This window comes from Sphingomonas lycopersici (assembly GCF_026130605.1).
GTDB classification, from domain to species: Bacteria; Pseudomonadota; Alphaproteobacteria; order Sphingomonadales; family Sphingomonadaceae; genus Sphingomonas; species Sphingomonas lycopersici.
In genome coordinates this window covers 1-54,702 of the sequence record NZ_JANFAU010000016.1, presented here as the reverse complement: position 1 = coordinate 54,702, position 54,702 = coordinate 1, and the positions used below count along the sequence as shown (strand labels likewise).

General features: G+C 67.2%; 60 protein-coding genes, 2 tRNA genes and 1 riboswitch (1 of these 63 only partly in view). Of the genes, 28 read left to right on the top strand and 34 right to left on the bottom strand.

The features are described from left to right. The 4 genes from NED98_RS20960 to NED98_RS20945 all read right to left on the bottom strand — a co-directional run. Positions 1–711: the 5' portion of an FAD-dependent oxidoreductase gene (locus NED98_RS20960; protein ID WP_265314345.1), read on the bottom strand. The gene continues 627 nt to the left of window position 1, outside the view; 711 of the gene's 1,338 nt are visible here — the first part of the coding sequence; its start codon is at positions 709–711; its stop codon lies off the left edge, out of view. 16 nt (positions 712–727) lie between these two features. Next, positions 728–3,175, bottom strand: coding sequence for a TonB-dependent receptor (locus tag NED98_RS20955; protein WP_265314344.1), 2,448 nt, complete (start codon positions 3,173–3,175; stop codon positions 728–730). Positions 3,176–3,236: 61 nt separating this feature from the next. Next, complete coding sequence (locus tag NED98_RS20950; RefSeq protein WP_265314343.1) at positions 3,237–4,313, bottom strand: phosphotransferase family protein; 1,077 nt, start codon at positions 4,311–4,313, stop codon at positions 3,237–3,239. Then, the gene (locus tag NED98_RS20945) at positions 4,310–5,551 is read right to left on the bottom strand and encodes an acyl-CoA dehydrogenase family protein (RefSeq protein WP_265314341.1); all 1,242 of its coding nucleotides are present in this window, start codon (positions 5,549–5,551) and stop codon (positions 4,310–4,312) included. Before NED98_RS20945 ends, NED98_RS20950 begins: the two co-directional genes overlap by 4 nt. A 154-nt stretch (positions 5,552–5,705) precedes the next feature. On the opposite strand from NED98_RS20945, the gene NED98_RS20940 reads away from it, so the two are divergent. From NED98_RS20940 to NED98_RS20920, 5 genes are read left to right on the top strand one after another with little or no spacing between them, the layout of a single operon-like run. Beyond that, positions 5,706–6,401 (top strand): carboxymuconolactone decarboxylase family protein, encoded by a 696-nt coding sequence (locus tag NED98_RS20940; protein ID WP_265314340.1) that lies wholly within the window; start codon positions 5,706–5,708, stop codon positions 6,399–6,401. Between the two features lie 44 nt (positions 6,402–6,445). Beyond that, the gene (locus NED98_RS20935) at positions 6,446–7,243 is read left to right on the top strand and encodes an enoyl-CoA hydratase/isomerase family protein (RefSeq protein ID WP_265314339.1); all 798 of its coding nucleotides are present in this window, start codon (positions 6,446–6,448) and stop codon (positions 7,241–7,243) included. A gap of 4 nt (positions 7,244–7,247) precedes the next feature. Next, positions 7,248–7,586, top strand: a complete 339-nt coding sequence (locus NED98_RS20930) for an EthD domain-containing protein (protein ID WP_265314338.1) — start codon at positions 7,248–7,250, stop codon at positions 7,584–7,586. Next, the gene (locus tag NED98_RS20925) at positions 7,579–8,373 is read left to right on the top strand and encodes an SDR family NAD(P)-dependent oxidoreductase (RefSeq protein ID WP_265314337.1); all 795 of its coding nucleotides are present in this window, start codon (positions 7,579–7,581) and stop codon (positions 8,371–8,373) included. Before NED98_RS20930 ends, NED98_RS20925 begins: the two co-directional genes overlap by 8 nt. After that, the gene (locus NED98_RS20920; RefSeq protein WP_265314335.1) at positions 8,312–9,862 is read left to right on the top strand and encodes a class I adenylate-forming enzyme family protein; all 1,551 of its coding nucleotides are present in this window, start codon (positions 8,312–8,314) and stop codon (positions 9,860–9,862) included. The genes NED98_RS20925 and NED98_RS20920 overlap by 62 nt, the downstream gene beginning before the upstream one ends. Here NED98_RS20920 and NED98_RS20915 read toward each other — a convergent pair. Then, positions 9,859–10,704 carry a LysR family transcriptional regulator gene (locus NED98_RS20915; RefSeq protein ID WP_265314334.1) on the bottom strand — a complete coding sequence of 282 codons (846 nt, stop codon included), beginning with the start codon at positions 10,702–10,704 and terminating at the stop codon, positions 9,859–9,861. The genes NED98_RS20920 and NED98_RS20915 overlap by 4 nt on opposite strands. 106 nt (positions 10,705–10,810) lie before the next feature. Here NED98_RS20915 and NED98_RS20910 point away from each other — a divergent pair, with 106 nt between their 5' ends. The 5 genes from NED98_RS20910 (at position 10,811) to NED98_RS20890 (ending at position 15,699) form a co-directional block, all read left to right on the top strand. Further along, entirely contained in the window at positions 10,811–12,259 is a 1,449-nt protein-coding gene (locus NED98_RS20910) for an amidohydrolase family protein (protein WP_265314333.1), read from the top strand. Continuing rightward, a complete protein-coding gene (locus NED98_RS20905; RefSeq protein WP_265314331.1) occupies positions 12,256–12,732 on the top strand; it encodes a nucleoside deaminase in 477 nt (158 codons plus the stop codon). The genes NED98_RS20910 and NED98_RS20905 overlap by 4 nt, the downstream gene beginning before the upstream one ends. 138 nt (positions 12,733–12,870) lie before the next feature. Then, complete coding sequence (locus tag NED98_RS20900; protein WP_265314330.1) at positions 12,871–14,055, top strand: cyanate transporter; 1,185 nt, start codon at positions 12,871–12,873, stop codon at positions 14,053–14,055. 48 nt (positions 14,056–14,103) lie between these two features. Then, a complete protein-coding gene (locus NED98_RS20895) occupies positions 14,104–14,448 on the top strand; it encodes a RidA family protein (RefSeq protein ID WP_265314329.1) in 345 nt (114 codons plus the stop codon). Between the two features lie 43 nt (positions 14,449–14,491). Next, a riboswitch (SAM-I-IV-variant riboswitch) is annotated at positions 14,492–14,600 on the top strand. 52 nt (positions 14,601–14,652) lie between these two features. Beyond that, positions 14,653–15,699, top strand: a complete 1,047-nt coding sequence (locus tag NED98_RS20890) for a threonine aldolase family protein (RefSeq protein WP_265314328.1) — start codon at positions 14,653–14,655, stop codon at positions 15,697–15,699. A gap of 11 nt (positions 15,700–15,710) precedes the next feature. Here the strand turns inward: NED98_RS20890 and NED98_RS20885 are convergent, their stop codons facing one another. After that, a complete protein-coding gene (locus NED98_RS20885; protein WP_265314327.1) occupies positions 15,711–16,181 on the bottom strand; it encodes a YkgB family protein in 471 nt (156 codons plus the stop codon). Positions 16,182–16,399: 218 nt separating this feature from the next. Between NED98_RS20885 and NED98_RS20880 the strand changes: the two genes are divergently transcribed. Next, positions 16,400–17,338, top strand: a complete 939-nt coding sequence (locus tag NED98_RS20880) for a mechanosensitive ion channel family protein (RefSeq protein WP_349293095.1) — start codon at positions 16,400–16,402, stop codon at positions 17,336–17,338. A 17-nt stretch (positions 17,339–17,355) separates the two neighbouring features. Beyond that, the gene (locus NED98_RS20875) at positions 17,356–19,164 is read left to right on the top strand and encodes an SLC13 family permease (protein WP_265314326.1); all 1,809 of its coding nucleotides are present in this window, start codon (positions 17,356–17,358) and stop codon (positions 19,162–19,164) included. A gap of 13 nt (positions 19,165–19,177) precedes the next feature. On the opposite strand, the gene NED98_RS20870 is transcribed toward NED98_RS20875, so the two are convergent. The 6 genes from NED98_RS20870 to NED98_RS20845 form a co-directional block, all read right to left on the bottom strand. Beyond that, a tRNA-Lys gene (locus NED98_RS20870) sits at positions 19,178–19,253 on the bottom strand. An 89-nt stretch (positions 19,254–19,342) separates the two neighbouring features. After that, the gene (gene rodA, locus NED98_RS20865) at positions 19,343–20,455 is read right to left on the bottom strand and encodes a rod shape-determining protein RodA (RefSeq protein WP_265314324.1); all 1,113 of its coding nucleotides are present in this window, start codon (positions 20,453–20,455) and stop codon (positions 19,343–19,345) included. Next, entirely contained in the window at positions 20,455–22,548 is a 2,094-nt protein-coding gene (mrdA, locus tag NED98_RS20860) for a penicillin-binding protein 2 (RefSeq protein WP_265314322.1), read from the bottom strand. Before mrdA ends, rodA begins: the two co-directional genes overlap by 1 nt. After that, complete coding sequence (locus tag NED98_RS20855; protein WP_179512715.1) at positions 22,545–23,057, bottom strand: rod shape-determining protein MreD; 513 nt, start codon at positions 23,055–23,057, stop codon at positions 22,545–22,547. Before NED98_RS20855 ends, mrdA begins: the two co-directional genes overlap by 4 nt. Further along, positions 23,054–23,938, bottom strand: coding sequence for a rod shape-determining protein MreC (locus tag NED98_RS20850; RefSeq protein WP_265314321.1), 885 nt, complete (start codon positions 23,936–23,938; stop codon positions 23,054–23,056). The genes NED98_RS20855 and NED98_RS20850 overlap by 4 nt, the downstream gene beginning before the upstream one ends. A 253-nt stretch (positions 23,939–24,191) precedes the next feature. Beyond that, positions 24,192–25,232 (bottom strand): rod shape-determining protein, encoded by a 1,041-nt coding sequence (locus NED98_RS20845; protein WP_174837393.1) that lies wholly within the window; start codon positions 25,230–25,232, stop codon positions 24,192–24,194. 157 nt (positions 25,233–25,389) lie between these two features. Here NED98_RS20845 and mutL point away from each other — a divergent pair, with 157 nt between their 5' ends. Then, positions 25,390–27,174, top strand: a complete 1,785-nt coding sequence (gene mutL, locus NED98_RS20840) for a DNA mismatch repair endonuclease MutL (protein WP_265314320.1) — start codon at positions 25,390–25,392, stop codon at positions 27,172–27,174. A gap of 83 nt (positions 27,175–27,257) precedes the next feature. On the opposite strand, the gene NED98_RS20835 is transcribed toward mutL, so the two are convergent. From NED98_RS20835 to hisB, 6 genes are all read right to left on the bottom strand, one after another. After that, positions 27,258–27,929 (bottom strand): ferritin-like domain-containing protein, encoded by a 672-nt coding sequence (locus tag NED98_RS20835; RefSeq protein ID WP_265314318.1) that lies wholly within the window; start codon positions 27,927–27,929, stop codon positions 27,258–27,260. A gap of 110 nt (positions 27,930–28,039) precedes the next feature. After that, on the bottom strand, positions 28,040–28,807 hold the full coding sequence (gene hisF, locus NED98_RS20830; RefSeq protein WP_265314317.1) for an imidazole glycerol phosphate synthase subunit HisF: 768 nt from the start codon (positions 28,805–28,807) through the stop codon (positions 28,040–28,042). Further along, complete coding sequence (gene hisA, locus NED98_RS20825; protein ID WP_265314316.1) at positions 28,807–29,541, bottom strand: 1-(5-phosphoribosyl)-5-[(5-phosphoribosylamino)methylideneamino]imidazole-4-carboxamide isomerase; 735 nt, start codon at positions 29,539–29,541, stop codon at positions 28,807–28,809. The genes hisF and hisA overlap by 1 nt, the downstream gene beginning before the upstream one ends. Next, a complete protein-coding gene (gene hisH, locus NED98_RS20820; RefSeq protein WP_265314314.1) occupies positions 29,538–30,143 on the bottom strand; it encodes an imidazole glycerol phosphate synthase subunit HisH in 606 nt (201 codons plus the stop codon). The genes hisA and hisH overlap by 4 nt, the downstream gene beginning before the upstream one ends. Next, complete coding sequence (locus NED98_RS20815) at positions 30,140–30,457, bottom strand: YciI family protein (protein WP_265314313.1); 318 nt, start codon at positions 30,455–30,457, stop codon at positions 30,140–30,142. The genes hisH and NED98_RS20815 overlap by 4 nt, the downstream gene beginning before the upstream one ends. A 1-nt stretch (position 30,458) precedes the next feature. Next, positions 30,459–31,046, bottom strand: coding sequence for an imidazoleglycerol-phosphate dehydratase HisB (hisB, locus tag NED98_RS20810; protein WP_179512707.1), 588 nt, complete (start codon positions 31,044–31,046; stop codon positions 30,459–30,461). An 85-nt stretch (positions 31,047–31,131) separates the two neighbouring features. Here hisB and NED98_RS20805 point away from each other — a divergent pair, with 85 nt between their 5' ends. The 4 genes from NED98_RS20805 to gmk all read left to right on the top strand — a co-directional run bounded on the left by NED98_RS20805 (position 31,132) and on the right by gmk (position 34,090). After that, positions 31,132–31,620, top strand: coding sequence for an SspB family protein (locus NED98_RS20805; protein WP_179512706.1), 489 nt, complete (start codon positions 31,132–31,134; stop codon positions 31,618–31,620). A gap of 130 nt (positions 31,621–31,750) precedes the next feature. Further along, positions 31,751–33,142: a class II fumarate hydratase gene (gene fumC / locus NED98_RS20800; RefSeq protein ID WP_179512705.1), complete on the top strand. Its 1,392-nt coding sequence runs from the start codon at positions 31,751–31,753 to the stop codon at positions 33,140–33,142. 1 nt (position 33,143) lies between these two features. Further along, entirely contained in the window at positions 33,144–33,356 is a 213-nt protein-coding gene (locus NED98_RS20795; RefSeq protein WP_179512704.1) for a hypothetical protein, read from the top strand. 77 nt (positions 33,357–33,433) lie between these two features. Continuing rightward, a complete protein-coding gene (gmk, locus tag NED98_RS20790; protein WP_179512703.1) occupies positions 33,434–34,090 on the top strand; it encodes a guanylate kinase in 657 nt (218 codons plus the stop codon). 103 nt (positions 34,091–34,193) lie between these two features. Here the strand turns inward: gmk and NED98_RS20785 are convergent, their stop codons facing one another. Both NED98_RS20785 and NED98_RS20780 read right to left on the bottom strand, forming a co-directional pair. Next, positions 34,194–34,883, bottom strand: coding sequence for an ATP12 family chaperone protein (locus NED98_RS20785; protein WP_179512702.1), 690 nt, complete (start codon positions 34,881–34,883; stop codon positions 34,194–34,196). Then, entirely contained in the window at positions 34,880–35,107 is a 228-nt protein-coding gene (locus tag NED98_RS20780) for a hypothetical protein (RefSeq protein WP_179512701.1), read from the bottom strand. Before NED98_RS20780 ends, NED98_RS20785 begins: the two co-directional genes overlap by 4 nt. A gap of 168 nt (positions 35,108–35,275) precedes the next feature. Here NED98_RS20780 and NED98_RS20775 point away from each other — a divergent pair, with 168 nt between their 5' ends. Further along, entirely contained in the window at positions 35,276–35,500 is a 225-nt protein-coding gene (locus tag NED98_RS20775; RefSeq protein WP_179512700.1) for a hypothetical protein, read from the top strand. A gap of 38 nt (positions 35,501–35,538) precedes the next feature. On the opposite strand, the gene NED98_RS20770 is transcribed toward NED98_RS20775, so the two are convergent. The 3 genes from NED98_RS20770 to crcB are packed head-to-tail and all read right to left on the bottom strand — an operon-like array spanning position 35,539 to position 37,624. Beyond that, the gene (locus NED98_RS20770) at positions 35,539–36,150 is read right to left on the bottom strand and encodes an FMN-binding negative transcriptional regulator (protein WP_179512699.1); all 612 of its coding nucleotides are present in this window, start codon (positions 36,148–36,150) and stop codon (positions 35,539–35,541) included. Then, the gene (locus NED98_RS20765) at positions 36,150–37,247 is read right to left on the bottom strand and encodes an RluA family pseudouridine synthase (protein ID WP_265314311.1); all 1,098 of its coding nucleotides are present in this window, start codon (positions 37,245–37,247) and stop codon (positions 36,150–36,152) included. The genes NED98_RS20770 and NED98_RS20765 overlap by 1 nt, the downstream gene beginning before the upstream one ends. Next, positions 37,244–37,624 carry a fluoride efflux transporter CrcB gene (gene crcB / locus NED98_RS20760; protein WP_179512697.1) on the bottom strand — a complete coding sequence of 127 codons (381 nt, stop codon included), beginning with the start codon at positions 37,622–37,624 and terminating at the stop codon, positions 37,244–37,246. Before crcB ends, NED98_RS20765 begins: the two co-directional genes overlap by 4 nt. A 187-nt stretch (positions 37,625–37,811) precedes the next feature. Here crcB and NED98_RS20755 point away from each other — a divergent pair, with 187 nt between their 5' ends. Further along, the gene (locus NED98_RS20755; RefSeq protein WP_179513758.1) at positions 37,812–38,033 is read left to right on the top strand and encodes a hypothetical protein; all 222 of its coding nucleotides are present in this window, start codon (positions 37,812–37,814) and stop codon (positions 38,031–38,033) included. A gap of 6 nt (positions 38,034–38,039) precedes the next feature. Here the strand turns inward: NED98_RS20755 and maiA are convergent, their stop codons facing one another. From maiA to NED98_RS20730, 5 genes are all read right to left on the bottom strand, one after another. Continuing rightward, entirely contained in the window at positions 38,040–38,675 is a 636-nt protein-coding gene (maiA, locus tag NED98_RS20750) for a maleylacetoacetate isomerase (protein WP_179512696.1), read from the bottom strand. After that, positions 38,672–39,997 carry a homogentisate 1,2-dioxygenase gene (gene hmgA / locus NED98_RS20745; protein ID WP_265314310.1) on the bottom strand — a complete coding sequence of 442 codons (1,326 nt, stop codon included), beginning with the start codon at positions 39,995–39,997 and terminating at the stop codon, positions 38,672–38,674. Before hmgA ends, maiA begins: the two co-directional genes overlap by 4 nt. Before the next feature lie 129 nt (positions 39,998–40,126). Further along, positions 40,127–41,107 (bottom strand): right-handed parallel beta-helix repeat-containing protein, encoded by a 981-nt coding sequence (locus NED98_RS20740; RefSeq protein WP_265271709.1) that lies wholly within the window; start codon positions 41,105–41,107, stop codon positions 40,127–40,129. A gap of 445 nt (positions 41,108–41,552) precedes the next feature. After that, positions 41,553–41,629: transfer RNA gene (locus NED98_RS20735), tRNA-Pro, on the bottom strand. Positions 41,630–41,742: 113 nt separating this feature from the next. After that, positions 41,743–43,044, bottom strand: coding sequence for an FAD-dependent oxidoreductase (locus NED98_RS20730; RefSeq protein ID WP_265314308.1), 1,302 nt, complete (start codon positions 43,042–43,044; stop codon positions 41,743–41,745). Between the two features lie 72 nt (positions 43,045–43,116). On the opposite strand from NED98_RS20730, the gene pnuC reads away from it, so the two are divergent. Then, entirely contained in the window at positions 43,117–43,695 is a 579-nt protein-coding gene (gene pnuC / locus NED98_RS20725; protein ID WP_265314307.1) for a nicotinamide riboside transporter PnuC, read from the top strand. Then, positions 43,692–44,213, top strand: coding sequence for an AAA family ATPase (locus NED98_RS20720; protein WP_179512691.1), 522 nt, complete (start codon positions 43,692–43,694; stop codon positions 44,211–44,213). The genes pnuC and NED98_RS20720 overlap by 4 nt, the downstream gene beginning before the upstream one ends. 115 nt (positions 44,214–44,328) lie before the next feature. Here the strand turns inward: NED98_RS20720 and NED98_RS20715 are convergent, their stop codons facing one another. Continuing rightward, entirely contained in the window at positions 44,329–45,297 is a 969-nt protein-coding gene (locus NED98_RS20715; protein WP_179512690.1) for a CsgG/HfaB family protein, read from the bottom strand. A 142-nt stretch (positions 45,298–45,439) separates the two neighbouring features. Here NED98_RS20715 and lepA point away from each other — a divergent pair, with 142 nt between their 5' ends. The 4 genes from lepA (at position 45,440) to NED98_RS20695 (ending at position 49,382) form a co-directional block, all read left to right on the top strand. Continuing rightward, a complete protein-coding gene (gene lepA / locus NED98_RS20710) occupies positions 45,440–47,236 on the top strand; it encodes a translation elongation factor 4 (RefSeq protein ID WP_179512689.1) in 1,797 nt (598 codons plus the stop codon). A gap of 124 nt (positions 47,237–47,360) precedes the next feature. After that, positions 47,361–48,104 carry a molybdate ABC transporter substrate-binding protein gene (gene modA, locus NED98_RS20705; protein WP_265314306.1) on the top strand — a complete coding sequence of 248 codons (744 nt, stop codon included), beginning with the start codon at positions 47,361–47,363 and terminating at the stop codon, positions 48,102–48,104. Positions 48,105–48,106: 2 nt separating this feature from the next. After that, positions 48,107–48,790, top strand: coding sequence for a molybdate ABC transporter permease subunit (gene modB, locus NED98_RS20700; protein WP_432423353.1), 684 nt, complete (start codon positions 48,107–48,109; stop codon positions 48,788–48,790). After that, positions 48,780–49,382, top strand: a complete 603-nt coding sequence (locus NED98_RS20695; protein WP_265314305.1) for an ATP-binding cassette domain-containing protein — start codon at positions 48,780–48,782, stop codon at positions 49,380–49,382. The genes modB and NED98_RS20695 overlap by 11 nt, the downstream gene beginning before the upstream one ends. On the opposite strand, the gene NED98_RS20690 is transcribed toward NED98_RS20695, so the two are convergent. The 5 genes from NED98_RS20690 to NED98_RS20670 form a co-directional block, all read right to left on the bottom strand. Further along, entirely contained in the window at positions 49,372–50,007 is a 636-nt protein-coding gene (locus NED98_RS20690; RefSeq protein ID WP_265314304.1) for a retropepsin-like aspartic protease family protein, read from the bottom strand. The two genes, NED98_RS20695 and NED98_RS20690, sit on opposite strands and share 11 nt — an antisense overlap. 326 nt (positions 50,008–50,333) lie before the next feature. Continuing rightward, entirely contained in the window at positions 50,334–50,882 is a 549-nt protein-coding gene (rpsI, locus tag NED98_RS20685; protein WP_179512685.1) for a 30S ribosomal protein S9, read from the bottom strand. After that, positions 50,882–51,361, bottom strand: a complete 480-nt coding sequence (gene rplM / locus NED98_RS20680; RefSeq protein ID WP_179512684.1) for a 50S ribosomal protein L13 — start codon at positions 51,359–51,361, stop codon at positions 50,882–50,884. The genes rpsI and rplM overlap by 1 nt, the downstream gene beginning before the upstream one ends. 118 nt (positions 51,362–51,479) lie before the next feature. Continuing rightward, positions 51,480–51,794 (bottom strand): divalent-cation tolerance protein CutA, encoded by a 315-nt coding sequence (gene cutA, locus NED98_RS20675; protein ID WP_265271727.1) that lies wholly within the window; start codon positions 51,792–51,794, stop codon positions 51,480–51,482. Then, a complete protein-coding gene (locus tag NED98_RS20670; protein ID WP_265271729.1) occupies positions 51,791–52,819 on the bottom strand; it encodes a COX15/CtaA family protein in 1,029 nt (342 codons plus the stop codon). Before NED98_RS20670 ends, cutA begins: the two co-directional genes overlap by 4 nt. Positions 52,820–52,967: 148 nt before the next feature. On the opposite strand from NED98_RS20670, the gene NED98_RS20665 reads away from it, so the two are divergent. The 3 genes from NED98_RS20665 to NED98_RS20655 all read left to right on the top strand — a co-directional run. Beyond that, a complete protein-coding gene (locus NED98_RS20665; protein ID WP_179512681.1) occupies positions 52,968–53,348 on the top strand; it encodes a MerC domain-containing protein in 381 nt (126 codons plus the stop codon). 46 nt (positions 53,349–53,394) lie between these two features. After that, the gene (locus NED98_RS20660; RefSeq protein ID WP_265314302.1) at positions 53,395–53,874 is read left to right on the top strand and encodes a Fur family transcriptional regulator; all 480 of its coding nucleotides are present in this window, start codon (positions 53,395–53,397) and stop codon (positions 53,872–53,874) included. 49 nt (positions 53,875–53,923) lie between these two features. Continuing rightward, positions 53,924–54,702, top strand: a 779-nt coding sequence (locus tag NED98_RS20655; protein ID WP_265314300.1) for a 1-deoxy-D-xylulose-5-phosphate synthase N-terminal domain-containing protein, incomplete at its 3' end; no start/stop codon positions are given.

Here is a 54,702-nt window from a genome sequence, read left to right as displayed (position 1 = left end):
ATAGAGCCGCTCGTCATCCCACACCCGCGGTTCGCTGACGAGATGGCCGTAAAAGCCGGCATTCGTGCCCGCGACCTCGCCGCCGGCCGCCGCGCCGAGACGCAGCCCGGCGCCGTCGCTGATCGGATTCGCGCGCAGCAGCATCCGTTCGGCCTGGGGATGGATGTAGCGCGCGCGCAATTCGGGGGACGCCTGGTATCCGCCGGTCGCGAGCAAGGTCGCGGCTGCCCGCACGGTCACCTCGCCGTCCACGTGCCGCGTTCGTGCCCCGGTCACCGTGCCATCCTCATCCTGCAGCAACGCGGTGGTTTCCGTCTCGAGGATGACGAAGCCGCCATGCTGTTCGACCAAGTCCGCGCAGCCGCGGATATGGGCGTGGATGTCGATCTGATACCCTTGGCCGTGGAGCACGTCGATCCGGGGCGACATCTGGATGCCGCGGCTACGCAGCCAGGCAACCACCGCGGGATAAGTGTCGAACACGATGCCGGCGAGCGCCGGATCACCCCCGCCGTACAGTTCGATCTTCTCGCGCGACGACGCGGTCCAGAACACGCCCCCCGACAGCAAAGCCGATCCGCCCAACGCTGCCGCTTTCTCGACGACGATCACGCGCGCCCCGCGCGCCGCGGCCCAGCCGGCTGCGGACATTCCCGCCATGCCACCGCCGATGACCAGCAGGTCGCACGTGATTGTCGCTTCATCAGTCATGGAGCGTTCCGATGCGCTAGAACCTGGTTTCGACTTGCAGCAGCACCGCTCGCGGCTCGCCGGCGACGGTGAAGACTTCGCCTATGCCGCCCGGCTTGTCGACGCCGAGCGTTCCGTAGCGGCGGTTGGTGAGGTTGCGGCCGATCAGCGACAGCGCCCAACGGTCGTCCGCGGTCGCGATCCGTGCCCCGGCGTTGAACAGGGTGAAGCCCTTTTGGAACGACACCGGGTTGAGGTTGAGCCCGGTATAATAGCCCGACGTATAGCGCAGATCGGCGTTGAGCGTCAGGCGGTACTGCGAAGACAGGTCGAATCCCTGCACGATCCCGGCCGTCACCACCCAGTCGGGCGCGCGATAGACGGGCTTGCCCGAGAGATCCTGGTGCGCCGGTATCGATCCGGCGGCCGGGATGCACCCCGTCGCGACGGTCTGGCCGGCATAACATTGGGCGATCGGGAAGGACTGAAAATAGGCGTCGTTGTAGGAGGCCGTCGTCCGCAAGGTGGTATTGCGCGCGGGACGATAGGATGCCTCGAATTCGATTCCCCTGGTGATCGTGCTGGCCGCGTTCTGGGTCGCGTAGACGGGGGCTCCGTTCGGCAGCACGAGCAGCGAGGTCAGCGGCAGCCCGGTATATTTGTAGCTGAACGCGGTGAGCGTGGTGGTGAGCTTGCCGTTAAACAGCGACGCCTTGGTTCCCAGCTCGAAGCCGCGCACCTTCTCCGCGTTGAAACTCAGCGTATCTTTCGTTGCGGTCGACGCGAGAATACCCGGATTGGAATATCCGCCCGCCAGATAGCCCGTCTTGTACGCGCCGTAGATCAACACGTTGCGATGCGGATGCCAACTCAACGTCGCTTCGGGCGAGAAATTGTCCGCGCTCTTTTCGCCATTGATAATCGTGCCCACCGGCAGGATTCCGACCGCGTTGGAGTTCACGAAGGTGCTGAAGCTGTTGATCTTGTTCTTCTGCCACGTGTAGCGCCCGCCGCCGGCAAGCTCGAGGGTGTCGGAGAATTTGACGATCAATTGCCCGAACCCCGAAAACGCCGTGCTCTCGTTGTGTTGTTCGTTATCATAGGCATGGAATTTGCCGGTCGTGGCATCGGGCAGCAACGCACCGTTGGCACCGCCGACGTACAAGGTCCGCTTGTTCTGTTCATAATGGCCACCAAACGCGACGTTGAACATACCGTCGAATGAGGTGACGGCGCGGACCTCCTCGTAGAAGCTCTTGTTCTTCTCGTTGCTGTACGACCAGAATTGCGAATAGGCCGTGCCGTCGGCATTGCCCTGGCTGACATAGGCATAGTCGTAATAACCGGTGACCGAGGTCAGCTTGATCTTCCCGGCGGTGTAGTTGAGCGTCAGCGTCGGCAGATAGGTATCGTCGCTGGAAAAGGGGCGGCCATTGTCGTGCGCCTTCACCTGCGGCCAGAGGTTGATGATGGTTGGCGACAGCCAGCCCTGTGACGACCGGTCGTCGAGCTTGCAGTCGCCCGTCGGATCCAGCAGCGCCGCGCCCGCGCCCGGCCGCGCCCGGCCGACGGGGCAGCCCATGACTTCGTCGAAGCTCTGCAGGCTCTGGCCTTGATAGCGACTGACGAGCATCTTGAAGGTCGCGTCGAAATTGCCGTCCTCATATTTGAGCGTGAACCGCCCGGCGAGCTTCTTCTCGGCGCCGAGCCGGCTCTGCGCGGGGGGGACGAAGATGCTTCCGGTCGCGGCGCTGCGGAGCAGGTCGGGGACGCCGTTGTTCATGTTGTGGATATAGCCCTGGCTCTGACTCGCGAAGAGCGCGAGGCGGGCGCTGAGCTTGTCGGTGATCGGCCCCGACACCGCCGCCTCGATCGAGGCGGTATCAGCGTTGAATTCATAGCCGCCGCGGACGAAGCCGGAAAAAGTCCGCGTCGGATCGGCCGACTTGATCGACACCACGCCACCGGGGGAGTTCTTGCCGAAGAACAATGCCTGCGGCCCCTTGAGGACGTCGACCGACTCGATGTCGAACAGGGCATCGTTGAGGATACGTCCGCGGCTCATCGCCATGCCGTCGAAATCGAGCAGCACCGATTGCTCGATACCGGCGTCGAGGCTGGCCGAGCTGACGCCGCGCATCGTGATCGAGGTGCCCGACCCCGTGAAACCGCGGTCGAGCGATACTTGCGGCGCTAGGATCTTGATATTGGCGACCGAAGTCAGGTCGTACTGTCGGATTTGCGCGGGCGTGATGACGGTGGCCGCGACGGGGACGTCGATCAGGCGCTCCGCACGCCGCCGCGCAGTCACGACGACGTCCGCGTCGTTGGCGTGATCGACGGGGGCCGCCCTTGCCGTATCGGCCGCGGCTTGCGGCACGGCGGCCGAGGCGCCAGCGGCCGCCGGTTGTTCCTGCGCGGTGGCGGGCGTCGCAAGGGCGGTGGCGAGGGCGCCAAGCGCGGAACTCCAGAATAGCTTGTCCATGTTATTTCCCTCTCCCTTTATGTGATCGCCCCGGTCTCGCCGACGTCATTTCGTTGTGATGTCAGCTTGCGCCCGCTTGCTCGGCCGCACGCCACGCGGCCTTGGCCAGGGGGTCGATGCGCTCGATGATTTCGCCGGCATTCGCCGCTGTTTGCACCCCCTCGCGTGCGCGTCCGGCGATCCCCTGGAGAATGGCGGCGACGCGAAACAGATTGAACGCGATGTAGAAGGGATGCGTCGGGTCAACATCGAACCCGGTGCGCTCGCGATAGCGCCGGGCGTAATCCGCGGGGCTGGGGATGCCGAGCGCGTCGAGGTCGGCGCCTGCCAGCGTGCCGCGCACATCGACGCCTTCCGGTCGGGTCCATTCCATCATGTGGTAGCTGAGGTCGCCGAGCGGATCGCCGAGCGTCGACAGCTCCCAGTCAATCACCGCCACCACGCGCGGCTCGGTCGGGTGGACCAGCAGATTGTGGAACGAATAATCGCCGTGAATGATCGTCGTGCGCTCGGGCAACACCGGGATCGCGCCGGGCAGCCAGGCGATCAGCTTGTCCATTTCCGGAATGTCGCGAGTGCGCGAAGCGTCGTATTGGCGTGACCAGCGCGAGATCTGACGAGCGAAATAATTGCCCGGCTTGCCGTAATCGCGGAGCCCGATCGCCTCGTAATCTACGCTGTGGAGTGCCGCGAGCGCGGCGTTCGCCGAATCGTAGATCGCGGCGCGGTCGTCGCGCGACAGGCCCGGCATCCTGGGGTCCCAGAAAGCACGGCCGGGCACGTGGCGCATGACGTAGAACATCGTGCCAATAACGTCGGTGTCCTCGCACAACACCAACGGTTCGGGCACCGGCAAGCCCGCGTCGAACAGCGCGCGCGTGATGCGGTATTCGCGATCGACGGCATGCGCCGACGCGAGCAGCACGCCTGCCGGCTTGCGGCGCAGGACCAGCTTGCCGGCATTGGTTTCGAGCAGGAAGGTCGGGTTCGACTGCCCGCCCTGGAACTGGCGGACTCCGATGTCGCCGGTGAGGCCTGGAATGGTGCCGCGCAGGTAGCGCGCAAGTTGGTCCTCATCGAACTGGCTGCCCGGGGGCACGGCGACGGTGGCGCCGATCTGTGCGGCGGGTGCGCTCATGCCGCTATCCTTGCGGTGCGATATTTGTCGAGCTCCATCCGCGCGAGCTGGCGTTCATGGACTTCGTCGGGCCCGTCGGTCAGCCGGACGATGCGCGTGTTGGCCCACAATTCGGCGAGCCCGAAATCGTCCGAAACGCCGCCGCCGCCATGTGCCTGGATCGCTTCGTCGACGATCCGCTGTGCCATGCGCGGCGCCGCGATCTTGATCATCGCGATCTCGGCGCGCGCGGCCTTGTTGCCGACCGTGTCCATCATGTGCGCCGCCTTGAGGCAGAGCAGCCGCGCCATCTCGATCTCGCACCGCGCGCGGGCGATCCGCTCCTCCCACACCGAATGCTCGGCGATCGACTTGCCGAAGGCGTGGCGGTCGACCAGCCGGCGGCACATCTTCTCGAGCGCGACCTCCATCGTCGCGATGTTGCGCATCGTGTGGTGGATGCGGCCCGGGCCGAGCCGGCCCTGTGCGATCTCGAACCCCCGTCCTTCGCCGAGCAGCAGGTTCTCGGCGGGGACGCGCACTTCTTCCAGAAGAACCTCGAAATGACCGTGGGGAGCGTGGTCGTAGCCGAAGACGGGCAGATGCCTGACCAGGGTGACGCCGGGCGTATCGCGCGGCACCAGGATCATCGATTGCTGGTTATAGGCGGGTGCGTCAGGGTCGGTCTTGCCCATCAGCACGAAGAAATCGCATTTGGGGTGGCCCGCGCCCGATGACCACCATTTGCGGCCGTTGATCACATAATGCCTGCCGTCGCGCCGGATCTCGGTCTGGATGTTGCGCGCGTCGGACGAAGCCACGGCGGGTTCGGTCATCAGGAACGCCGACCGCGTGACGCCGTCGCGCAGCGGCACCATGAAGCGCTCTTTCTGTGCCGGCGTGCCGTAGCGATGGAGCACCTCGAAATTGCCGGTATCGGGCGCCATGCAGTTGAACACCTCGCTCGCGAACGAGACCCGGCCCATCAATTCGGCGATCGGGGCATAGTCGAGATTGCTGAGCCCGGGGCTGGTGAAATAGGCGTCGTCATGCGCCGATGGGGGCATGAAGAAGTTCCACAATCCCTCTGCTTTCGCCTTGGCCTTGAGCGCCTCAAAGACCGGCGGGATTTCGCGCCAGCGGTCGATCGCCGCCAGTTCGGCGTGATAGACAGGGATCGCGGGGATGATATGCTCATCCATGAACGCGCGGACGCGCGCCATCCATTCGCTCGATCGCTGCGACTGTTCGAACGCCATGGCGCGGATATCCCTCCTGTCGTTTCTTTCGGATCGTTCGTCCGGTCGGTCGGCTGTACTATTTTTCGACCGACCGGTCGGCTGTCAAATAGGACAGTGGGCCGACAGTTGACGCCCGACCAGTCGGTCGACAAGCTTAAGGCAGGAGAGGTCGATGACGACGCCAAGATCATTTGGGCCATTGGGTGATGTCGCGCTGCTGCGCGGCCATGCGCCGTACACGCTTGCCGGCTATGCGGGTTTCCGTGCGGTCATCGATACCGACGGCGCAGTCCCGGCGAGGCTCAAGGCGCTGTTCATTGCGGTCGCCGCGATCGACCGCCGCTATCCCGAACTGGCGCGGCGCGAACTGGCGCGGGGGGCTTCGCTCGGGCTGACCGTTCGCGACGCGACCGCTGGGCTCATCGTCCTCAGCAGCTTGCGCGGCGAAGGCGCGGCGCTCGAATTCGCCGACGTGATCGCGACCGTCTTCGATGACTCCGGCGCACCGCCGCCGCAGGGCCTGCCACACGCCGGGCCGGGGGAGGCGGAAGCCAATTTCCTCGCTTATTTCGGCACGATCCCGGTGCCGCTTGCGCAGCTGATGCGGCTCTGCCCAGCCGCGGCAGATGCTTATTACCTGATGCGCCGCGGCAGCATCGACGCCAACCCGTTGTCGCCCAAACATGGCGAGCTGTTGCTGCTGGCGATCCTGGCGGCCGGCTACAGTCCGATGGCTGCCACGCATGTCCGCGGTGCGCGCATGGCGGGCGCGACCGACCAGGAAATCGCCGAGGCGGTGCTGTGCGCCGTCCCCGCCGCCGGCATCGCCGCCTGGATAGGCGTCGGTGCGATGCTCGCTCCGGACTAATGGTCCGCAGGCCCCAATTTAGCCCAATATCGAAGGAGATTCTGATGGAACTCGAAAAGGACGTCATCCAGTACGAACTGGCCGACAACGGCATCTGCACGATCTGGCTCAATCGTCCCCACAAGCGGAACTGCGTCAGCCCGCAATTGCTGCGCGAACTTGAAGTCGCGGTCGATCGCGCGGCGGCGGACAAGAAAGCGCTCGCCGTGGTGTTCCGTGGACGCGGTAACACCTTCTGTTCGGGCGCGGACCTCGATCAGCTGGTCGGCCCGGTGCTGCACGAATCGACCACCTCGCTGCAGCTCGCGATCGACTCGGCGCGGACCTACGACAAGATCTACAACATGGGTAAGCCGACCATCGCGGCGGTTGAGGGCTATGCCGTCGCCGGCGGGTTCGAGCTGATGATCTCGTGCGACTTCGCGCTGGCGGCGTCCGAGGCGAAGATCGGCGACTTCCATATCCGCCGCGCGCTCTTCGGCGGTGCCGGGCCGATCTATCGCCTGCCGCGCTATATCGGCATGCGCAAGTCGAAGGAGCTGATGCTGACCGGCAAGCTGTTGACCGGTGACGAGACCGTCGAATGGGGTCTGTGCAATGCATCGGCGCCGATGGCCGAGTTCGACCAGCTGATCGCCGATTTCTGCGCGCCGCTGATCGACAAGAGCCCGTTCTGCATGTGGATGACCAAGATGGCGCTCAATCGCGGCATGGATGCGGACACTAACTCGCTGATCACGCTCGAGACGATGACCTGCAACGTCGTGCATCATTCGGCCGATGCCAAGGAAGGCGTCGCGGCGTTCCTCGAAAAGCGCAAGCCGGTCTGGACGGGCAAATAAGGCGATGACGGTCAGCATGGTCGTGCTCGCCAGCCGGCCTGGCGGCTGGACGCAGGAGCGGTTCACGGACTGGTGGCGCGGGCCGCATGCCGATGCGGCGAAGCTGCTGCCCGGCTTGCTCGCCTATCGCCACGGCGTGGTCACCAAGGACTATGACAGTCCCGAAACGCCGGGCTGGGACGGGCATGCCGTGCTGACTTTTGCCGACCAGGCTGCGCTTGACGCGGCTTTCGCCTCGCTCGAATGGAAAGCGGCGACCGCGCAGACGAAAGGCATGGGCGGTCGACGCATCATTCTCATCACCGATGAGGTCGATCTGCTTGCCGGGTGCGGCGATGGCTGACCTTGCCCCCGGTTTCGCGACTGCGGCGTTTCGCCTCGACGGCAAGCACGCGCTGATTACCGGCGGACGCGGCGCGCTGGCCGAGGCGATGGCGGCGACGCTGGCCGACCTCGGCTGCGCGGTCGCGCTGGCTTCGCGCAATGGCGATGAATGCGCGGCGATCGCGGCGCGTATTGCCGAGCGTTTTGGCACTCCCGCGATCGGGCTGTCATGCGACATCGCCGACGAGGCTTCGGTCGAAGCGGCGGTGGCCAAAGTCGTCGCCGAGCTCGGCGGGCTCGACCTGCTCGTCAACAATGCCGGCGCGTCATGGTGGGGACTGCCGCAGGACATTCCTTTGAAGGGGTGGCGCAAGGTGATGGACATCAACGTCACCGGAACCTTCCTCGCCTGCCGCCATGCCGCGCGTCACATGCTCGCCCATGGCGGCGGTGCAATCATCAACATCGCCTCGGTCGGAGCGTTCATCTCCTATCGGCCCGAAGAGGGGCAGGTCGTGCCCTACACCACCAGCAAGGCGGCGATCGTCCATTTGACCAGCGACCTCGCCGCGCAATGGGCCGGACAGGGCATCCGTGTGAATGCCATCGCGCCGGGATCGATTGAAACCGGCATGACCGAGACGCTCGACCCCGCGATCCAGGAGAAGACGCGCGCCGGCATCCTGCTTGGGCGGTTCGGGAGGCCGGAGGAGATCAGCGGCACGTTGGCGCTGCTGGCGTCGGATGCGGGCAGCTTCATCACTGGGCAGACCTTCCTCGTCGACGGAGGGCAATCGCTTGGCTGAGTTTCGTGCCGACGGTCTGACTTGGACCGATGAGCGATTGTGGCCACAATTCGCGGCGCATGTGGATGCAGATCCGGATGCACTGGCGCTGATCGATTGCGGTGATCGCCGCTGGACGCGTCGCGAACTCCATGGGCTCGCGCTCGACATTGCCAAACGCCTGGCAGCGGTGGGCGTGACAGCGGGTAGCCGAGTCCTCGCCGCCGGCGTGAAGCGTGGCGAGACGCTCGCCGCGGCGCTGGCGACATCGGCTTGCGAAGCGACCTTCTGTCCCTATTCACCGAAACTGTCCGAGGCTGACCGCCAAGTTCTCGAGACCCGGCTCGGCCACGCCGCGCATGTCGTGATCGGCAGCGACGATGCGATCATCGTCGCGCCAGCCACGTCCGAGCGGCGTACCGCCGATCCGCGCGATCGCGATACCGTGCTGATCGGCTTCACGTCGGGCTCCACCGGTATGCCCAAGGCGGTGATGCACGGCGCCGCCGCGCTCAATTATGCGACGCGCGCCTGCGCGGCGATCGCGGCGCTGCAGCCAGCGGATTCGATCCTCGGCATTGTGCCCTTGGATAGCGCGCCGGGGTTCACCTTCACCGTACATTTCGCCTTGTCGCAGGGGCGGCCTTTGGTGTTGGTCGATCCCTGGGATCCGGTAGCGGCGATGCGCCGTGCGGTCGAACATGGTTGCGGCTGGGCGATCATGGTGCCGACCCATCTCTATACGATGGTCGAAGCGGCGAAGACTGGATCATGGACGGCAACCCTGCCGCTGCGCGCCGCCGCGGTCGGGGGCAGCGCGATGACCGCCGAGCTGATCGCCGATGCCGAAACGCTGCTGGGTCTCAAGGCGCTCAGGATGTTCGGCATGTCCGAATGCATGGGACATTGCTCGACGCGCCCCGGCGATCCGCTCACGCGACGGCGAGGATCGGACGGCATACCCTTTCCGGGCACCGAGGAGGAAGCGTTCGACGCCGAGGGCGTCGCGCTGCCGCGCGGGTCGCGCGGGCAGGCAGGCGTGCGCGGGCCGTCGCTATTCCTCGGCTATGCCGAGGGGCTCGGATCGGGCCAGGAGCGGCGGAGCCGCGACGGCTACTTCCTGACCGGGGACGAGATCGTCCGCGACGAGGAAGGATTCGTCACCGTGGTCGGCCGGATCAAGGACCAGATCATTCGCGGCGGGTTCAACATCGATCCTGCCGAGATCGAGGCCGCGCTGCTGCGCCACCCGGCGATCGCCGAGGTCGCGGTAGTCGCGATACCCGAGCCTAAGCTCGGGGAGCAGGCGTGCGCGGTCTGCCGGGTACGCCAGGGTATGACACCATTCGGGTTCGCGACGATGGTCGACCATCTCGAACGCGAAGGCCTCTCGCGCAAGAAATGGCCCGAGCATCTCCTGATCGTCGAGCAGATGGCGGTCGGTGCGACCGGCAAACTCGACAAGAAGGCGATGGCCGCCCACGCCGCATCGGCGCTCGGGCGAGGCTAGCCCAACGAACGCGCCGCCAGCGACTCCGCCAGTCGCGTCGCAAGCTCGCCCACCGCGCCGGTCGTCTCCCACGCATAGAGCGATACCGCCATCGATTGCTCTTCGCCCAAGGCACGGTGGATGCGCACCGCGCGGTCGCCGGTAGAGCGTCGGGGAAGGAGCGAGATTCCCATTCCCGCCTCGATCGCCACCAGCACGCCCGAAAGGCTGCTGCCGGTGAAGGCGATATACCAGCGGCGTTGCTCGCGCTCGATCCGCGCGAACATCTCGTCGCGATAAAGACCACCCGGCGGGAACGACACCAGCGGCACCGGATCGGGCCAGTCGCGATCGACCGTCGCGCTTTCGTACCATGCCATCGGCTCGGCGAACGAGACGCGGCAATCGGGGCTCGCGCGATGCTCTTTGACGACGACGATATCGAACTCGCCGTCGCGATAGCGGCGCATCAAATCGCGGCTGAGCCCGGTCGTCACGTCGAGTCGCGTCTCGCGGTGGGTCTCGGCGAAGGCGGCGAGGCCGCGGGCGACGTCGGGGGTGACGATATCGTCGGGCACACCGATCCGCGCGGCGTGCGTCCCCGCGGGGTCGGCGAGTAAGCCGGTCGCCTCGGCCTGCAGCGCGAGGATGCGGCGCGCATAGCCGAGCAGTCTTTCACCCGCCGGGGTCGGGCGGACCGGGCGCGACGCGCGGTCGATCAGCGGATGGCCGACGGCCTGCTCGAGCCGGGCGAGCTGCTGGCTGATCGTCGATTGCGTCATGTTGAGCCGCGTCGCGGCGTCGGTGAAGCTCTGCCGGTCGGCGATCGCGACAAAGGCACGCAGCAGACGGGGATCGAGCATCGACGACAACATTCGAAAAATGGATATCGTTTATCATGATATCTCGTTTGCGCATGATAGGGAAGCTGGCGTAAAATCCCGCGCGGACTGGATGGGATCTCGAAACGTGAAACTTCCTCTTATCGCCCTGGCGGCGGCGGTATCTCTGGCGTCGATCCAGGCTGTGGCGCGCGAGAAGGCCGATGTGCTGATCCGGCACGCGACGGTGATCGATGTCGAACATGCCCGCACGATCCCCGATCAGGCGGTGGCGACCCGGGGCGACCGGATCGTTGCGGTCGGCGCCGATGCGGCGGTGGCGAAGGCGTGGGGCGCGACGCGCGAGGTCGACGGCAAGGGGCGCTATCTGATCCCCGGTCTGTGGGACATGCACGTCCATTTCGGCGGCGGCCCGGCGCTGATCGACGAGAATAAGGCGCTGCTGCCGCTCTATGTCGCTTATGGCATCACCACGATCCGCGATTGCGCGGGCGATCTTCCTTACGACGTGCTCAAGTGGCGCGGCGAGATCGCCGACGGTGCGTTGTTCGGCCCGACCCTGCTCAGCGCCGGCCCCAAGATCGAGGGCGTCAAGCCGGTGTGGAAGGGCACGCTGGAAACCGGATCGGAGGCCGATGTCGACGCGGCGATCGCCAGGCTCAAGGCGCTCAAGGTCGATTTCGTCAAGATCACCGACAGCACGCTCAAGCCCGAGCTGTTCCTTTATGCGGCGCGCAAGGCGCGCGAAGCCGGCCTGCGCACCTCCGGGCATATCCCGATGGCGCTCACCGTCGGGCAGGCGGTCGATGCCGGGCTGAGCTCGATCGAGCATCTGAGCTATGCGCATAAGGCCGGATCGAAGGACGAAGCGCGGATCGCCGCCGATTTCGCCGCGGGCCGGATCGATCGCGCCACCGCGACCGCGCAGCTCGACGCCTCGTTCGACGCCGAGACCGCGATGGCCTCCTATCGCAAGCTCAAGGATCATCACGTCTTCGTGACGCCGACGCTCAATATCGAGCGGCTGCTCGCCTATCTCGACACCGACGATCATTCGAAGGACGCGTTCCTCGCCTATGTCGGGCCAGGCTTGCGCAAGACCTATCAGTGGCGGATCGAACGCGCCGCCAAGGCGACCCCGGAGCAGATCGAGGCGCGCCACCGCGATTATCGCGCGACCGCGGCGGTGATGCCGCTGCTCGAAAAGGCCGGGGTGACGATCATGGCCGGCACCGACGCGGGCTTCCTCAATTCGTTCGATTATCCCGCGCTCGGGCTGCATCAGGAACTGGCGCTCTATGTCGAGAACGGGCTGACCCCGGCCGAGGCGCTCGCGGCTGCGACCCGCGCCGGGCCGGCGTGGTTCGGCAAGCTCGATCGTTACGGTTCGGTCGAGACGGGCAAGCAGGCCGATCTGGTGCTGCTCGATCGCAACCCGCTGGAGGACATTCACGCGACGCAGACGGTCAATACCGTGGTGCTGCGCGGCAAGATCGAGGATCGCGCGACGCTCGACCGGCTGCTCGCGGAGGCCAAGGCCAAGGTCGCGAAATGGGATGCGGAGGCGGCGAAATGACCCGCGACGTGGACGACCGGCGCTTCCTCGACGCGGCGATCGCGCTGGCGCGCGGCAATGTCGAGCGCGGCGGCCGGCCGTTCGGCGCATTGGTGGTGAAGGACGGTGCGGTGATCGCCACCGGGGTCAATACGATCCTCGCCACCAACGACCCCACCGCGCATGCCGAAATGAGTGCGATCCGCGCAGCGAGCCAGGCGCTCGCCTCGCCGGATCTGTCGGGCTGCACCGTTTATGCGAGCGGACACCCCTGCCCGATGTGCCTCGCCGCGATGCGGATGGCGGGGGTGGGAGAGGTCGCCTTCGCTTATTCTAACGAGGACGGCGCGCCGTTCGGGCTGTCGACCGCGGCGATCTATGACGAATTGCGGCGGCCCTTCGCCGAGCAAAGCATGACGATCCGGCATGTCGGCGCGGCGGATGCCGCGGCGCCGGCGATCTATATCGAGTGGCAGCACGCCGATCGGGGCTGACGTGGTGCGCACGACCTCCCCTCCGTTCGCCCTGAGCTTGTCGAAGGGCTGCCTTTCTTCGCCCGAAGAAAAGTGCAGGGCTTCGACAAGCTCAGCCCGAACGGGGAGAGCGAGTCCGGCGTCAATGCAGGGCGAAAGATGATTTCTGTCGAACACCCCCGCCGCCTGCTGCTTCTGCTGATGGTGGTGCTCGTCGGGCTCAACCTGCGCCCGTTCCTCACCGCCACCGGGCCGCTGGCCGGCGGGATACGCGCCGATACCGGCATGACGTTCCAGACCATGTCGCTGCTGACGCTCGTGCCGATGGCGTTGATGGGAGTGTTCGCCTTTGCCGGCCCCGCGCTCGAGCAGCGCATCGGTGCGCGGCGCGCGATGATCGTGGCGCTGGCGGTGATGGCCGCCGGATCGGCCGCGCGGCTGTTCGTATCGAGCGCGGGCGAGCTCGTCGCGACCGCTGCGCTGATCGGGGTGGGGGTGGCGATCGTCCAGGCGGTGTTTCCCGGCATCCTCAAGCGCCATTTCGCCGGGCAACTCGTGGTGATCATGGGGCTTTATTCCGCAACCTTGATGGGCGGAGGCGCGGTCGGCGCGCGGCTCTCACCGCTCATTGCGGCGCTCGCCGGCGGGTGGCGTGTCGGGCTCGGCTGGCTGGTCGCGCCGGCTGCGGCGGCGCTGCTCGTCGCGGGTTTATTCCTGCCGCGCGATCCGCAGCGCGCGGATAGCGCCACGATCCGCGTCGGCCATTTGCTGCGCCGTCCGCGGACCTGGTTGCTGATGATCTGCTTCGGGCTGGTCAACGGCGGTTACTCGACCGTGATCGCGTGGCTCGCGCCCTTTTATCAGGAGCGCGGGTGGAGCGCGGGGACGAGCGGAACCTTGCTCGCGGCGATGGCCTTGTCGCAGGGGGTTGCCGCATTGCTGTTCCCCGCGCTTGCGCGGCGCGGACGCGATCGGCGCGGCTGGCTGTGGCTGACGCTGGTGTTGCAGGCGACCGGGTTCTTGGGGCTCGCGACGATGCCCGATCTGGCGCCGCTATTATGGGCGGTCGCGGTCGGCGCCGGGCTCGGCGCAAGCTTCGCGCTGACGATGATCGTCGCGCTCGATCATCTCGATCATCCCGCCGCCGCGGGCGCGCTCGCCGCGTTGATGCAGGGCGGCGGTTTTCTGCTTGCGGCACTCGCGCCGTGGGTCACCGCCTTGCTGCATGAGCGGACCGGCGGGTTCGCTGCCGGCTGGGGAATGCATCTCGGCATCGTCGCACTCGTCACCGCGCTGACCGCGCGGCTCGCGCCGCATTCCTATGCGCGCGCGCTGGCGGGTTAGGAGCCGATCGACTATGCGCGCCGCAACATCTGTCAGGAGCGAGAATCTATGATCGAACGTATCGAATCCGGCGCGCGCATGAGCCAGGCCGTCATCCACGGCGACACGATCTATCTCGCGGGGCAGGTCGGCGCGCCCGGCGAGAGCGTCACTGCGCAGACCACCGCCGTGCTGGCCGAGATCGACGATCTGCTCGCGCGCTGCGGCAGCGATCGCGCCCATATCCTGAGCGCGACGATCTGGCTGGCCGACATGAACGACTTCGCCGAGATGAACAAGGTATGGGATGCCTGGGTCGCCCCCGGCGCCGCGCCGGCGCGCGCGACCGGCGAGGCCAAGCTCGCCACCCCCGATTATCGCGTCGAGATCATCGTCGTCGCCGCGCGCAAATAAGCGGATCGAGATTGCGGTTCCCGGCGGCGGCTGCTAACCGCCGCCGCAACATCAAGAGTCGGGCCGACGTCCGACACCAACCTGCTCCCCGAGCAAGGTGGTGCCTCCGATAAAGGGGGGATGTGGCCGGACCGGCAACGAAACGGGGTCAAGCCGCGCGATACGTCGATCCGATTCTGGTGTCGCACCAGAGAAGGAACCGACATGGCCGATCGTATCCAGCAATTCGCCAGCGACAATTATGCCGGCATCTGCCCCGAGGCGTGGGCGGCGATGGAAGCCGCCAATGCCGGCTCGGCCACCGCTTATGGCGACGACGAATGGACCGCGCGCGCGGCAGACGGGTTTCGCACATTGTTCGAAACCGATTGCGAGGTGTTCTTCGCGTTCAACGGCACCGCGGCCAATTCACTCGCGCTCGCGGCGCTGTGCCAATCCTATCACAGCGTGATCTGCTCCTCCTTCGCGCATGTCGAAACCGACGAATGCGGCGCGCCGGAATTCTTCTCCAACGGATCGAAATTGCTCGTCGCGCCGACCGACGACGGCAAGCTGACCCCCGAGGCGATCGTCCGGCTCGCGACCAGCCGCGCCGATATCCACTTCCCCAAGCCGCGCGTGGTGACGATCACCCAGCCGACCGAGACGGGGCAGGTGTATAGCGTGGAGGACGTGCGCGCGATTGCCGCGGTGTGCCGCGATCTGGGGCTCAAGCTGCACATGGACGGCGCGCGTTTCGCGCAGGCTTGCGCCAGCCTCGGCTGTGCGCCGGCCGATATCACGTGGCGCGCCGGGGTCGACGTTCTGTGCTTCGGCGGCACCAAGGCCGGGATGGCGGTGGGCGAAGCGGTGATCTTCTTCGATACCGCGCTGGCGGCGGATTTCGATTATCGCTGCAAACAGGCCGGGCAGCTCGCGTCGAAGATGCGCTTCCTTTCCGCGCCGTGGACCGGGTTGCTCGAAAGCGGTGCGTGGCTGCGTCATGCGCGGCACGCCAATGATTGCGCCCGCGCGTTGGCGGCGGGGATCGGGAATTGCGCGGAAATCGAGTTGATGTTCCCGGTGCAGTCCAACGCGGTGTTCGTGAAGGCGCCCGCCGCGGTGCTCGATGCGCTGCGCGCGCGGGGCTGGCGTTTTTACACCTTCATCGGCGGCGGCGCGCGCTTCATGTTCGCGTGGGATTCGGATCCCGCCGAAATCACCCAGTTGATCGGCGACGTTCGCGAGGCGACCGAGATGGCGATCGTCTGACGGCCGGCCTTTCAGCGCGATGCCGCCCCGCCGGCGCCCAACAGCCGGCGCGCGGCATCGATCGCGAGCGCGAAGCAAGCGGCCAGCAACACCGCGTCCTTAAAGAGAAATTGCGCGCGCCCGGCCATGAACGGGAAGCCATAGCCTTCCTCCCACAGATTGCCGTCGAAACTGAAGCTGAGCGTGACGAGGAAGGTCGCCATCCCCATCAGCGCGCCGAGCAGCCCGGCGCGCGCAGAAACGGCGCCGGCGGCGATCAGCGCGCCGGTGATGAGCTCGACGGTGCCGATGGCGTTGCTCGCGCCCTGAACGCCCCAGATCGGATACATCCAGCCGAACAGCCAATAGTTTTCCGCCGTGCGCGCGACGCCTTGGGCTTCGTAAGCGGCGAATTTGGCAATGCCGAACATGAGGAAGATGAAGACCAGCGACGCGCGGAGCGCGTGGATGGCATATTGCGGGTTGAGGATTCTGTTGATCATTTGTCCTATTATCAATTCGTTACTTAGTAGAGATGCGGCTAAAAGCGGCATCGCGGCCTGTATCGGCGGTGTCCTGTTAGCAGTTGCGTGCATTATTGTCAGCGCTGACATATAAAACGGGCTGCCCCGCGCATATCAGCCGGCCGCAGACGACAATTCCGGCTCGAATTCATCCAATTTTACAACAGAAAACGCCGCAAGCACGTAGAGTATCAATGATGACAGAGGCTTCGGGCGCAGAAGGAATCAAACGAGCCGCAACTTCGGGGAACAAGTCCGTCGGCCGGCTTATCGACACGCTCGACAGCTACAGCATCGACATCGGAAAAACGCACATTTCCTTGTGGGATGCATTGGTTGTCGCGATCGTCGTGGTCGGCATCATCGTCGTGGCGCAGCTCGTCAGCAGATTTTCGGGCTATCTGCTCAAGCGCATAAAGGGTCTCGACGACGCGCAGCGATTGCTGGCGGACAAGCTCGCGACGATCGGCGTCTGGGCGCTGGCGATCCTGATCGGAATCGATTTCCTCGGGATCGATCTGACCGCGCTGGCAGTATTCTCGGGCGCGTTCGGGCTCGCCATCGGCTTCGGATTGCAGAAGACCTTCGGCAATCTCATCGCCGGGATCATCCTGTTGATGGATCGTTCGATCAAGCCGGGGGACGTGATCGCGGTAAACGACGCCAGCGGTCGCGAGAGCTTCGGCCAGATCCGCAAGATCGGCATCCGCGCGATTTCGGTCACCACGCGCGACATGAAGGAATATCTCATTCCCAACGAAAACCTGATGATCAATCAGGTGGAGAATTGGTCGTACAGCACGCGCAACGTCCGCGTCCGGGTGCCCGTCGGCGTATCCTATCACGCCGATCTCGAACTGGTCGAAAAATTGATGATGGACGCGGCGGTCGGCGCGCCGCGCGTCCTCGTCGCGCCCGAGCCGAAGATCATGCTCGCCGGCTTCGGCGAAAGCTCGGTCGATTTCGAGATCTGTTTCTGGATCGCGGACCCGGAGGAGGGGATCGGCCCGGTCCGTTCCGATGTGCTCAAGCGGCTATGGTATCTGTTCAAGGAGAACCGGATCGAAATCCCCTTCCCGCAACGCGACGTGCATTTGAAGAATGCCGATGAATTCACGCGCATCGCCTGTCCCTAGCGACGGAAGGCCGCCCGATGCCCCAGCTGCTTGAAGCGGTGATCATGGCCTATGGGCCGTATATCGGGCTGGTTCTGCTCGCCGGGCTGTTTGTCGCCTTCGCGCTCGAGCGCCGCCCGCCAGTGGTGATCGCCGCGCTCGGCGGGCTGGTCATGCTGGTCGTGGGGTTTCTTTCCCCACGGGAATTGCTCGGCGTGTTCAGCAATCCGGCGCCGATTACGATCGGCGCGATGTTCGTGCTCAGCGGCGCGCTGCTGCGTACCGGGGCGATGGAGGAGGTGTCGGGCTGGATCATCCGCCGCACCATGCGGCGGCCGCGGCGCAGCCTCGCGGAAATCGCCGGCGGGACGATGCTGGCGTCCGCGCTGATGAACAACACGCCGGTCGTGATCGTGATGATCCCGATCGTGAAGCGTCTCGCGCGGGTGCTCCGTGTCGCGGCGACGCGGCTACTGATCCCGCTGTCCTATCTCTCGATCCTCGGGGGAACGCTCACGCTGATCGGCACCTCGACCAACCTGCTCGTCGATGGCGTCGCGCAGGAGCAGGGGCTCGCGCCGTTCGGGATATTCGAGATCACGCTCGTCGGGCTGATCGCCGCCGGGGCCGGCATCGCCTTGCTGCTTGTCGCCGGGCGCTTCCTGCTGCCCGACCGCGCCGAACACGCGCTGCGCGAACAGGGCGAAAGCGATTCCTACCTGTCGCACCTCATCGTCACCGACGAGAGTGACCTGCTCGGCAAGCACCTGGGGGCGACGGCATTCTATCGGCGACCCGGCGTGCGGGTGGTGGGGATCCAGCACGGCAAGACGATCCGGCGCAACAATTTCGACCAATGGGTGCTGGGGGTGGGCGACCAGTTGATCGTCGCGGCGAGCCCGGCCGAGCTCGCCTCGCTCGCAGAAGCGCATGATTTCCGCACCGGGCTGATCGGGCTCGGCGGCGGCGTGGCGACCGCGGGGCCGGACCGGCCGGCCGATCTCACCCTGGTCCAGGCGGTGATCTCGCCGTCGCACCCCGCGATCGGGCGCAAGCTCGGCGACATACCGATGCTGTCGCGGCTGCGGGTCCGGGTGCTCGGGCTGTCGCGTCCGCGCCATCTCGCCGGGCCTGACCTCGCCAATGTCCGCATCCGCGCCGGCGATCGTCTGCTGATCGCGGCCGGCGCGGACACCGCACAGGATCTGCAGGCCAACACCGCGCTGATCGATGTCGGCCGCGCGACCGCGCTGGCCTATCGCCGCCAGAATGCGCCGATCGCGATCGCGACGCTCGCGGGGGTGGTCGTGCTCGCCGCGCTGTTCGGGCTCCCGATCGAGGCGCTCGCGCTGGTCGGGGTCGGGGTGGTGCTGCTGACGCGCTGCCTCGAACCCGAGGAAGCGTGGCAGGCGATCGACGGCAATACGCTGGTGCTGATTTTCGGCATGCTGGCGTTCGGCAAGGGGCTCGCCAATGCGGGCACGATCGATCTGATCGTCGATCTGCTGCGGCCGCTGCTGTCGATCACCTCCCCGCTGCTGCTGCTGATCACGGTCTATGCGGTGACCAGCATTTTGACCGAGACGGTGACCAACAATGCCGTCGCGGTGATCATGACCCCGATCGCGATCGGCATCGCCGGCACCGCGGACATCGATCCGCGCCAGCTCGTCGTCGCGGTGATGTTCGGCGCGAGCGCGAGCTTCGCGACGCCGATCGGCTATCAGACCAATACGCTGGTCTATGGCGCGGCCAATTATCGCTTCATGGATTTCGTGAAGATCGGGCTGCCGATGAACCTGGTGGTCGGAATCGCGGCATGCCTCGCGATCGACGCATTGTTCTGAGGGGGCGGAAGGATGGTGGACGCACTAGGGCTCGAACCTAGGACCCGCTGATTAAGAGTCAGCTGCTCTACCAACTGAGCTATGCGTCCATTCCGGCGGTGGGAGGCTGCGTGGGCGGCCTCGCGTCGGGAGGTGCGCCGGTAGCAGGCGTTTCGCGGATTGCAAACCCCTTTTTTGCTTACCAGCCGGTTTTTCGCCGGCTCTCGCGGTCGATCGACATCAGGATGCCGAGGCACAGCAGCACCGTCATCTGCGCCGACCCGCCGAAGCTCACCAGCGGCAGCGGGATGCCGACCACCGGCGCCAGCCCCATCACCATCATGAGGTTGATCGCGACATAATAGAAGATCGTCGTCGACAGCCCCGCCGCGGTCAGCTTGGCGAAGCGCGATTTGGCGCGCACCCCGACGTTCACCCCCCAGCGGATCACCATCAGATAAGCGGCGATGATGAAGATGCCGCCCAGCAGCCCCCATTCCTCCGCCATCGTCGCGAAGACGAAATCGGTCTGCCCCTCGGGCAGATAATCGAGGTGGCTCTGCGTCCCGTTGAGGAAGCCCTTGCCGAAGATTCCGCCCGAGCCGATCGCGATCTTCGACTGGGTGATGTGATAGCCGGTGCGCAGCGGATCGCTCTCGGGATCGAGGAAGATCAGCACGCGGTTGCGCTGATAATCGTGCAGCACGAAGTTGAACGCCAGCGGCGCGGCGATCGCCAGCGCCAGCGCGCCGCCGACGAACAGCCGCAGCGGGATTCCCGCCAGGAACATCACCGTCACCCCGCCGGCGCAGATCATCAGCGCGGTGCCGAGATCGGGCTGGAGCATCACCAGCGCCGCCGGGATGCCGATCAGCACGCACGGCGGCCAGATCGCGCCGAAGCGCCGCGTTTCGGACGGCGGCAGCATGTCGTAGAAGCGCGCGCAGGCCATCACGATCGCCGGCTTCATCAGCTCCGAGGGCTGGAGCCGGATAAAGCCGAGATCGAGCCAGCGCTGGCTTCCCCCGCGCACCGCGCCGAGCAGTTCGACCGCGAACAGCAGCACGACCAGAACCGCATAGGCGGGGAAAGCGGCGCGCCGCCAGACATCCTCGCGGACCGTGCTGACCCCGACCGCGGCGAACAGGAAGACGAAGAAGCGCACCCCCTGCGGCAAGGCCCAGGGGCGCAGCGACCCGCCCGCGGCGGAGAACAGCACGACCAGCCCGAAACAGCCGATCGCGGTGATCGTCAGCAGGACGCGCCACGGCAGGCGCGCGAGCGGCGCGGGGATGATCGACGTGCGGCTCATCAATCGGGCGTCCCGGTATCGGGGGAGCCGGTGGTGCCCGCGACGCCGCCGGTGTTGGCGATATCACCGGGGGTGGCATCGGCATTGGCGTTGCGCGCGCGCGTCACCGCCTCGACCGCCGGGGCGGCGGTGGGGGCGGGGGCGTCGGTTTCGGTGCCGAGCCCGGCCTCGGTCTCGGCGGCATTGGCGGCGCGATAGGCGGCGGCCTCGGCGGCCATGCGGGTACGGATGTCGCCGCCCCAGGTCGGCTCCACCTCGGCGAGCGACTTCATCGCCAGATCGCGATCGAACAGCCAGGTCATGATATCGCGCCCAATCATCGGCGAATCGAGATTGCGCACGGTATGGCCGCCATGTTCGAGCACGATCGCCGCGGCATAGCGCGGATTGTCCGCGGGCGCGAAGCAGACGAACAATGCGTGGTCGCGCAGCTTGAACGGCAGGCTGGCGTTCTTGAGCACCCCCCCGCGCCGCTCGGCCATCGTGATGCGGCGGACCTGCGCGGTGCCCGTCTTGGCGGCGAGCTGGATGCCGGGGACATACATTCGCGACGCGCCGCCGGTGCCCCCGCCGTTGACCACCTTCCACATCCCTTCGCGCACGATGCGCAGATGATCGGGGTTGACCGTCAGCGCGGCGGCACCCGAGTGGACGTGATCGGCGAGCAGGCTCGGCTGGATCATCCGCCCCGAGCCGATCCGCGCCGCCATCACCGCGAGCTGGAGCGGATTGGCCAGCACATAGCCCTGGCCGATCGAGGCGTTGAGCGAATCCGCGACCGTCCAATTGCTCTTGTACTTGCGGCTCTTCCACGCGCTGTCGGGCACGGTGCCGTAGCGCTGGGTGGCGAGCGGTAGATCGAATTTCTGTCCGAGCCCGACCATCCGCGCGATCGGCGCGACACGATCATAGCCCAGCCGGCGGATCATTTCGTAGAAATAGATGTCGCAGCTCTGCGCGATCGCGTTGCGCAGATCGAGCGGGCCGTGGCCGCGCTTCTTGTGGCAGTGGAAGATGCCGTTGCCGACGCGGAGCGACCCCGAGCAGAAAATTCGCTCATCGGGGCTGACCCCCGCCTCGAGCAGCGCGAGGCCGTTCATCGGCTTGACGGTCGAGCCCGGGGGATAGAGCCCCTGGGTCACCTTGTTCATCAACGGGACGTGATCGTTGGCGCTCAGCATCTGCCATTCGAGATGGCTGATCCCGGCGGAGAAGCTGTTGGGATCATAGGCCGGCATCGAGACCATCGCGAGCATCTCGCCGGTCTGGCAGTCGAACACGACGACCGAGCCCGAATTGGTGCCGAGCCGCCGCGCGGCATATTCCTGCAGCCCGACGTCGATCGTCAGCTTCTGCGTCTTGCCGGGAATGTCGGGGCGGGTGGCGAGTTCGGCGACCACCTTGCCGCGTGCGGTCACCTCGACCCGTTTCGCGCCAGGGGTGCCGCGCAATTGCTTTTCGAGTGTCTTTTCGAGCCCGTCCTTGCCGACCTTGAACCCGGGGGTGACGAGCAAGGGATCCTTGGTCGCTTTATATTGCTCGGCGGTGGCGGTGCCGACATAGCCGGTGAGATGCGCCACCGCCGCGCCGGCGGGATAGTTGCGCGCGAAGCCGCGGGTCGGCGCGACCCCGGGCAGCTCGGGCTGGCGCACCTGCACCGCGGCGAACCGCTCCCACGAGATATTGTCCACCACCTGCACCGGCTGGAACCCGGCGGCTTTTTTGAGATCGGCGCGCACGCGGAGTAGGTCCTCGGGGGTGAGGTCGAGCAATTTCTGGAGCAGCGCGAGCGTGCGATCGAGATCCTCGACGCGATCGGGGATCAGGTCGACGCGGAAGTCGGTGCGGTTGTCGGCGATCGGATGCCCGGCGCGGTCGACGATCCAGCCGCGACGCGGCGGGATCATCGTGTTGTTGACCCGGTTGCTTTCGGAGAGCGTGCTGTAGCGCTCATTCTCGGCGATCGCGAGCCAGCCCATTCGCGCGACGAGCAATCCCCCCACGCCGAGCTGCGCGGTGCCGAGCAGCCAGGCGCGGCGCGAGAAGGTGTAGCCTTGCTGCGCCTCGGTGGCGATCCGCGGCGCGCGCGTCATTCGACCGCCCGTTTGCGGTCAATCCAGGCGACGATACGCGCGGCAAGGGGAAAGACGAGGATCGACACGACGATCTGTATCACTAGCACGGCATCGACGTGCGCGGTAAGCGGTGTCGCGACGATCCGGCCGCCGGCGAGGCACATCGCGATCGCCGCGGCGGCGATCAGCCAATCCTGCCAGAAATCGCGGAACATCGTGCGCTGGTCGAACAGGTCGACCAGAAAGAAGGTCAGCGTCCACAGCACCATCGCGCTGCCAAGCGGCTGGCCGCTGACCAGATCGTCGAACAGCCCGAGCAACGGCGGCACCCAGCGGCGCAGCGCGAGCGGGGCGAGCAATCGCCACGCCAGCAGCATCAGCAACCCGCACGGCGGGAGCAGCCCCAGCGTCGCGCCGAACGGCGCCACGGTGACGAGCGAGCCCGCCATCACCGTCAGCCACGGAATCGCGCGCGCGCGGCCCGCGGGAAGCGTCGCCTCGAACGGTTTGCGCGATTCGGCGCTCATCTTCTGGTCTTGGGCGGCTGCGGGCGCGCCGGCGGCGGGGGCGGAACGAAGGCCGCGCTGACGAGGGCAAAGTCGAACGTGTCGGGGCGGGCGTAGGGCTGCGCCGGGGCGGTATCGCTGCCGGCGCGGACGACCCGTGCGACGAGCACGCCCGGCGCATAGATTCCGCCGGTGCCCGAGGTGACGAAGCGGTCGCCGGGGCGCAATTTGGCGTCGCCGGTATCGACCGAGCGGATATCGACCATCCCGTCGCCGCGTCCGGCAGCCAACGCGGGCATGCCGTCGCCGATGCGGCGGACCGGGACGATGCTGTCGGGATCGGTGAGCAGCAGTACGCGCGCGGTATTGGGGCCGGTTTCCACGATGCGGCCGAGCAGCCCGTCGGGGCCGCGTACCGGCTGCCCCTCGCGCACGCCCTGCCAGCTCCCGGCGTTGAGCACGCCATAGCGTCGCGTGCTCGATGCGGAGGAACTGACGATCCGCGCGGTGACGACCGGTGCGGCATCGCCGTCGCGCAGCTTGAGCAACCCGCGCAGCCGGCGATTGTCGCGCACGATGATCTGCGCCTGGGTCAGCGCGGCGCGGGTACGCTTCACCTCGGCGCGCAATGCTTCATTCTCGGTGCGGACGTGGAAATAGCTGCCGATCGCATCGGGAACGCCCGAGACCACGCCGAACACAGCGGAAATCCCCGACGAGACCGGGGTGGTCACCTCGCGCACCGTCGCGCGCAGCGCCGCGAAGGCCGGCGGGTTGAATGTCGAGAGGGCGAGCAGCACCGCGCCGACCACCGCGCCGGCGATGGCCAGGATATAGGTCAGAAACAGCGAATATTGCGCCCGCCGCGAGAAACCCGGGCGCCGGTCCCGCGTCGGCGCCATCACCTATGCCCTTCGAGTGGCGGCGCTGGTCGGCGCCGCAGATGAACTAAACACTAAAAGCCCGATTGGAAAAGGCATCAGTGGATTTTCTCCGCCGCCAGCTTTCCGTCATTCCCGCAAAGGCGGGAATCCATTCGCGCTGTCGCTGCGATTCTTTCGCCGAGCGTCGGTTGAATGGATTCCCGCCTGCGCGGGAATGACGGGGGAAAGCTGAAGGCCATTTCCCAACCGTCTCTGATAAAAAGTCTGCCCGTCAACCGCTCTGCAATACGCCGCGATACATCGGGTCTTCAAGCGCGCGCCCGGTGCCCAGGGCAACGCAGGTCAGCGGGTCCTCGGCGACGGTGACGGGGAGCCCGGTCTCGTCGCGCAGCACTTCGTCGAGCCCCTGCAGCAGCGCGCCGCCGCCGGTCAGCACGATGCCCTGATCGACGATATCGGCGGCGAGCTCGGGCGCGGTATTTTCCAGCGCGACGCGGACGCCCTCGACGATCGTCGCCACCGGCTCGCTCAGCGCCTCGGCGATCTGGCCCTGGTTGATCTGGATTTCCTTCGGCACGCCGTTGACCAGATCGCGGCCCTTGATGTGGATCGTCGCACCGATCCCGTCCGCGGGCGGCTTGGCGATGCCGACTTCCTGCTTGATCCGCTCGGCGGTGGCTTCGCCGATCAAGAGGTTGTGGTTGCGGCGGACGTAGCTGACGATCGCCTCGTCCATCTTGTCGCCGCCGACGCGGACGCTGGTGGTGTAAGCAAGGCCGCGCAGCGAGAGCACCGCGACTTCGGTGGTGCCGCCGCCGATATCGACGACCATGCTGCCGATCGGCTCGGTCACCGGCATATCGGCGCCGATCGCGGCGGCCATCGGCTCCTCGATCAGCCACACCTGGCTCGCGCCGGCGTTGGAAGCGGCATCGCGGATCGCGCGGCGCTCGACCTTGGTCGAGCCCGAGGGGACGCAGATCACGATCTCGGGCCAGCGCATGAAGCGCCGCTGGCCGTGGACCTTGTAGATGAAGCTCTTGATCATCTGCTCGGCGACGTCGATGTCGGCGATCACGCCGTCGCGCAACGGGCGGATCGCCTCGATATTGCCCGGGGTTTTGCCCATCATCAGCTTGGCGTCGTCGCCGACCGCCTTCACCTTCTTGATGCCGTTGATCGTCTCGACCGCGACCACCGACGGCTCGTTGAGCACGATTCCACGGCCGCGCAGATAGACGACCGTGTTCGCTGTGCCGAGATCGATCGCCATGTCATGCGACATGAACTTGAAAAAACGCGAAAAGGCCATGATGCGCTAGTTTCCGTCCCCGAGTCGCCGCGCCGAGCACGCGGTGCAATACGCCAACCATCCCGCGCTTCCCGCCGCAAGGTGCATTGGCGTGCACGGCCAAATAAAACGTCTTACGGGGTCGCGGGATGACGCCGCTTGGGCTAGGGGACGAAGCGTGTCAATACGCCGTTTGCCCGAGCATTTGATCAACCGCATCGCTGCCGGTGAAGTGGTAGAAAGACCGGCCAGCGCGTTGAAGGAGCTGGTCGAGAATGCGATCGACGCCGGCGCCGCGCGGATCGCGGTGGCCTTGTCCGCCGGCGGGGTCGAGCGGATCGAGGTGGCCGACGACGGCTGCGGGATGACCCCCGACGAAATGGCGCTGGCGTGCGAGCGTCACGCCACCTCCAAGCTGCCTTCCGACGACATCGATTCGGTGGCGACTCTGGGGTTTCGCGGCGAGGCGCTGCCGTCGATCGCCAGCGTCGCGCGGCTGACGCTCGAAAGCCGCCCGCGCGGCGCCGACGGCTGGGCGCGGACGATCGACAATGGCGTGCTGGTGCGCGAGGGGCCGGCCGCGTTGCCGCCGGGGACGCGGGTTGTGGTCGAGGGGCTGTTCGCCAAGGTTCCGGCGCGACGTAAATTCTTGCGATCGACGCGCGGCGAATATGCCGCCTGCCTCGATGTGGTTAAACGGCTGGCGATGGCGCGGCCCGATATCGCCTTCACCGTCGAGCATGACGGGCGGCGCGCGCTGGCGGCGTTGCAGGCGGAGGACCGGCCGGGGCGCGTCGCCCTGCTCACCGATCGCGCGCTGGCGGAGAATTCGGTCGCGGTCGATCTGGAGCGCGAGGGGGTGGTGCTCGGCGGGGTTGCCGGGCTGCCGACCTTCCACCGCGGCATCGCCGATCACCAATATCTGTTCGTCAACGGGCGGCCGGTGAAGGACCGGCTGCTGATCGGTGCGATTCGCGGGGCCTATGCCGAGATGATGCCGCGCGACCGGCATGCGGTGGTGGCGTTGTTCCTCGATGTGCCGCCCGATCAGGTCGATGTGAACGTCCACCCCGCCAAGACCGAGGTGCGCTTCCGCGATCCGGCGATGATCCGCGGGATGATCGTCAGCGGGATTCGCCGCGCGCTCGACGGGGCAGGGCATCGCGTGACGAACCGCCCGGCTGAAGATGCGCTGGCGATGTGGCGCAGCGAGATCGATACCCCGCCGCCGGTCGAGCGGCAGCCGACGATCTGGCCCGCGATGACCCAGCATCATGGCGCGGCGATCGGCCCGTCGGTCGCCGATCGTCGCCCGGCGTTCTTCGCGCCACCGCCGCAGGCACGTGCCGAACCCGCGTTCGCCCCGCCGCCCGAGCGCGCCGATCATCCGCTCGGTGTGGCGCGCGGGCAGGTCGCCAAAACCTATATCGTCGCCGAGGCGGAGGACGGGCTCGTCATCGTCGACCAGCATGCCGCGCACGAGCGGCTGGTGCTCGAACGGATGCGCCGCGCGCTCGCCGGGGGGCGGGTGGCGTCGCAGGCGCTGCTGATCCCCGAGGTGGTCGAACTGGACGAGCCCGGATGCGACCGGCTCGAGGCGCGGGCGGCGGAGCTGGCTGAGCTGGGGCTGGAACTCGAGCGGTTCGGCCCGCGCGCGATCCTCGTCCGCGCGACCCCGGCGCTGCTCGGCGCGGGCGATCCGGCGGGGCTGATCACCGATCTTGCCGACGAGCTGGCGGCGTTCGATCAGGCCTTGTCGCTGCGCGAGCGGCTCGATGCGGTGGCGGGGACGATGGCGTGCCACGGCTCGGTCCGCGCGGGGCGGGTGCTGTCGGTCGCCGAGATGAACGCGCTGCTGCGCGAGATGGAAGTGACCCCGCATTCGGGCCAGTGCAACCACGGCCGCCCGACCTGGGTGAAGCTGGCGCACGGCGATATCGAGAAATTGTTCGGGCGGAAGTGACGGGGGGCCGTCCACACGCCGTTCGCCCTTCGACAATCTCAGCCCGAACGGGGAGAGGATGTGCCGATCTAACGTGGTGTAATTCACTCCGCCGCGAGGCTGAACGGTGAGGCGAGACGTTCGGCGGGATCGTCGCGATCGGCCCAGTCGGTGCGCCGGGCGACGCGCGAAACGAACAGCAAAGGCAGTTTGAGGAACAGCAGTTCCGAATGGATGAACGTGTCGATCGCGTGCTCCCACCAGCGCGCGGGGCGTTTGCCGTGCGCCGCGAGCCAGCCGTCATAGGGCGCCCAGTGGCTCGGCTCGTCGCGCTCGATGATGCGGAAGATCTTGATCAGCACGCGATCGCGGCGGACGATCGGGTGGCGCAGCAAAATCTCGACCTGGCGATAGCCGCGCTGCTCGGTGAGCGAGATCACGCGGCACAGTTTCTCGAACTGATCGTCGCTGGCGATGATCGCCTGGGTATCGAGCTCGTCGATATGCCGGCGGAACATGATCTCGACGAAACGGTCGATATGCCCGCACGCGCGATCGACCGCGAGCGGCATCACCCCGCGCATCTCGAACCAGCGGCGGAACATGAGATAATGTTTGCGCTCGTCGGCGCGATGTTTCTCGATCGCGGCGATCAGCGCGAGATCGTCGGGCGCGCGGGCGCGGACGGCTTCGAGCACCCGGTCGAGCGCGGTATAGCCGCGGTGCTCGTTATAGATGTAGATCGACCCGAGAAGGTCGAGATATCGGGTGCGCAATCGGCCGACCATCCAGCCTATATACCAGAAAAGGCGCGACAAGGCATTGCGGGCCTGGAGACGAAAGACCTGCCCGGCCTTCGCCCCTCACCCGGTCTGACGGATAGCGTCTAGGCGATCGGCGCGCGTACCGGTACGCCCGCCGCCGCGAGCGCTTCATGCGCCCCGGCGATCGTCGCTTCGCCGAAATGGAAGATCGACGCGGCGAGCACCGCCGAGGCGTGCCCCTCGGTCACCCCGGCGACGAGATGCGCGAGATTGCCTACCCCGCCCGAGGCGACGACGGGGACGCTGGTGCGATCGGCGATCGCGCGGATCAGCGCGAGGTCATAGCCGTCACGGGTGCCATCGCGGTCCATCGAGGTGACGAGCAACTCGCCCGCGCCCAATTCCGCCAGCCGCAGCGCATGTGCCACCGCGTCGATCCCGGTCGCGCGGCGGCCGCCGTGGGTGAACACCTCCCAGCGGTCGCCGCTGCGCCGCGCGTCGACGCTTGCGACGCAGCACTGGCTGCCGAACCGCTCGGCGATATCCGAGACCACTTCAGGCCGCGCGACCGCGGCGGAATTGACCGCCACCTTGTCCGCCCCGGCGAGCAGCAGCGCGCGCGCATCGTCGGCGGTGCGCACCCCGCCACCGACGGTCAGCGGCATGAAGCACACCGAAGCGGTGCGTCGCACCACGTCGAGGATCGTATCGCGCCCCTCGTGGCTGGCGGTGATATCGAGGAAGCACAATTCGTCGGCGCCGGCCGCATCATAAGCGCGCGCCTGCTCGACCGGATCGCCGGCGTCCTTGAGGTCGACGAAATTGACCCCCTTCACGACGCGGCCGTTGGCGACGTCGAGGCAGGGAATGACGCGCGCGCGGACCGTCATCAGGCGGCCCGCGCGACCGAGAGCGCGGCGGCGAGATCGAGCGTCCCGTCGTAAAGCGCGCGGCCGGTGATCACGCCCTCCACCCCGTCGCGGGTGTGGAGCGCGAGCATATGGATGTCGCCGATCCCCTTGACCCCGCCGCTGGCGATCACCGGGATATCGACCGCGCGCGCCAGATCGACCGTCGCGGCGACATTGCACCCCTTGAGCAAACCGTCGCGCCCGACATCGGTGAACAGCAGCGCGGCGACCCCGGCATCCTCGAAGCGCCGCGCCATATCGGTGACGTTGACGGTCGAGACCTCGGCCCAGCCCTTGGTCGCGACCATGCCGTCGCGCGCGTCGACCGCAACGACGATCCCGCCGGGGAAGGCGGCGGCCATATCGCGGACGAAATCGGGATTCTCCAGCGCGGCGGTGCCGATCACCACCCGCGCGACGCCGAGATCGAACCACGCCTCGACCGCTTGCGCGGTGCGGATGCCGCCGCCCAATTGCACGTGCCCGGGGAAACGCGCGACGATTGCGCGCACCGCATCGCCGTTGACCGACTGGCCGGCGAACGCGCCGTCGAGATCGACGACATGGAGATGCTCGGCACCCGCCTCGGCGAACAACATCGCCTGTGCGGCGGGATCGTCGCCGTAGACGGTGGCGCGCGCCATATCGCCCTCGGCGAGGCGGACGACCTGTCCTTGTTTGAGATCGATCGCGGGAAAGACGATAAGGCTCATGGGCGCCACACCAGGAATTGTTCGAGCAGAGCGAGGCCGTAGCGCTGGCTCTTTTCGGGATGGAATTGCACGCCGAGCAGATTGTCGCGCCCGATCGCGGCGGCGACCGGGCCGGCGTGATCGGTTTGCGCGAGGATATGCTCGCCGGTGAAGGCATAGCTGTGGAGGAAATAGGCCTCGCCCGCGGCCAGCAACGGATGCGGGGCGAGCGGGGTGACGTCGTTCCACCCCATATGCGGCACCTTTGCCGTCGGATCACTCGGCGTGAGGCGCGCGACGCGGCCGCGGATCCACGCGAGCCCGTGGTGGGTGCCCATTTCCTCGCCCGTCTCGGCCATCAGTTGCATCCCGACGCAGATACCGAGAAACGGCGCGCCACCGCGCAGCACGCGTTCGGCGAGCGCCTGTTCGAGTCCGTCGACCGCGCGCAGGTTGGCCGCGCAGGCGCCGAACGCGCCGACCCCGGGGAGCACGATGCGTTCGGCGCGGGCGATGATGTCGGGGTCGGCGGTGACGGTCACGTCGGCCGCGCCGGCGGCGCGCAGCGCATTCTCGACTGAGCGCAAATTGCCCGATTCGATATCGACCAGCGCCAGCGTCATTGCGCGAGCCGCGCGATCGCGTCGACCGCGAACCCGGCCTTGAACTCGACCACCTCGACGGTGGCGACCCCGCTGGTGACGAAGGGATCGGTCTGCGCCAGCGCCTCGATATCCTCGGCGACCCCGCGGCACAGGATCACCCCGCCGGTGCGCGGCTCTTTCCGCCCGGCGAGGAGGAACACCCCCTCGTTAAAGCCGCGTTCGAGAAAGGCGACATGCGCCGCCATCTGCGCATCCACCTCCTCGAGCGGGCGCTCGTAATTGAGCAGGATCAGGCAGAGGTGGCCCTGCGCCCGATAATCGTCGAGCGCCACGTCAGAGCATCCCCTTGGTCGAGGGGATCGCATCGGCCTTGCGCGGATCGATCTCCACCGCCTGGCGTAGCGCGCGGGCAAGGCCCTTGAACGCGCTTTCGGCGATATGGTGGTTGTTCTCGCCGTGGAGCGTCTCGATGTGCAGCGTGATTCCGGCGGCCTGGGCGAAGGAATGGAACCAATGCTTGAACAGCTCGGTATCCATCTCGCCGAGGCGCTTCTGGGTGAAGTCGGTGTTCCACACCAGCCACGGGCGCCCGGAGATGTCGAGCGCGACGCGGGTCAGCGTCTCGTCCATCGGCGACAGCGCGTCGCCGTAGCGGCGGATGCCGCGCTTGTCGCCCAGCGCCTCGGCCACCGCCTGCCCGATCGCGATCGCGGTATCCTCCACCGTGTGATGCTGGTCGATATGCAGATCGCCCTTGGTCCGCACGTCGAGATCGATCAGCGAATGCCGCGCGAGCTGCTCCAGCATATGATCGAAAAAGCCGATGCCGGTGGCGATCGCGTAGCGGCCGGTGCCGTCGAGATTGACGGTGACGGCGATATCCGTCTCGCTGGTGGCGCGGGTGATTGTGGCGGTGCGCATGGCCGGCTCCCATAGCGTGGATATGATATTTGGGAAGGAAAGCTTTGCTTGACCACGCCCACTTCCGCGCTACCCATAGCCGCTTATGGACGATTCAGCGCCCGACAGTTTGATACCTTACGATGAAATCGTGCAGGAGGCCCTGCGCGCCGTGGTGGGCCGCGTGCTCAGTTCGGTGGCGGACAATGGCGGCAATCTGCCCGGCGAGCACCATTTCTACATCACCTTCAAGACGCAGGCCGCGGGGGTCGATATCCCGCAGCGGCTGATCGAGCGTTTCCCGGACGAGATGACGATCGTGCTGCAGAACCGCTTCTGGGATCTGACGGTCGACGAAAGCCGCTTCTCGGTTGGGCTGAGCTTCAACCAGGTGCCGTCGAAGCTGGTCATCCCTTATTCGGCGGTGACCGGATTCCACGATCCGGCGGTCAATTTCGAGCTGCGCTTCCAGGCGCAGGAAGGGCCGGAGGACGGCCCCGGCGGCCACGATCCGGCGGAGAATGACGGCCCGGCCGGCACCCCGATCGAGGACGGATCGAACGTCGTCGCGGTGGATTTCAAGCGGAAGAAGTGAGCCGGAGCGAGCCGCGCAGCAAGGCAGCGTGGCGCTCGCGAAGCGACGCGAACGGCCGGCCGGCGCGGCAACACCGCGTCCGACGTCACGGGACTTGCTCCCGCGACGGCCTTCGTTTGTGGAGCCTATTATGACCCAGACCCGTAGCGAAACTGATTCGATCGGCGCGATCCTTGTCCCCGCTGATGCTTATTGGGGCGCGCAGACCCAGCGCAGCATCGAGAATTTCCCGTTCGGCGAACGCGAGCGGATGCCGATCGGCATCGTCCACGCGCTCGCGCTGGTGAAGCAGGCGGCGGCGCGGGTGAATCGTGCGCACGGCCTCGCCGCCGACAAGGCCGATGCGATCGAGCGCGCCGCGGCCGAGGTCGTCGCGGGCGAGCATGACGATCAATTCCCGCTGGTGATCTGGCAGACCGGCAGCGGCACCCAATCGAACATGAACGCCAATGAGGTGATCGCGGGCCGCGCCAACGAGATCCTCACCGGGACGCGCGGCGGCAAATCCCCGGTCCATCCCAATGACGACGTCAACCGCGGGCAATCCTCCAACGACAGTTTCCCGACCGCGCTGCACATCGCTGCGACGCTCGGCATGCGCGACCGGCTGCTCCCGGCGCTCGACCGGCTCCACGCCGCGCTCGATGCCAAGGCGAAGGGCTGGGCGGGGATCGTCAAGATCGGCCGTACCCATTTGCAGGACGCCACCCCGCTGACCCTGGGGCAGGAATTCTCCGGCTACGCCAACCAGCTCTATCGCTGTCGCCGCCGGATCGAGCCGGCGATCGAGCACGGCACGCGGCGGCTGGCGCAGGGCGGCACCGCTGTCGGCACCGGGCTCAACGCGCCGCCCGGTTTCGCCGCGGATTTCTGCGCCGCGCTGCGTGACATCACCGGCGAGCCGTTCATCCCGGCGGAGAATTTCTTCGAAGCCTTGGGGTCGAACGATCCGTTGGTGCATCTGTCGGGGACGCTCAACACGCTCGCGGTGGCGCTGACCAAGATCGCCAACGATATCCGCCTGCTCGGCTCCGGCCCGCGCTGCGGAATCGGCGAGCTCGATCTGCCGGCGAACGAGCCGGGCAGCTCGATCATGCCGGGCAAGGTCAACCCCACGCAATGCGAGATGCTGACGATGGTCGCAGCGCAGGTGATCGGCAACCATGTCGCAATCACCGTCGGCGGCGCGCAGGGGCATCTCGAGCTCAACGTGTTCAAGCCGATGATCGGCGCGGCGGTGCTGCGCTCGATCGACCTTCTGGCGGTCGCGATGGAATCGTTCGCCGAACGCTGCGTCGAGGGGCTGGAGGCGAACGAGCGGCGGATCGCCGATCTGCTCGACCGATCACTGATGCTGGTGACCGCGCTCGCGCCCGAGATCGGCTATGACAATGCCGCGAAGATCGCCAAATATGCGCATGCCGAGGGGCTGACCCTGCGCGAGGCGGGGATCGCGCTGGGGCTGGTCGATGCGGCGACCTTCGACCGCGTGGTGCGGCCGGAAACCATGTTGGGAAGTTGATATGTTGCGGACGATCATCGGCGCATTGGTCGGGAGCGAGCTGGAGCGGCGCGAGGGCGGCGGCGGGGTGAAGGGGGCGCTGTTCGGCGCGCTCGTCACCCGCGCGGTGACGCGGATGGGGCCGCTCGGGCTGGCGCTGGGCGGCGCTTATGTCGCGAAAAAGGCCTATGATCGGCGCAAGGCGCGACAGGGGGCGCCGACCGAGGGCAATTGAAGCCAAGCCCCTTCCGCTGAAGGGGACAGCTTGAGAGGACGCTTGACGCCCGACCCTTGCGCACGTCAGTAGCGCGCATGGACGATCCCTCCCAGCCCGATCCGCACGGCTTCAAGCGCCGCGGTGTGCTTTTCGTGCTGTCCTCGCCGTCGGGCGCGGGCAAATCGACCATCGCGCGCAAATTGCTGGCGAACGATCCGCATCTCTGCATGTCGGTCTCCGCCACGACGCGCGCGATGCGGCCGGGGGAGATCGACGGGAAGGATTATCACTTCGTCTCGCTCGAGCGCTTCCGCGAAATGACCGCGGCGCACGAATTCCTCGAATGGGCGCATGTCTTCGACGAGCGTTACGGCACGCCGCGCGCGCCGGTCGACGAGATGCTCGGTGCGGGCAAGGACGTGCTGTTCGACATCGACTGGCAGGGCGCGCAACAGCTCTACCAGATCGCCGGGGGCGATGTGGTCCGCGTGTTCATCCTGCCGCCCTCGATGGAGGAATTGCACCAGCGGCTGCTCAAGCGCGCGACCGATTCGACCGAGATCATCGACCGCCGTATGTCGCGCGCCGCCAATGAGGTAAGCCATTGGGACGGCTATGATTATGTGCTGGTCAACGACGATGTCGAGGAATGTTTCCAGCAGGTCCGCACGATCCTTTCGGCGGAACGGCTGAAGCGCTCGCGGCAGACCGGGCTGATCGGCTTCATCCGTAAGTTACGGCGGGCGGGTTAGTCCGCCTATCCTCCGTTCGGGCTGAGCCCGTCTAAGCCCTGCATTTTCTTCCGCGGAAAGAAGAACAGCCCTTCGATAAGCTCAGGGCGAACGGGAGTTGGAGCTAACCCCGCCCCAGCGCGGCGAGAAAGCGCGCAGCCGCGTCGAAGCTTGCGTGCTTGGCCTCGCGGGCGCGCGTCGCGAGTTCGTCCTCGCCCCAATGCTCGATCTGCCAATCCTCATCGACCTGCGCCGCGCGCCACAAAGTCTCGGCGTCGATCGCGCCCTCCGCCAGCGCCAGCGTGCCGACGATCGTGCCGGTGGCGGAAGCGATCGCCTGCAGCGCCGCGATCGCGAACGGGTCGCGCGTCGCGACCGCTTCGGCCAACCGGTCGAGCGTCGCTTGCGGCTGGGCGACATGCATCACCCCCGCGGTGGTCTCGAAATGCACGTCGTAGCGTTGCCGCGCCCAGTCGAGCAGCGGCTCCCACGCCGCGCGCTGGCGCTCGACCAGCTCGGCTGGCGAATCGGCGCGATAGCAAGTGAGGTCGGTTTCGGCATAGCGCGCCGCCTCCGCCGCGAACGGCGCGGGATCGGGGGCGATGCGGTCGATCGCGGCATTGGCGAGCCCGGTGAGCGGCATCGCGCGCGGATCGAGCGTCTCGCCCACCGCGCGCCATTCGTCCGCCACCGCTTCCGCCAGCGCGGGGGTGGGGAGCGCGAGCGGGGCGCGGCCAGGGGTGCGCACCGGGCGGCCGTCGAGCAGCACCCCGCCGTCGGTGTCGAGCGTCACGTCCTTCCAGAAGCGCTTCATTGCGGCGGGCTCCGCCAGCGCCGCGCGAGGCTGCGCGGGACGATCGCCATCATCGCCAGCGCCGCGAGCACGATCGCGCCGCCGAGGATCTTGCGCCCCGTCGTGTCGCCCTTGGCGAGCAGCAGCACCCCCAGCACCGCGCCGCCCGATCCGGCGAGCCGGGCGAGCGTTATATAGAACCAGCGGACCTTTGCCGGATCGGGGGCGGGATCGGATGCGGCCATGTACGGGCTATGGCCGATCCGCGCGCGCGACGCCAGTCGCGACGAATTGCGCCGGGCCAGCGCCGGACGCCGCGTAAGCCGCTTGGTAACCCCTGCGGATTATGTTTAACGCGTGCACGCCGGCACGGTGCCGGTTCCCGCATGATCGAAGCATGGAGACAAGGGCGAATGGCCGGCCCGATGGTGTTCGTTTACGCATTGCTGGTTTGCTTCATCCTGAGCGGCGCATCGCGCAACGCGAAGCTGCGGCGTCCGAATCCGCCGATCATGCAATATACCGGCTATGTGCTGTGCGGGGTGACCGGCGGGATCTCGCTGCTGCTGTTCGGAATCGCGGCGCTCTCGTGGTTCGGCTTTGCCGCGCTGTCGGTGCCGAGCGTGACGGCGATCTGATTTCCCGACGTATCGCGTTTCAACGGTAGACGAAGCCCTTATCCAAGCCGCGCTTTGTTGGCGCGTTCGACGAGCTCCGCCGGATGGGTCTTGCCGATGCCGCGCAGCCCGGCGATCACCCCGCGCACATCGGCCGCCGATTTGTTCTGGCTGAGCTTGGCGGTGCCGCGCCATTCGGTCACGCGCAGCGTGAAGCCGATGATCGCGCCGCGCATCGCATCGAACCGGCGCGGGTCCATCTTGTCGCGGGTCCACGCCGGCTTGGGCGCGAGCCGCGCCTCCTGCACCGCCGACGTCGCATCGAGATGCGCGATCAGCGCATCGTCGTCGAGCGGCTCGATCGCGCCCTCGGCCTCCGCGACGACATAATTCCACGTCGGCACCTGATCGGCGCTGCCATACCAATCGGGGCTGACATAGGCACCGGGGCCGCCGAAGCTGGCGATCGCGCGCGTGCCCGCGGCGATCGGCATCGCGCGATTGCGCCGCGCGAGGTGGAAGGACAGATCGCCCGTCGCCTCGATCACCACCGGCGCGTGGACCACCGCCGGTGCCTCCCCCGCCAGCACGAAGATATGCGCAAAGGCGATATCGGCGGCGAACGCCCGCGCCGCCTCGGCCGACATGGCGAAGGCGGCATCGGGGTGCATCAGCCGCGTCCAGCGCCCGGGCCGCGCGAGCGGCGCTCGCCGCGGCGCGCCTTGCGCACCGTCTTGGCATGCGCGCGCGCCTTGGCCTTTTGCGTCTCGCGGGTCGGCGGGGGCGGGGTGTCGGGGGGCAGATTGTCCCCCGCCGCCGCGTCGAAGCCGAGCCCGGCGAGGCTTTCCGCGAAATGGTGCGGCAGCTCGGCGGTGACGTCGATCTTGCCGCCGTCGGGGTGATCGACGCGGATGCGCCGTGCGTGGAGGTGCATCTTGCGGCTGATCCCGCCGGTCAGGAACGCGGCCTGCCCGCCATATTTGCCGTCGCCAAGGATCGGGTGGCCGATCGCCGCCATATGGACGCGGAGCTGGTGCGTGCGCCCGGTGAAAGGCTGGAGCTCGACCCAGGCGGCGCGGTTGCCGGCGCGCTCGATCACGCGATAGCGGCTGCGCGCGGGCTGGCCCTCGGCCTCGTCGACATGCATCTTCTCGCCGCCCGTGCCGGGTTGCTTGGCGATCGGCAGGTCGATCGTGCCGTCCTCGATCGAGGGCACGCCGACCACCAGCGCCCAATAGACCTTCTTCGCCGAGCGCCCGGAGAAGGATTTGGCGAAGAACGCCGCCGCCCGCGCGGTGCGCGCGACGAGCAATGCGCCCGATGTATCCTTGTCGAGCCGGTGGACCAGCTTGGGCCGCCCCTCCGCCTCGAAGGACAGCGCATCGAGCAGGCCGTCGACATGCGCGGTGGTCTTGGTGCCGCCCTGGGTCGCAAGGCCGGGGGGCTTGTTGAGCACCAGCGCGGCATCGTCCTTGTGGATCACCATCTCGCGCGCGAACGCCACTTCGTCCTCGGACAAGGTCGGGCGCTGGCGCGCCGGCCGCGCGTCGGCGCGCACCGGCTCGGCCGGGGGCACGCGCAGCACTTGCCCGGCGGCGACACGATCGCCCGGGCCGACCCGCGCGCCGTCGAGCCGGAGCTGCCCGGTGCGCGCCCATTTGGCGACGATCGTGAAGCTGGTGTCGGGCAAATGCCGCTTGAACCAGCGATCGACGCGGATGCCGTCGTCATCGGGCGCGACGGTGAACTGGCGGACGGCGTCGTTCATGCCAGCACCCTCACGGCGAAGAGGCCGCCAAACAATGCGAGCACCGCGCCGCACAGCGAGAGCAGCACATAGCTCAGCGCGCCGGCCCACAGCCCGCGCTCGATCATCGTCACCACCTCGAGCGAGAAGGACGAGAAGGTCGTATAGCCGCCGAGCACCCCGACCCCGAGCAACAGCCGCCAGCTTTCGCCGCCGCCGGTCGAGAAACGCGCGAGCGTGCCGACGAGCAAGCCCATCAGCAGCCCGCCGACGATATTGACGGTCAGCGTGCCCCACGGCCAGTTCGGCCCGAGCCAGCCGAGCATCACGCGCCCGGTGAGATGCCGCGCGCCCGAGCCGAAGGCGCCCCCCAGCATCACGATCAGAAGATTCTGCATCGCGTCGCCGTAGCGCGGATGACGCGCGAGCGGAAGGGAAGGCGGTTCACACGCGCAAAACGCTGAGGCAGCGCGGTGCCCCTGCCGCACATGCTGCGTCATCGCCGCTCAAGGGCGGGGTGACGGTGAAGGACCGACCGGCCGTCTTGCCCTTGCAATACACCGATAAGGTGCCATCTTGCTCGACATGCTCAATATCGTCTCGATCCTGATCGGTCTCGTCGCGCTGTTGTTCGCCATTCCCGGCGTGATCCCGCTGCTCGGCTGGCTCAACTGGGCGGCCCTGCCGATCGCCGCGGTCGGCGCCTTGTTCGGGATGCTCTCGTCGAGCGATTCGGGACGTAATTTCAACCTGATCGTGCTGGTGATCGCGATCGTCCGGCTGGCGTTGGGCGGCGGAATCCTCTGAACCCGCTCAATCCGCGTCGGGTTGCCGGCTCGGATGCGCCGCCTCGAAAGCGGGCAGTGCGCGCGCCCGTTCGCACGCGGCGACGAGGTGCGGATAAGGCGTGAGGTCGACCGAGAAGCGCTCGGCCGAATAGACCTGCGGCACGAGATAGCAGTCGACGAGCGTCGGCGTCGTGCCAAAGGCGAAACCCTCGCTGTGGCGCGCGATCAGCGTTTCGAGCGCGGCGAAGCCCTGGCCGATCCATTGCGCGGTCCAACGCAGCACGGCGGCGCTGTCGGCGCCGAAATCGGCGCGTAACGCGTTGAGCACGCGCAGATTATTGAGCGGGTGGATGTCGCAGCCGATCAGCGCGGCCATCGCGCGGACGGTCGCGCGCGCCTCGGCGCCGTCGGGCAGCAGCCGCGGCTCGGGATAGCGCTCCTCGAGCCATTCGAGAATCGCCGGCGATTGCGTGATCGTCGTGCCGTCGCCGATCTCCAGCGCGGGCACCAGCCCTTGCGGGTTGAGCGCGAGGAACGCCGCGTCGCGCTGCGCCCCGCTGCGCAGATCGTGCGCGGACTGGATATAATCGAGCCGCTTGAGGTTGAGCGCGATCCGCACGCGATAGGCCGCGCCCGAGCGCCAATAGCCGTGGAGGATCATCGCGGCAGCTCCGCCTTGGCGAAAGCGTCCCACACCTGGTCGTAGTCGCGCTGGCGGGTCTGCGCTTCGTCGGCCCAGCGGGTCGGGCGGATGACGTGGCGCGTCTCGAACATGAAGGCCATCGTATCGTCGATCTTGTGCGGGGCGAGATCGGCGGCGATCGCTTTCTCATAGGTCGCGCGATCGGGGCCGTGCGCGCTCATCTGGTTGTGCAGCGAGGCGCCGCCGGGGGCGAAGCCGCCGCCCTCCTTCGCGTCATAGGCGCCGTGGACCAGCCCCATGAACTCGCTCATCACGTTGCGGTGGAACCACGGCGGACGGAACGTGCCCTCCGCCACCATCCAGCGCGGCGGGAAGATCACGAAATCGCAATTGGCGGTGCCCGGGGTGTCGCTCGGGCTGGTCAGCACGGTGAAGATCGACGGATCGGGATGATCGAAGCTGACGGTGTTGATCGTATTGAACCGCCGCAGATCGTAGCGGCATGGTGCGAGATTGCCGTGCCACGCCACCACGTCGAACGGCGAATGATCGAGCGTCGTCGTCCACAGCCCGCCCTGGAATTTCTGGATCAGCTCGGTCGGCTCGTCGCGATCCTCGAAATGCGCGCGCGGGGTTTCGAAATCGCGCGGGTTGGCGAGGCCGTTGGCGCCGATCGGGCCGAGATCGGGCAGCCTGAATGCCGCGCCGTAATTCTCGCAGACATAGCCGCGGCTCGGCCCCTCGATCGCGACGCGGAAGCGCACCCCACGCGGCATCAGCGCGATCTGTTGCGGCTCGATCTCGATCAGCCCCAGCTCGGTAACGATCGACAGCCGCCCCTGCTGGGGGACGATCAGCAATTCGCCATCGGCCGAGAAAAACGCGCGGCGCTCCATCGAGCGATTGGCGGCATACAGATGGATGCCGACCCCGATCGCCGCGCCGACATCGCCGTTGCCGCCGTAAGTGACGAGGCCGTCGACGAAATCCGTCGGCGCTGGCGGGATCGGCAGCGGATCCCAGCGCAGCCGGTTGGGCGAGAGCGCAACCTCGTCGAACGGCGCGCTGCGCAACGCGGCGCCGCCGGAATAGCGGCGATAGGCGGCATGGTTGGCCGACGGGCGCAGGCGATAGAGCCACGAGCGACGATTGTCGTGACGCGGCGCGGTGAAGGCGGTGCCGGAGAGTTGCTCGGCATAGAGGCCGAAGGGCACGCGCTGCGGCGAATTCCGCCCGATCGGCAGCGCACCCGCGACCGCCTCGGTCGATACGTGGTTGCCGAAGCCGGGGAGATAGCCGCCGGCCGCATCGGTCCGGCCCGGAGAATGTGCGTCGTCCACGGCGCCGAGCGCTCCATATAGTTGCAATTGATACTATATCGAGCGGGCAGGGGTGGTGTCAATCGGTGATAGGCTCAGCCCGCGCTCGGCGCCCACCAGCCGATGCCGGCGCGCGCCGAACCGATGCGGTTACAGCGCGGCCAGCGCGGCCTGAACCCATTGCGCGAGCACGGTCATCGCATTGGTGATCTCCGACGCGGTCGCCGCGCGTTTGACCGAGGTATTGCCGCTCGCCGTCACATCGGGCGCGAGGGTGATGCTTCCGGCGTAATTGTTGCGGACGATGCCGCCGCCGGCCTTCACCAGGATCCAATTATCGGTCACGCCGTCCGCACCGAGCCGGATCAGCAGCTTGTTGTTCTCGATCAGCAGGTTCGGAATCGCCGTCCCCGCGCTGATGCCGTGCCAGCCAGTACCGATCAGGGCGTTGTTGCGGACGGTGATATCCGAATGGCCGCGGCCCTGTGCCGCGAGATTGATTTCGTCGCCGATGAAAACACCCTGCGCGCGATATCCTTCGCCCGGATCGAAGAGATTGTCCTCGATCAACACGTTGCGCGCGCCGTGGTCGTCGGCCAGCGTCAATCCGGTGGTGAAAAACTGGATGCCGTCGGCGTGATCGCCCGGCGCCGGGCGGTAGGGGCCGAAGGTGTTGCGCGCCACGACGACATTGGTGGCGCCGACGATCTGTATCCCCTCGCGGATATAGGCGAAGCTATTGTCGGTCACCTGCACGTTGGTGGTGCGGATGAAGCCGAGCGAATTGTTCATATCGTGGAAGCTCGAATGGGCGATGGTGACGTTGTTCCCCGCGCGCACGCTGATCGAGCCATAGCCGAGCTGCCCGGCCGAGTTCAGCGCGCCGACAAAGGTCGTCGCGTCGAAATGCAGGCCGTTGGGCTGATAGGCGATGATCAGCGGCGCATTGGGATCGTCCTCCGGACGCGCCTCGAACCGTGTGCCGGAGAAAGTGACGTTCTGCCATTGATCGAGCGTGATGAAGCCGAACACGCCGCCCCGGATCGTGACATTGGCCAACCCGCGATAGCGCGCGAACGTCACGGGCCGGTTGCCGAGGTCGATCGTGCTGCCCGGCGTCGCCGCCTTCAATAGCGCCGTCCACTCTGCCGCGCTGACCGGAGTCGTGGAGGTGGAGGTCGACGGCGCCGGTGTCGGCGTCGGTGCTGGCGTGGGGGTCGGCGTCGGTGTCGGTGTGGGGGTCGGCGTCGGAGTCGACGTTTGCTTGTCCTGGCCGGGTGGCGTCGCTTTTGGCGCGGCGACCGCGGTCGTACCCGCGGAACCGGCGGGGTCGGAACCCCCGCAGGCGGCGGTGGTCGAGATAAGCGCAGCAAGAGCGAGGGCCGGGATGATTTTCATGCCATCCGCTTTAATCAGCGGAGGTTAATGCGCCGTCACCGTCGCCGGACGGGGCACACGCTTCATCGATATTGGCTGGACCAGCGGCGATCGCCTCGATCGCGTTTCGCGCATCCGACTCGCAGCAGCGCGCATGAAAGGCGGCGTTCCCGCGGCTTTCCGTCCCGATGCTGGAAAATGGTCGGGGAGAGAGGATTCGAACCTCCGGCCCCTGCCTCCCGAAGACAGTGCTCTACCAGGCTGAGCTACTCCCCGACGGAGTACCGGTCGTCGGCCGTTTTCGGGGGCCTACCGGTCGCTGGAGGCGCGCCTATAGCCAGCACTTTCGCCCCGCGCAAGCGCTCTTTCTCGCTCGGCAAGCGCGCTGTTCATGCCGGGTCGCGCGCGGCGAGCATCGCCTCGAGCGAGGTGAATTTCTCGCGCGGCGCGCCGGCGCGCGCATTGGCGATTTCGGCGCGCTCGATCCCTTGCCAGTCGCGGAAGGTGACGACATCAACCTTGCGCGCGGCGAGCAGCGCATCGAGCGCGGCGCGGCCCTGTTTGCCGCTGTCGCCCGTCGTGTCGGCGGCGATATGGTCGGCGATCATGAAGCCGTCGGGTCGGTTGGTGCCGATCGTGCCGGTCGGGCCGCGCCGCGCCCAGCCTACCGCATAAAGGCCGGGACCGATTCGGCCCTCCTCGTTGGCGAATCGGCCGAGCTTCGCGTCGTACGGCACACCCTCGAGCGGCGGGGTGCGATAGCCGATGCAACTCACCACCAGCCCGGCGGGGATCGTGTAGGTCTCGCCGGTGCCGGTCGCGCGGCCGGTCGAATCGAGCTCGGTACGCTCCACCACCACGCGTTCGACCTTGCCGTCGCCCTCGATCGCGACCGGCATCGCGAAGAAATCGAAATCGATCGTGATCGGCGCGTCGGCGGTATTTTCGGCGAAGGCGCGCAAATGGGTGACCGATTTGCGCAGCCCCGGGTCGAGCGCGGCATCGGCCTCCACCGGGGGCAGATCGGCCGGGTCGACCCGCGCGGTGGCGCGCGCGAGGTGGCCGAGTTCGCCCAATTCCTTCGGGGTCATCGCGATCTCGTGCGGCCCGCGGCGCGCGAGGATCGTCACTCGCCCGATGCGATGCTCGCCGAGTGCGGCGAGCGCACCGGCGACGATATCCGATCCGGCGAATTCGTCCCCGGTCTTGGCAAGGATGCGCGCGACATCGAGCGCGACGTTGCCCGCGCCGACGATCACCGCGCCGGGCCCGTCGAGCACCGGCGCGAGATCGGCGAAATCGGGATGGCCGTTATACCAGCCGACGAATGCCGCCGACCCGATCACGCCCGGCAGGTCGTCGCCCGGGATGCCGAGCGCGCGATCGTGCGGCGCGCCGGTCGCCAGCACCACCGCGTCATAACGTTCGACCAGTTCGGGGATCGAGATGTCGCGCCCGATCATGACATTGCCGACGAAGCGCACATTGTCGCTGAGCGCGGTCGCTTCATAGCGTTTCGACACCGCCTTGATCGACTGGTGATCGGGCGCCACGCCGCTGCGGATCAGCCCGTAAGGTACGGGAAGGCGATCGATAATGTCGACCCTCACCTCGTCTCCGAACGCCTTCTGGCAGGCTTCCGCGGTATAGTAACCGGCGGGGCCGGACCCGATCACGGCGACGTGGCGCATATGGCGTTTCTCCTCAGGCCGGCCAAGCTAACCGCTTGGCGGGGGAGGGCAAGCCGCTTATCGACGGCGGCGATGTCGATGCTCGAATGGATCGCGACGGTGCTGGGGGTGGCGTGCGTCGCGCTCGCCGCGCGGCGCAATGTGTGGACCTTTCCCACCGCGATCGGGTCGGTGGTGCTGCTCGGTGTCGTGGTGTTCGAGGCGCGGCTGTACAGCGACGCGATGCTCCAGGGCTTCTTCGTCGCCGCCAATCTTTACGGCTGGGCGAACTGGATGCGCGCGCGGCACCGGCTCGGGGAGGTGGCGGTCGAGCGGATGAGCAATGCCGCGCGTGCCGGCTGGGCGATCGGCTGGGCGGTCGCGACCTTGCTGTGGGGCGCGGCGATGCACCGTTTCACCAATGCGGCCTATCCGTGGTGGGACGCCGGGATCGCCGCTGCGAGCGTCGCGGGGCAGGTGCTGATGGCGCGGCGGCGAATCGAGAATTGGGCGATCTGGATCGCGGTGGACCTCGCCTCGGTGCCGATGTACGCGCTCAAGGGACTCTATCTCTTCGCGGGGTTGTACGTGATCTATCTGGCGCTGGCGGTGTGGGGGCTGATCGACTGGCGGCGCGCCGAGCATCGCCCGGTGGCGGCGCTCGCGGCATGACGTTGCGCACCATCTGTCTCCACGGCCCGGAAAGCACCGGCAAGTCGACGATGTCGACCCGGCTCGCGGCGCATTTCGGCAGCCCGGTGATCACCGAATTCGGCCGCACCTATTGCGAGCGCTACGGCATCGATCTCACCATGTCGGATCTGGTGATGATCGCGCATACCCAGGATCTCAGCGTCCGCGCGGCGGTCGCGGCGGGGCGCTGGCCGGTGATCGTCGACACCGATGCGCTGATGAGCGCGGTATGGGCGGACATGATGTTCGGGCGGCGCGACCCGTGGTTCGCGCGATGGGAGAATACCGCCGATCTCTATCTACTGTTCGATATCGACCTGCCGTGGGTCGAGGACGGCACGCGGATGTTCGGTACGGCCGAGGCGCGGCGGCGATTCTTCGATCTGTCGCGCGAGGAGCTCGATCGGCGCGGGGTGCCGTGGGTGATGGTGCGCGGCGAAGGCGAGGCGCGCTATGCCAATGCGCTCGCCGCGATCGAGATGGCGCGTGCGGCCTAAGATTACCTCAATTAAACTGCGTTTAGCTCGCCACCGTTCGGGCTGAGCCTGTCGACGCTTTAACGGAGAAACACGGCCCAGCGCGCCGATCGACGCGCCGGGCCTGTTTGCCGTGTTACTTCGACGGTGCGAGCTTGGTGTTGAGCACCCAGCCGACATTGTCGTTCTCGTCGGCGACTTCCCACCACAGGCCGTTCTTGTTGCCGGTGGGATAGACGATCGCGCCCGCGGGCAGGGTACGGATCGTCTTCGCGGTGGCGAGCGCGCTGGCGCGCAGCGCGAGCGGGGCCTGCGCGGTGAAGGTCTTGGCCGGCGCGGCCTCGGCGGTGCCTTGCTGCCCCGGCTGGATCAGCCCGAGCCCGGTGACCATCTTCGAATAGGCCTGGATGAACGACAAGGTCACGATCCGGCCGATATCGGTATTGTCATAGCCGCCACCGACCGCGCCGACCGCGCCGCCGAGGAACCCGACGCCGCCGCCCGCGCCGAAGGTCAGGTTGTTCTTGGCGGCATAGCCCTCCTGGGTGGCGATCGTCTCGGTGGTGCGCACGTTGGTGAGCGAGAGGATGGTGTTCGCTTCCATCTTCTTGCTGCCGATCGCGCCGAGCAGTCCGCCGAAGCGGCCGCCGACCAGCCCGCCGATGCCGGCCCCGCCGCCGCCGCCGGAAACGTTCGAATTGGCGCCCTGGATTTCCGCGACCAGCACGTAATCGGCGGCCTTGATCTGGCCCTGGCCGACGTTCGAGCGGCGCTGCAGGCCGAGATCGGCGCCGATGTCACGCTCGCGCTGCGCCGCCTGAAGCCCGCTGCCGCGATCGACGAGGTTGAAGCAGCCCGAACGCTGCACCAGCACCTTGAGCAGCTTGGAGGGCGGGGCGAGGCTATATTGCGTCCACGGCCGGGGATCGTCGCCGTCGACGATCGAGAGCGTGCCGAGCTTGCGGGTGCAATGCGGCACGTCGCTGGCGGTCTGGTCCTGCAGCCGCTGGCCGGCGGACGGCTTGGCAAGCTTTTGCGCATCGGCCGACGACGCAAGCAAAGCGATTGCCGACGCGGCGGCAACCAACGCAAAATTCCTCAGCATTTCGAACCCCCTGTACAGCGCCTCCCGGCGCGAGTCAGAACCATGCGACCCGTAATGTTCCCATAGGCTTAACACCAGCCCTCTTGTGTTGCCAGCGCCGCCTTTGACGCAGGTTGCGCCAGCCCGTAGAGGCGCAGTCATCATGACCACCCCGCTTGACCGTATCCGCAACTTCTCGATCATCGCGCACATCGATCACGGCAAGTCGACACTGGCCGATCGGTTGATCCAGCGCACCGGCGGGCTCTCCGAGCGCGAGATGTCCGCGCAGGTGCTCGACAATATGGAGATCGAGAAGGAGCGCGGCATCACGATCAAGGCGCAGACCGTGCGCCTCGAGTGGAAGGGGCATGTCCTCAACCTGATGGACACGCCGGGCCACGTCGATTTCGCTTATGAAGTGTCGCGCAGCCTCGCCGCGTGCGAGGGCGCGCTGCTGGTGGTCGATGCGGCGCAGGGGGTCGAGGCGCAGACGCTCGCCAACGTCTATCAGTCGATCGAGCACGATCACGAAATCGTGCCGGTGATCAACAAGATCGACCTCCCCGCCGCCGAGCCCGAAAAGGTGCGCCACGAGATCGAGGATATCATCGGTCTCGACGCCTCCAACGCGATCCTCGCCTCGGCCAAATCGGGGATCGGGATCGACGAGATCCTCGACGCGGTGGTCGAGCGCATCCCGGCGCCCAAGGGCGATCCCGCCGCGCCGTTGAAGGCGATGCTGGTCGATAGCTGGTACGACCCGTATCTCGGGGTGGTGATCCTCGTCCGCGTCGTCGACGGCACGCTGCGCAAGGGGCAGCAGGTGACCTTCATGCAGGCGGGGACGCAGCATCTGGTCGATCGCGTCGGCTGCTTCCGCCCTAAGATCGAGCAACTGACCGATCTCGGCCCGGGCGAGATCGGCTTCATCACCGCGCAGATCAAGGATGTCGCGCAGGCGCGCGTCGGCGACACGCTGACCGACGCCAAGCGCCCCGCGACCGAGGCGTTGCCGGGGTTCAAGGAAGTCCAGCCGGTGGTGTTCTGCGGGCTGTTCCCGGTCGACGCCAACGACTTCGAGAAATTGCGCGAATCGATCAGCAAGCTCAGGCTCAACGACGCCTCGTTCAGCTTCGAGATGGAAACCTCGGCGGCTTTGGGGTTCGGTTTCCGCTGCGGCTTCCTCGGGCTGCTGCATCTGGAGATCATCCAGGAGCGGCTGACCCGCGAATACGACCTCGATCTCATCACCACCGCGCCGAGTGTGGTCTATCAGATCGAGCTGACCCACGGCGGCGGGCATATCGAGCTGCACAACCCGGCCGACATGCCCGATCCCAACAAGATCGAGACGATCAGCGAGCCGTGGATCGACGCGACGATCTACGTGCCCGACGAATATCTCGGCTCGATCCTCAAATTGTGCCAGGACCGGCGCGGGATCCAGAAGGACCTCACTTATGTCGGCGGACGCGCGCAATTGCGCTACGAATTGCCGCTCAACGAAGTGGTGTTCGATTTCTACGACCGCCTGAAGTCGATCAGCCGCGGCTATGCCAGCTTCGACTATCACCAGATCGGCTATCGCGAGGGGGACCTTGTCAAGATGTCGATCCTGGTCAATGCCGAGCCGGTCGACGCGCTGAGCATGATCGTCCACCGCGCCTCGGCCGAGACGCGTGGGCGTGGAATGTGCGAGCGGCTCAAGGATCTGATCCCGCGGCATCTGTTCAAGATCCCGATCCAGGCGGCGATCGGCGGCAAGGTGATCGCGCGCGAGACGATCGCCGCGCTGCGCAAGGACGTCACCGCCAAATGCTATGGCGGCGATATCACGCGTAAGCGCAAGCTGCTCGAGAAGCAGAAGGAAGGTAAGAAGCGGATGCGCGAATACGGGTCGGTGCAGATTCCGCAGGAAGCCTTCATCGCCGCGCTGCGGATGGGCGACGAGGGGTGATGTTCTCCCCGTCATTGAGCCAATGACGGGTGAGCCTCCCCGTTACCCCGGCCCCTTCGACTGCCTGCCTTGGCAGGCAGGCGCTCAGGACAGAGGCCGGGGTGACGGTTGGGAGAAGCAATGCGTGCGCACTTTGATCGCCCTTGTCCTCGCGCTCCTCGCTATCCCCGCCGCCGCGCAGGAGCGCGCGCCTTTGGTCCTCGCCGCCGCCTCGTTGCAGGAATCGATGAACGCCGCCGCGGATGTCTGGGCGAGCGCCGGGCATCAGCGGCCGACGATCTCCTTCGCCGCCTCCTCCGCGCTCGCGCGGCAGGCGATCGCGGGCGCCCCGGCCGATCTGTTCGTCTCCGCCGACGAGGAATGGATGGACGCGCTCGCTGCGAAGGGCCTGCTGGCCCAGGGGACGCGCGCCGATCTGGTCGGCAACCGATTGGTGGTGGTCGAGCCGGCGAGCGGACGGACGCGGCTGACGGTGCGGACGCTCGGCGCGACGCTGGCGCGCGGCGCGGTGGCGATGGCCGATCCGGCGGCGGTGCCGGCAGGCAAATACGGCCAGGCGGCGCTCGAGAAGCTCGGCGCGTGGCAGGCGATCGCGCCCAAAATGGTGCGTGCGGAGAATGTCCGCGCGGCGCTGGCGCTGGTCGAGCGTGGCGCTGCGCCGTTCGGGATCGTCTATGCAACCGACGCCGCGGCATCGACGAAGGTGCGCGTCGCCGGCATGTTCCCGGCATCGAGCCACCCGCCGATCCGTTATCCGGTCGCGCGGCTCGCGGCGTCGCGTAACCCGGCGGCGGAGGGCTTTCGCCGCTTCCTGCTGAGTGCGCGCGGCCACGCGATCTTCGCCCGCTTCGGTTTCACGCGGCCCTGACGGTGGAGAGCGTCTGGTCGATCGTGCGGCTGTCGCTGCTGGTCGGCGGGGTAGGGACGCTGGCGGTGCTGCCGGTCGCCTTCCTGCTCGCTTACGCGCTGGCGCGCGGGCGGTTTCCGGGGCGGACCTTGCTCGATGCGCTGATCCATCTGCCGTTGGTGGTGCCGCCGGTGGTGACCGGCTGGGTGCTGCTGATCGCCTTCGCGCCGGCGGGGCCGATCGGGGGGCCGCTCGAACGCTGGTTCGGGGTGACCCTGCTGTTCCGCTGGACCGGCGCGGCGCTGGCGGCGGCGGTGATGGCCTTGCCGCTCGCGGTGCGCGCGATCCGGCTGTCGCTGGAGTCGGTCGACCGGCGGCTCGAGGATGCGGCCCGGACGCTGGGCGCGGGGCGCTGGCGGACCTTCCGCACGATCACCTTGCCCTTGTGCTGGCCGGGCGTGCTCGCCGGGGCGACGCTCGCCTTTGCGCGCGCGCTGGGGGAATTCGGCGCGACGATCACCTTCGTCTCCAACGTGCCGGGCGAGACCGAAACGCTGCCGCTCGCCATCTATGCCGCGCTCCAGCGGCCGGGCGGGGAGGATCTGGTGTGGCGGCTGGCGGCGATCTCGGTCGCGATCAGCCTGGTCGCGCTGCTCGTCTCGGAATGGCTGGCGCGCCGCGCCGGGCGGGGCGTGCATGTCCTTTGATATCGACGTGACGCTGCGCCGCGGCGATGCCTTGGTCGCCACCGCCTTCGTCGCGGAAGAACAGGCGGTGGCGCTGGTCGGCCCGTCGGGCGTCGGCAAGACCAGCGTGCTCGACATGATCGCCGGGCTGCTGCGCCCCGATCGCGGGCATGTCCGTGTCGGCGGACGCGTGCTGACCGATCGCGCGGCGCGGGTGGAGGTGCCGGCGCATCATCGCCGCGCCGGCTATGTCTTTCAGGACGCGCGGCTATTCCTGCATCTCGATGTGCGGCGCAACCTGCTCTACGGCGCGAAGGATGCGGCGCGGCTGGCGACGATCGCCGCCTCGCTCGATATCGCGCATCTGCTCGATCGCTGGCCGCGCGCCTTGTCGGGGGGCGAAGCGCGGCGCGTGGCAATCGGTCGGGCGTTGCTGTCCGATCCCGAATTCCTGCTGCTCGACGAGCCCTTGTCGTCGCTCGACGCGCTGCGGCGCGAGGAAGCGATGCGGCTGATCGAGCGGGTGCGCGACGACAGCGGGCTGCCGCTGCTGCTCGTCACCCACGACGAGCGCGAGGCGGAGCGGCTGTGCGCGCGGGTGGTCAGGATGTAGCGACCGCGGCGCGCTGCGGGTGATGCGGGACGAGCACGAGCGTGTCGCCCTCGACCCGCCACGATTGCAACCGCGAGAGGAAGTTCATCCCCAAAACGTCGACATTGCCGAACGACGGCGAGACGACCACCGGCAGGTCGCGGGCGACGACATTGCCGAGCTGCAATTCGTCGACGGTGGCGGTCTGCGCGTGAATCGTGCCGTTGGCGGTGCGCAGCAGCACCGGGAAATCGGGCTGCTCGACATCGAGCCCGGCCTCGGTCGCGCTGTCGGCGGACAAAGCGGTGATCGTCGCGCCGCTATCGACCAGCATCCGCCGCGTCGTGCCGCCGAAACGGGCGGTGACCCAGAAATGCCCGTCGCGCGACATGCGGACGCGGGTTTCCTTGCCGGTCACCTCCTCGGCCGACGAATCGAATGCGCGCATGAAGCGCCCGACATGCGGGTCCATCCGCCCGCGCTCGTCGACCAGCATCGCCAGCACGAAGACGAGGCCGAGCAGGATCGCGAGGTTCACGACGCGCCCGACGATCGGGACGCGGCGCAGCATCCCGGCGAGGACGACGACGCCGAGCAGGAGCGCGAAGGTGGGGAGGTGCGGGGTAAAGTGGGCGAGATCGGGCATGGGGGCGGCCGGGAGAGCAGGGGAAGGCGCGCGGACCCTGTAATGGCGAGGCTGTACATAGCCTGACCGACTGTAAATTTCCCCTCGTCACCCGGGCCTTGAGCCGAAGTCCATTGTGCCGCACGCCCTGCGGCTAGAGCCTCTTGTCCAGCGCCTGCCTCCCGATGGACCCCGGCTCAAGCCTGTCCTGAGCGCCTGCCTGCCAAGGCAGGCAGTCGAAGGGGCCGGGGCTACGGTGGTGCCTGTGTCGACCGGTTCCCCCCACCGGACACGAAAAAGGGCGACCCGTTGCCGGACCGCCCCAATTCGTTGTCGCCGAAGGCGGATTAGCGCTTCGAGAACTGGAAGCTACGACGTGCCTTGGCGCGGCCGTACTTCTTACGCTCCACCGCGCGGCTGTCGCGGGTGAGGAAGCCGGCGGCCTTGACCGGCGAACGCAGCGCCGGCTCATACTTGGTCAGCGCCTGGCTGATGCCGTGCTTGACCGCGCCGGCCTGACCCGAAAGCCCGCCGCCCTTGACCGAGCAGATCACGTCATACTGGCCTTCGCGCTCGGTGATCCCGAACACCTGGTTGATGACGAGACGCAGCGTCGGACGCGCGAAATAGATTTCCTGATCACGGCCGTTGATCGTGATCTTGCCGGTGCCAGGCTTGAGCCACACGCGGGCGACGGCGTCCTTGCGGCGACCGGTCGCATAGGCGCGGCCGAACTTGTCGAGCTCCTGCGCACGCAGCGGGGCGCGCTGGACCGGCTCGTCGATCTGGCCGGCGAGATAGGCTTCGGCCTTGTCTTCCGAAGCGGTGACGGCCGCCTCGCGCTGCTGGTTGAGCGCGGCGCCGAGGTCGGCGAGGGACTGGCGATTGTCGGACATTATGCGCCCACCTTGTTCTTGCGGTTCATCGCCGCGATGTCGAGCGGCTCGGGGTTCTGCGCGGCATGCGGATGCTCGCTGCCCTTGAAGATGCGCAGGTTGCGCATCTGCTGACGGCCGAGCGGGCCGCGCGGGATCATGCGCTCGACGGCCTTTTCGAGCACGCGCTCGGGGAAGCGGCCTTCCAGCACCTTGCCGGCGGTGACGCCCTTGATGCCGCCGGCATAGCCGGTGTGCTTGTAATAGACCTTGTCTGCCAGCTTGTTGCCGGTGAAACGGATCTTGTCGGCGTTGATCACGATGACATTGTCACCGCAATCGACGTGCGGGGTGAAGCTCGGCTTGTGCTTGCCGCGCAGGACATTGGCGATCACCACCGCCGCGCGACCGACCACCAGGCCGTCGGCATCGACGATATGCCACTTCTTCTCCACCTCATGCGGCTTGGCCGACTTGGTGGTCTTCATCAGCGCCTTCATGGCTGTTCGACCTCATCAAAACGAAAGGACGCCGCACCCGCGGGGCACGGCGCCGACGCGCGGCCAATGCGGGAGGGCCGGCGGAAAGTCAAGATTTCCGCGCGGTTCCTGACGGGTATTATAATACCGCTTCGGCGACCCACGCGGCGACCGCGGGGGTGGCGGTCGCCGGCCAATGCTCGATCGCGGCAAGATCATAAGGGTGGAGCGCGGCGATTCGCGCCGCCGCCGCATCGATCCGCGCGGGGAGCGTCTTGAGCTGCATCGCCACCTCGTCGCCCTGTTCGATCGCGCCCTGCCAGCGATAGACCGAACGGCAGTCGAGGATATTGGCGCAGGCGATCAGCCGTTCCGCGAGCAAGGTCCGCGCGATCGATTCGGCGGTGTCGCGATCGGGGCAGGTGACCTGGACGATCGCGATAGTGGCGGTCACCGGCGCCGCGCGCCGATCACATGCGCCGCGGCGACGGTGGCGATCAGCAGCAGCGCGGCATTGGCCTGATGCGCGACCGCGACGCCGATCTGCACCCCGGTCAGCAGCGTCGCGATGCCGAGCGAGACCTGCAGCACCACCAGCAGCACGACCGCGGTGCCCGTCCCGCGCCCGGCGCGCAGGGCGAGGATGAACAGCGCGCCCGCGGCGACGAAGGCGAGCCAGCGGTGGATGAACTGGACGACGATCGGATTGTCGACCGCATTGATCCACGCCGGGGTCAGCATCGGCACCTCGGGCGGAAAGAAAGCGTCGCCCATCAGCGGCCAGCTGGCAAAGGCGTAACCCGCGTCGAGCCCGGCGGTGAAGGCGCCGAAGGTGATCTGCGCGGCGAGCAGCAGCAGGGCAATGATCGCGATCGGGCGCAGCCGTGCCGGGCGCGCCAGCGGATTATGCGCGAGATCGTTGAGATCGAGCGCGGTCCATACGATCGCCGCCAGGATCACGAGCGCGGTCATCAGATGGACCGCGAGGCGGATATGGCTCACGTCGGTGCGCACCGACAGGCCGGAGCTGACCATCCACCAGCCGATCGCGCCCTGCAGCCCGCCCAGCGCGAGAATCCCGGTGAGTCGCCAGCCATAGCCGCGCGGTACGCGGCGCTTCACCACGAACCAGAGCAAGGGCAGCGCGAAGGCGAGCCCGATCACGCGGCCCAGCACGCGGTGGATATATTCCCAGAAGAAGATCGCCTTGAACCCGGCGAGCGTCATCCCGCGGTTGAGCTGCTGATATTCGGGGATGCGCTGGTAGCCCGCGAACTCGGCCTGCCATTGCGCGTCGTTGAGTGGGGGGATGATCCCGCTGATCGGCTTCCACTGGGTGATCGACAGCCCGGATTCGGTGAGCCGCGTGATCCCGCCGACCACCACCATCGTGACGATCAGCGCCGCGACGCACCACAGCCAGCGCGCCAGCGTGGCGGGGCGGGCGGTCGAAACATAGCCGGGGGTAGGTTGCAGCATGGGCCGCCCTTGAACGTATTCGATGAGGAAAAAGACCCGCCGCGCCTAGCCCAGCCCGCCCTTTGTGCCAAGCGAAGGCGGGCCGGCGAAGGAAAATTGACGATGTGATATTGTAACATGCCGTCAGGCGCGCTACATCGCGCGACGAATGGGAAGCACGACTCGCCTTGGCCCGATGGGGGCGCTCGATCGGATGGCAATCATGCTGTCCGGGCTGTGCGTGGTGCATTGCCTCGCCAGCGCGGTGCTGGTGGCGATGCTGTCGACGGTCGGCGGGATGCTCGGCAACCCGATCTTTCACGAGGTCGGGCTGACGCTGGCGATCATTCTCGGCGCGGTGGCGCTGGGCCGCGGGGTGCTCCACCACGGCTATCTGATGCCGCTGGCGATGGGCAGCCTGGGGCTCGGCATCATGGCCGGCGCGATGACGCTGCCGCACGACGGCAGCCATGCCGAAGCTTTGTGGACGGTGATCGGGGTCGGCATCCTTGCGTTCGGTCACGATCTCAACCGCCGCGCCGAGAACTGACACCCGCCGGGTTGTCGCGGGGCCTCGCGAGGCCTAGATTTAGGTTATGGCCGCTCACGCCCACCACGATCATCACGAGCCGCAGGGCGACGATCTCGCGCGCGCCGCGCAGCAGACGCTGGAGCGGTCGGGCGAGCAATGGACCGCGATGCGCGCCAGCGTGTTCGGCGCGCTCGCCGGGTTCGACAAGCCGGCCTCGGCCTATGACATCGCCGATGCGGTGTCGAAGCGCGAGGGGCGGCGGATCGCCGCCAACAGCGTCTACCGCATCCTCGATCTGTTCGTCGGCGCGAATCTCGCGCGGCGGGTGGAAAGCGCCAATGCCTATGTCGCCAACGCGCACCCCGATTGCCGCCACGATTGCATTTTCCTGGTGTGCGACGTTTGCGGGCAGACGACGCATCTCGACGACGACAAATTGACCCAGGCGGTGCGCCGCGCGGCGGAAGGCGTTGGTTTTGTCCCGGAACGTCCGGTGATCGAGGTGCGCGGCACCTGCGCGATATGCGCGCAACCGGTGAACTGATCGAACCGTCGCAATCGACAGCGGTTTTCGGCTGGAGTAGGACGCTCGCATGAGCGACCTCCCCCACACGCCATTGCTTGACACGATAGCCGATCCGTTGGCGCTGCGTCGTTTGCCGCCTGAGCGGTTGCGCGAGGTGGCGGACGAGCTGCGCGCGGAGACGATTTCGGCGGTGGGCCAGACCGGGGGGCATCTCGGCTCGGGTCTGGGGGTGGTCGAGCTGACGGTGGCGCTGCATTATGTGTTCGACACCCCGCGCGACCGGCTGATCTGGGACGTCGGGCATCAATGCTATCCGCACAAGATCCTGACCGGGCGGCGCGATCGGATTCGCACGCTTCGCCAGGGCGGCGGGCTTTCGGGCTTCACCAAGCGCAGCGAGAGCGAGTACGACCCGTTCGGCGCGGCGCATTCCTCGACCTCGATCTCGGCCGCGCTGGGCTTTGCGATCGCCAACAAGCTCGCCGATACGCCGGGCAAGGCGATCGCGGTGATCGGCGACGGCGCGATGTCGGCGGGGATGGCCTATGAGGCGATGAACAACGCCGCGGCGGCGGGCAACCGGCTGATCGTGATCTTGAACGACAATGACATGTCGATCGCGCCGCCGGTCGGCGGGCTTTCGGCCTATCTGTCGCGGATCGTGTCGAGCCGCGAGTTTTTGTCGCTGCGCGACGTGATGAAGCGGATCGCGCGCAAATTGCCGCGCCCGTTCCACAATGCCGCGCGCAAGACCGACGAATTCGCGCGCGGGATGACGATGGGCGGCACCTTGTTCGAGGAGCTCGGCTTTTATTATGTCGGGCCGATCGACGGGCATAACCTCGA

Excerpts from the sequence above, each read along its gene's own strand:
- NED98_RS20915 (WP_265314334.1), bottom strand. The coding sequence starts at position 10,704 with ATGCTCGATCCCCGTCTGCTGCGTGCCTTTGTCGCGATCGCCGACCGG.
- NED98_RS20670 (WP_265271729.1), bottom strand. The coding sequence starts at position 52,819 with ATGCTGCAACCTACCCCCGGCTATGTTTCGACCGCCCGCCCCGCCACG.
- NED98_RS20850 (WP_265314321.1), bottom strand. The coding sequence starts at position 23,938 with ATGGCGCCGACGCGGGACCGGCGCCCGGGTTTCTCGCGGCGGGCGCAA.
- NED98_RS20805 (WP_179512706.1), top strand. The coding sequence starts at position 31,132 with ATGGACGATTCAGCGCCCGACAGTTTGATACCTTACGATGAAATCGTG.
- NED98_RS20905 (WP_265314331.1), top strand. The coding sequence starts at position 12,256 with ATGACCCGCGACGTGGACGACCGGCGCTTCCTCGACGCGGCGATCGCG.
- hisH (WP_265314314.1), bottom strand. The coding sequence starts at position 30,143 with ATGACGCTGGCGCTGGTCGATATCGAATCGGGCAATTTGCGCTCAGTC.
- hisB (WP_179512707.1), bottom strand. The coding sequence starts at position 31,046 with ATGCGCACCGCCACAATCACCCGCGCCACCAGCGAGACGGATATCGCC.
- NED98_RS20780 (WP_179512701.1), bottom strand. The coding sequence starts at position 35,107 with ATGGCCGCATCCGATCCCGCCCCCGATCCGGCAAAGGTCCGCTGGTTC.
- NED98_RS20920 (WP_265314335.1), top strand. The coding sequence starts at position 8,312 with ATGCGGGCAGCTTCATCACTGGGCAGACCTTCCTCGTCGACGGAGGGC.
- hisA (WP_265314316.1), bottom strand. The coding sequence starts at position 29,541 with ATGAGCCTTATCGTCTTTCCCGCGATCGATCTCAAACAAGGACAGGTC.
- NED98_RS20955 (WP_265314344.1), bottom strand. The coding sequence starts at position 3,175 with ATGGACAAGCTATTCTGGAGTTCCGCGCTTGGCGCCCTCGCCACCGCC.
- fumC (WP_179512705.1), top strand. The coding sequence starts at position 31,751 with ATGACCCAGACCCGTAGCGAAACTGATTCGATCGGCGCGATCCTTGTC.
- NED98_RS20775 (WP_179512700.1), top strand. The coding sequence starts at position 35,276 with ATGGCCGGCCCGATGGTGTTCGTTTACGCATTGCTGGTTTGCTTCATC.
- gmk (WP_179512703.1), top strand. The coding sequence starts at position 33,434 with ATGGACGATCCCTCCCAGCCCGATCCGCACGGCTTCAAGCGCCGCGGT.
- NED98_RS20845 (WP_174837393.1), bottom strand. The coding sequence starts at position 25,232 with ATGGCCTTTTCGCGTTTTTTCAAGTTCATGTCGCATGACATGGCGATC.
- pnuC (WP_265314307.1), top strand. The coding sequence starts at position 43,117 with ATGTCGATGCTCGAATGGATCGCGACGGTGCTGGGGGTGGCGTGCGTC.
- rplM (WP_179512684.1), bottom strand. The coding sequence starts at position 51,361 with ATGAAGGCGCTGATGAAGACCACCAAGTCGGCCAAGCCGCATGAGGTG.
- NED98_RS20890 (WP_265314328.1), top strand. The coding sequence starts at position 14,653 with ATGGCCGATCGTATCCAGCAATTCGCCAGCGACAATTATGCCGGCATC.
- NED98_RS20720 (WP_179512691.1), top strand. The coding sequence starts at position 43,692 with ATGACGTTGCGCACCATCTGTCTCCACGGCCCGGAAAGCACCGGCAAG.
- rodA (WP_265314324.1), bottom strand. The coding sequence starts at position 20,455 with ATGAGCCGCACGTCGATCATCCCCGCGCCGCTCGCGCGCCTGCCGTGG.
- NED98_RS20875 (WP_265314326.1), top strand. The coding sequence starts at position 17,356 with ATGCCCCAGCTGCTTGAAGCGGTGATCATGGCCTATGGGCCGTATATC.
- NED98_RS20930 (WP_265314338.1), top strand. The coding sequence starts at position 7,248 with ATGACGGTCAGCATGGTCGTGCTCGCCAGCCGGCCTGGCGGCTGGACG.
- NED98_RS20925 (WP_265314337.1), top strand. The coding sequence starts at position 7,579 with ATGGCTGACCTTGCCCCCGGTTTCGCGACTGCGGCGTTTCGCCTCGAC.
- NED98_RS20950 (WP_265314343.1), bottom strand. The coding sequence starts at position 4,313 with ATGAGCGCACCCGCCGCACAGATCGGCGCCACCGTCGCCGTGCCCCCG.
- NED98_RS20855 (WP_179512715.1), bottom strand. The coding sequence starts at position 23,057 with ATGAGCGCCGAATCGCGCAAACCGTTCGAGGCGACGCTTCCCGCGGGC.
- crcB (WP_179512697.1), bottom strand. The coding sequence starts at position 37,624 with ATGCAGAATCTTCTGATCGTGATGCTGGGGGGCGCCTTCGGCTCGGGC.
- NED98_RS20900 (WP_265314330.1), top strand. The coding sequence starts at position 12,871 with ATGATTTCTGTCGAACACCCCCGCCGCCTGCTGCTTCTGCTGATGGTG.
- lepA (WP_179512689.1), top strand. The coding sequence starts at position 45,440 with ATGACCACCCCGCTTGACCGTATCCGCAACTTCTCGATCATCGCGCAC.
- NED98_RS20660 (WP_265314302.1), top strand. The coding sequence starts at position 53,395 with ATGGCCGCTCACGCCCACCACGATCATCACGAGCCGCAGGGCGACGAT.
- NED98_RS20795 (WP_179512704.1), top strand. The coding sequence starts at position 33,144 with ATGTTGCGGACGATCATCGGCGCATTGGTCGGGAGCGAGCTGGAGCGG.
- mrdA (WP_265314322.1), bottom strand. The coding sequence starts at position 22,548 with ATGACGCGCGCGCCGCGGATCGCCACCGAGGCGCAGCAAGGCTACACC.
- maiA (WP_179512696.1), bottom strand. The coding sequence starts at position 38,675 with ATGATCCTCCACGGCTATTGGCGCTCGGGCGCGGCCTATCGCGTGCGG.
- NED98_RS20755 (WP_179513758.1), top strand. The coding sequence starts at position 37,812 with ATGCTCAATATCGTCTCGATCCTGATCGGTCTCGTCGCGCTGTTGTTC.
- hisF (WP_265314317.1), bottom strand. The coding sequence starts at position 28,807 with ATGACGGTCCGCGCGCGCGTCATTCCCTGCCTCGACGTCGCCAACGGC.
- NED98_RS20730 (WP_265314308.1), bottom strand. The coding sequence starts at position 43,044 with ATGCGCCACGTCGCCGTGATCGGGTCCGGCCCCGCCGGTTACTATACC.
- NED98_RS20665 (WP_179512681.1), top strand. The coding sequence starts at position 52,968 with ATGGGAAGCACGACTCGCCTTGGCCCGATGGGGGCGCTCGATCGGATG.
- NED98_RS20690 (WP_265314304.1), bottom strand. The coding sequence starts at position 50,007 with ATGCCCGATCTCGCCCACTTTACCCCGCACCTCCCCACCTTCGCGCTC.
- NED98_RS20695 (WP_265314305.1), top strand. The coding sequence starts at position 48,780 with ATGTCCTTTGATATCGACGTGACGCTGCGCCGCGGCGATGCCTTGGTC.
- NED98_RS20935 (WP_265314339.1), top strand. The coding sequence starts at position 6,446 with ATGGAACTCGAAAAGGACGTCATCCAGTACGAACTGGCCGACAACGGC.
- NED98_RS20945 (WP_265314341.1), bottom strand. The coding sequence starts at position 5,551 with ATGGCGTTCGAACAGTCGCAGCGATCGAGCGAATGGATGGCGCGCGTC.
- rpsI (WP_179512685.1), bottom strand. The coding sequence starts at position 50,882 with ATGTCCGACAATCGCCAGTCCCTCGCCGACCTCGGCGCCGCGCTCAAC.
- NED98_RS20785 (WP_179512702.1), bottom strand. The coding sequence starts at position 34,883 with ATGAAGCGCTTCTGGAAGGACGTGACGCTCGACACCGACGGCGGGGTG.
- NED98_RS20885 (WP_265314327.1), bottom strand. The coding sequence starts at position 16,181 with ATGATCAACAGAATCCTCAACCCGCAATATGCCATCCACGCGCTCCGC.
- NED98_RS20770 (WP_179512699.1), bottom strand. The coding sequence starts at position 36,150 with ATGCACCCCGATGCCGCCTTCGCCATGTCGGCCGAGGCGGCGCGGGCG.
- NED98_RS20880 (WP_349293095.1), top strand. The coding sequence starts at position 16,400 with ATGACAGAGGCTTCGGGCGCAGAAGGAATCAAACGAGCCGCAACTTCG.
- NED98_RS20895 (WP_265314329.1), top strand. The coding sequence starts at position 14,104 with ATGATCGAACGTATCGAATCCGGCGCGCGCATGAGCCAGGCCGTCATC.
- NED98_RS20940 (WP_265314340.1), top strand. The coding sequence starts at position 5,706 with ATGACGACGCCAAGATCATTTGGGCCATTGGGTGATGTCGCGCTGCTG.
- NED98_RS20715 (WP_179512690.1), bottom strand. The coding sequence starts at position 45,297 with ATGCTGAGGAATTTTGCGTTGGTTGCCGCCGCGTCGGCAATCGCTTTG.
- NED98_RS20765 (WP_265314311.1), bottom strand. The coding sequence starts at position 37,247 with ATGAACGACGCCGTCCGCCAGTTCACCGTCGCGCCCGATGACGACGGC.